This window comes from Halopseudomonas sabulinigri (assembly GCF_900105255.1).
Taxonomy (GTDB): Bacteria; Pseudomonadota; Gammaproteobacteria; order Pseudomonadales; family Pseudomonadaceae; genus Halopseudomonas; species Halopseudomonas sabulinigri.
The window spans coordinates 3015001-3068517 of the sequence record NZ_LT629763.1; the positions used below are offsets into that span (position 1 = coordinate 3015001).

Annotated in this window: 63 protein-coding genes, 4 tRNA genes and 2 rRNA genes (2 of these 69 cut by a window edge); 66 read left to right on the forward strand and 3 right to left on the reverse strand. The window is 57.5% G+C overall.

All coding sequences use genetic code 11. The annotated features are described in order from the left end of the window. The 7 genes from BLU26_RS13650 to BLU26_RS13680 form a co-directional block, all read left to right on the forward strand. Positions 1-491, forward strand: a 23S ribosomal RNA gene (locus tag BLU26_RS13650) (it extends 2398 nt beyond the left edge of the window). Between the two features lie 135 nt (positions 492-626). Next, a 5S ribosomal RNA gene (gene rrf, locus BLU26_RS13655) occupies positions 627-742 on the forward strand. A gap of 309 nt (positions 743-1051) precedes the next feature. After that, positions 1052-2077 carry a thiosulfate ABC transporter substrate-binding protein CysP gene (cysP, locus tag BLU26_RS13660; RefSeq protein ID WP_092287448.1) on the forward strand — a complete coding sequence of 342 codons (1026 nt, stop codon included), beginning with the start codon at positions 1052-1054 and terminating at the stop codon, positions 2075-2077. Positions 2078-2116: 39 nt separating this feature from the next. Next, positions 2117-2956, forward strand: a complete 840-nt coding sequence (gene cysT, locus BLU26_RS13665) for a sulfate/thiosulfate ABC transporter permease CysT (RefSeq protein WP_407920353.1) — start codon at positions 2117-2119, stop codon at positions 2954-2956. A 3-nt stretch (positions 2957-2959) separates the two neighbouring features. Further along, a complete protein-coding gene (gene cysW, locus BLU26_RS13670) occupies positions 2960-3826 on the forward strand; it encodes a sulfate/thiosulfate ABC transporter permease CysW (protein WP_092287450.1) in 867 nt (288 codons plus the stop codon). Continuing rightward, positions 3826-4926 carry a sulfate/molybdate ABC transporter ATP-binding protein gene (locus BLU26_RS13675; protein WP_092287451.1) on the forward strand — a complete coding sequence of 367 codons (1101 nt, stop codon included), beginning with the start codon at positions 3826-3828 and terminating at the stop codon, positions 4924-4926. The genes cysW and BLU26_RS13675 overlap by 1 nt, the downstream gene beginning before the upstream one ends. A gap of 29 nt (positions 4927-4955) precedes the next feature. Next, positions 4956-5573 carry a class I SAM-dependent methyltransferase gene (locus BLU26_RS13680; RefSeq protein ID WP_092287452.1) on the forward strand — a complete coding sequence of 206 codons (618 nt, stop codon included), beginning with the start codon at positions 4956-4958 and terminating at the stop codon, positions 5571-5573. On the opposite strand, the gene BLU26_RS13685 is transcribed toward BLU26_RS13680, so the two are convergent. After that, positions 5563-6417: a LysR substrate-binding domain-containing protein gene (locus BLU26_RS13685; RefSeq protein ID WP_092287453.1), complete on the reverse strand. Its 855-nt coding sequence runs from the start codon at positions 6415-6417 to the stop codon at positions 5563-5565. The two genes, BLU26_RS13680 and BLU26_RS13685, sit on opposite strands and share 11 nt — an antisense overlap. A gap of 94 nt (positions 6418-6511) precedes the next feature. Here BLU26_RS13685 and BLU26_RS13690 point away from each other — a divergent pair, with 94 nt between their 5' ends. The 49 genes from BLU26_RS13690 to rplQ all read left to right on the forward strand — a co-directional run bounded on the left by BLU26_RS13690 (position 6512) and on the right by rplQ (position 41086). Continuing rightward, positions 6512-6736 carry a DUF1127 domain-containing protein gene (locus tag BLU26_RS13690; RefSeq protein WP_157719373.1) on the forward strand — a complete coding sequence of 75 codons (225 nt, stop codon included), beginning with the start codon at positions 6512-6514 and terminating at the stop codon, positions 6734-6736. Between the two features lie 64 nt (positions 6737-6800). Continuing rightward, positions 6801-7772, forward strand: coding sequence for a bifunctional biotin--[acetyl-CoA-carboxylase] ligase/biotin operon repressor BirA (birA, locus tag BLU26_RS13695; protein WP_231701951.1), 972 nt, complete (start codon positions 6801-6803; stop codon positions 7770-7772). Further along, positions 7762-8511 (forward strand): type III pantothenate kinase, encoded by a 750-nt coding sequence (locus BLU26_RS13700; protein ID WP_092287455.1) that lies wholly within the window; start codon positions 7762-7764, stop codon positions 8509-8511. Before birA ends, BLU26_RS13700 begins: the two co-directional genes overlap by 11 nt. Continuing rightward, complete coding sequence (locus BLU26_RS13705) at positions 8511-9212, forward strand: SPOR domain-containing protein (protein WP_092287456.1); 702 nt, start codon at positions 8511-8513, stop codon at positions 9210-9212. The genes BLU26_RS13700 and BLU26_RS13705 overlap by 1 nt, the downstream gene beginning before the upstream one ends. 134 nt (positions 9213-9346) lie before the next feature. Then, positions 9347-9431, forward strand: a tRNA-Tyr gene (locus tag BLU26_RS13710). Between the two features lie 24 nt (positions 9432-9455). Beyond that, positions 9456-9529: transfer RNA gene (locus BLU26_RS13715), tRNA-Gly, on the forward strand. 25 nt (positions 9530-9554) lie between these two features. Further along, positions 9555-9630: transfer RNA gene (locus BLU26_RS13720), tRNA-Thr, on the forward strand. 85 nt (positions 9631-9715) lie between these two features. After that, positions 9716-10909 (forward strand): elongation factor Tu, encoded by a 1194-nt coding sequence (tuf, locus tag BLU26_RS13725; protein WP_092287457.1) that lies wholly within the window; start codon positions 9716-9718, stop codon positions 10907-10909. Positions 10910-10966: 57 nt separating this feature from the next. Beyond that, positions 10967-11042 (forward strand) — tRNA-Trp (locus BLU26_RS13730). A 38-nt stretch (positions 11043-11080) separates the two neighbouring features. Next, complete coding sequence (gene secE / locus BLU26_RS13735) at positions 11081-11449, forward strand: preprotein translocase subunit SecE (RefSeq protein WP_092287458.1); 369 nt, start codon at positions 11081-11083, stop codon at positions 11447-11449. Positions 11450-11458: 9 nt separating this feature from the next. Then, positions 11459-11992 carry a transcription termination/antitermination protein NusG gene (gene nusG / locus BLU26_RS13740; protein WP_092287459.1) on the forward strand — a complete coding sequence of 178 codons (534 nt, stop codon included), beginning with the start codon at positions 11459-11461 and terminating at the stop codon, positions 11990-11992. 118 nt (positions 11993-12110) lie between these two features. Further along, positions 12111-12542 carry a 50S ribosomal protein L11 gene (rplK, locus tag BLU26_RS13745; protein WP_092287460.1) on the forward strand — a complete coding sequence of 144 codons (432 nt, stop codon included), beginning with the start codon at positions 12111-12113 and terminating at the stop codon, positions 12540-12542. Beyond that, positions 12543-13238 carry a 50S ribosomal protein L1 gene (gene rplA, locus BLU26_RS13750; RefSeq protein ID WP_092287461.1) on the forward strand — a complete coding sequence of 232 codons (696 nt, stop codon included), beginning with the start codon at positions 12543-12545 and terminating at the stop codon, positions 13236-13238. A gap of 197 nt (positions 13239-13435) precedes the next feature. After that, positions 13436-13936, forward strand: coding sequence for a 50S ribosomal protein L10 (rplJ, locus tag BLU26_RS13755; protein WP_092287462.1), 501 nt, complete (start codon positions 13436-13438; stop codon positions 13934-13936). Positions 13937-14012: 76 nt separating this feature from the next. Beyond that, a complete protein-coding gene (gene rplL / locus BLU26_RS13760; RefSeq protein ID WP_092287463.1) occupies positions 14013-14381 on the forward strand; it encodes a 50S ribosomal protein L7/L12 in 369 nt (122 codons plus the stop codon). Between the two features lie 215 nt (positions 14382-14596). After that, positions 14597-18667 (forward strand): DNA-directed RNA polymerase subunit beta, encoded by a 4071-nt coding sequence (rpoB, locus tag BLU26_RS13765; protein ID WP_092287464.1) that lies wholly within the window; start codon positions 14597-14599, stop codon positions 18665-18667. Positions 18668-18731: 64 nt separating this feature from the next. Further along, the gene (rpoC, locus tag BLU26_RS13770) at positions 18732-22931 is read left to right on the forward strand and encodes a DNA-directed RNA polymerase subunit beta' (RefSeq protein WP_092287465.1); all 4200 of its coding nucleotides are present in this window, start codon (positions 18732-18734) and stop codon (positions 22929-22931) included. A 142-nt stretch (positions 22932-23073) separates the two neighbouring features. Beyond that, a complete protein-coding gene (gene rpsL, locus BLU26_RS13775) occupies positions 23074-23445 on the forward strand; it encodes a 30S ribosomal protein S12 (RefSeq protein WP_080048726.1) in 372 nt (123 codons plus the stop codon). Positions 23446-23541: 96 nt separating this feature from the next. Further along, positions 23542-24015, forward strand: a complete 474-nt coding sequence (rpsG, locus tag BLU26_RS13780; protein ID WP_092287466.1) for a 30S ribosomal protein S7 — start codon at positions 23542-23544, stop codon at positions 24013-24015. Positions 24016-24033: 18 nt separating this feature from the next. Beyond that, positions 24034-26136 (forward strand): elongation factor G, encoded by a 2103-nt coding sequence (gene fusA, locus BLU26_RS13785; protein ID WP_092287467.1) that lies wholly within the window; start codon positions 24034-24036, stop codon positions 26134-26136. 34 nt (positions 26137-26170) lie between these two features. Further along, entirely contained in the window at positions 26171-27364 is a 1194-nt protein-coding gene (gene tuf / locus BLU26_RS13790) for an elongation factor Tu (protein ID WP_092287457.1), read from the forward strand. Positions 27365-27521: 157 nt separating this feature from the next. Further along, positions 27522-27833, forward strand: coding sequence for a 30S ribosomal protein S10 (gene rpsJ / locus BLU26_RS13795; protein ID WP_028614853.1), 312 nt, complete (start codon positions 27522-27524; stop codon positions 27831-27833). A gap of 93 nt (positions 27834-27926) precedes the next feature. Next, complete coding sequence (gene rplC, locus BLU26_RS13800; protein ID WP_092287468.1) at positions 27927-28565, forward strand: 50S ribosomal protein L3; 639 nt, start codon at positions 27927-27929, stop codon at positions 28563-28565. A gap of 12 nt (positions 28566-28577) precedes the next feature. Beyond that, positions 28578-29180 (forward strand): 50S ribosomal protein L4, encoded by a 603-nt coding sequence (gene rplD, locus BLU26_RS13805; RefSeq protein ID WP_092287469.1) that lies wholly within the window; start codon positions 28578-28580, stop codon positions 29178-29180. After that, on the forward strand, positions 29177-29473 hold the full coding sequence (gene rplW / locus BLU26_RS13810) for a 50S ribosomal protein L23 (RefSeq protein ID WP_092287470.1): 297 nt from the start codon (positions 29177-29179) through the stop codon (positions 29471-29473). Before rplD ends, rplW begins: the two co-directional genes overlap by 4 nt. Positions 29474-29487: 14 nt before the next feature. Continuing rightward, the gene (rplB, locus tag BLU26_RS13815) at positions 29488-30312 is read left to right on the forward strand and encodes a 50S ribosomal protein L2 (protein ID WP_092287471.1); all 825 of its coding nucleotides are present in this window, start codon (positions 29488-29490) and stop codon (positions 30310-30312) included. 17 nt (positions 30313-30329) lie between these two features. Next, positions 30330-30605 carry a 30S ribosomal protein S19 gene (gene rpsS / locus BLU26_RS13820; protein WP_092287472.1) on the forward strand — a complete coding sequence of 92 codons (276 nt, stop codon included), beginning with the start codon at positions 30330-30332 and terminating at the stop codon, positions 30603-30605. An 11-nt stretch (positions 30606-30616) separates the two neighbouring features. Next, the gene (rplV, locus tag BLU26_RS13825) at positions 30617-30949 is read left to right on the forward strand and encodes a 50S ribosomal protein L22 (RefSeq protein ID WP_092287473.1); all 333 of its coding nucleotides are present in this window, start codon (positions 30617-30619) and stop codon (positions 30947-30949) included. A gap of 9 nt (positions 30950-30958) precedes the next feature. Then, on the forward strand, positions 30959-31639 hold the full coding sequence (gene rpsC / locus BLU26_RS13830) for a 30S ribosomal protein S3 (protein WP_092287474.1): 681 nt from the start codon (positions 30959-30961) through the stop codon (positions 31637-31639). An 11-nt stretch (positions 31640-31650) separates the two neighbouring features. Further along, positions 31651-32064 (forward strand): 50S ribosomal protein L16, encoded by a 414-nt coding sequence (gene rplP / locus BLU26_RS13835; protein ID WP_083728636.1) that lies wholly within the window; start codon positions 31651-31653, stop codon positions 32062-32064. Further along, entirely contained in the window at positions 32064-32255 is a 192-nt protein-coding gene (gene rpmC, locus BLU26_RS13840; protein WP_036993711.1) for a 50S ribosomal protein L29, read from the forward strand. The genes rplP and rpmC overlap by 1 nt, the downstream gene beginning before the upstream one ends. 2 nt (positions 32256-32257) lie before the next feature. Then, positions 32258-32521: a 30S ribosomal protein S17 gene (gene rpsQ, locus BLU26_RS13845; protein WP_092287475.1), complete on the forward strand. Its 264-nt coding sequence runs from the start codon at positions 32258-32260 to the stop codon at positions 32519-32521. A 44-nt stretch (positions 32522-32565) separates the two neighbouring features. Continuing rightward, positions 32566-32934 (forward strand): 50S ribosomal protein L14, encoded by a 369-nt coding sequence (gene rplN / locus BLU26_RS13850; RefSeq protein ID WP_088277353.1) that lies wholly within the window; start codon positions 32566-32568, stop codon positions 32932-32934. Positions 32935-32945: 11 nt separating this feature from the next. Next, entirely contained in the window at positions 32946-33260 is a 315-nt protein-coding gene (gene rplX / locus BLU26_RS13855) for a 50S ribosomal protein L24 (RefSeq protein WP_092287476.1), read from the forward strand. Positions 33261-33277: 17 nt separating this feature from the next. Next, positions 33278-33817: a 50S ribosomal protein L5 gene (gene rplE / locus BLU26_RS13860; protein WP_092287477.1), complete on the forward strand. Its 540-nt coding sequence runs from the start codon at positions 33278-33280 to the stop codon at positions 33815-33817. Positions 33818-33828: 11 nt separating this feature from the next. Then, entirely contained in the window at positions 33829-34134 is a 306-nt protein-coding gene (gene rpsN / locus BLU26_RS13865; RefSeq protein WP_092287478.1) for a 30S ribosomal protein S14, read from the forward strand. Positions 34135-34173: 39 nt separating this feature from the next. Then, entirely contained in the window at positions 34174-34566 is a 393-nt protein-coding gene (gene rpsH / locus BLU26_RS13870) for a 30S ribosomal protein S8 (RefSeq protein ID WP_092287479.1), read from the forward strand. Between the two features lie 12 nt (positions 34567-34578). Further along, entirely contained in the window at positions 34579-35109 is a 531-nt protein-coding gene (gene rplF, locus BLU26_RS13875) for a 50S ribosomal protein L6 (protein WP_092287480.1), read from the forward strand. Between the two features lie 10 nt (positions 35110-35119). Then, complete coding sequence (gene rplR / locus BLU26_RS13880) at positions 35120-35470, forward strand: 50S ribosomal protein L18 (RefSeq protein WP_092287481.1); 351 nt, start codon at positions 35120-35122, stop codon at positions 35468-35470. Positions 35471-35480: 10 nt separating this feature from the next. Beyond that, positions 35481-35984 (forward strand): 30S ribosomal protein S5, encoded by a 504-nt coding sequence (rpsE, locus tag BLU26_RS13885; protein WP_092287482.1) that lies wholly within the window; start codon positions 35481-35483, stop codon positions 35982-35984. 6 nt (positions 35985-35990) lie between these two features. After that, positions 35991-36173: a 50S ribosomal protein L30 gene (gene rpmD / locus BLU26_RS13890; protein ID WP_092287483.1), complete on the forward strand. Its 183-nt coding sequence runs from the start codon at positions 35991-35993 to the stop codon at positions 36171-36173. Positions 36174-36176: 3 nt separating this feature from the next. Then, positions 36177-36611 (forward strand): 50S ribosomal protein L15, encoded by a 435-nt coding sequence (rplO, locus tag BLU26_RS13895; protein WP_092287484.1) that lies wholly within the window; start codon positions 36177-36179, stop codon positions 36609-36611. Then, positions 36612-37940 (forward strand): preprotein translocase subunit SecY, encoded by a 1329-nt coding sequence (gene secY / locus BLU26_RS13900; protein WP_092287485.1) that lies wholly within the window; start codon positions 36612-36614, stop codon positions 37938-37940. It begins immediately after the preceding gene. Positions 37941-37964: 24 nt separating this feature from the next. Further along, the gene (rpmJ, locus tag BLU26_RS13905; RefSeq protein WP_088277373.1) at positions 37965-38081 is read left to right on the forward strand and encodes a 50S ribosomal protein L36; all 117 of its coding nucleotides are present in this window, start codon (positions 37965-37967) and stop codon (positions 38079-38081) included. A 168-nt stretch (positions 38082-38249) separates the two neighbouring features. After that, positions 38250-38606, forward strand: a complete 357-nt coding sequence (gene rpsM / locus BLU26_RS13910; protein ID WP_092287486.1) for a 30S ribosomal protein S13 — start codon at positions 38250-38252, stop codon at positions 38604-38606. Positions 38607-38626: 20 nt separating this feature from the next. Further along, positions 38627-39016 (forward strand): 30S ribosomal protein S11, encoded by a 390-nt coding sequence (rpsK, locus tag BLU26_RS13915; protein WP_092287487.1) that lies wholly within the window; start codon positions 38627-38629, stop codon positions 39014-39016. 15 nt (positions 39017-39031) lie between these two features. After that, positions 39032-39652, forward strand: coding sequence for a 30S ribosomal protein S4 (gene rpsD / locus BLU26_RS13920; protein ID WP_092287488.1), 621 nt, complete (start codon positions 39032-39034; stop codon positions 39650-39652). A gap of 25 nt (positions 39653-39677) precedes the next feature. Then, positions 39678-40679 carry a DNA-directed RNA polymerase subunit alpha gene (locus BLU26_RS13925; RefSeq protein WP_092287489.1) on the forward strand — a complete coding sequence of 334 codons (1002 nt, stop codon included), beginning with the start codon at positions 39678-39680 and terminating at the stop codon, positions 40677-40679. Positions 40680-40705: 26 nt separating this feature from the next. Next, a complete protein-coding gene (gene rplQ, locus BLU26_RS13930) occupies positions 40706-41086 on the forward strand; it encodes a 50S ribosomal protein L17 (RefSeq protein WP_092287490.1) in 381 nt (126 codons plus the stop codon). A gap of 190 nt (positions 41087-41276) precedes the next feature. Here rplQ and uvrA read toward each other — a convergent pair whose 3' ends face one another. After that, positions 41277-44111: an excinuclease ABC subunit UvrA gene (gene uvrA, locus BLU26_RS13935; protein ID WP_092287491.1), complete on the reverse strand. Its 2835-nt coding sequence runs from the start codon at positions 44109-44111 to the stop codon at positions 41277-41279. A 180-nt stretch (positions 44112-44291) separates the two neighbouring features. Here uvrA and BLU26_RS13940 point away from each other — a divergent pair, with 180 nt between their 5' ends. From BLU26_RS13940 to BLU26_RS13955, 4 genes are all read left to right on the forward strand, one after another. Beyond that, complete coding sequence (locus tag BLU26_RS13940) at positions 44292-45662, forward strand: MFS transporter (RefSeq protein WP_092287492.1); 1371 nt, start codon at positions 44292-44294, stop codon at positions 45660-45662. A 27-nt stretch (positions 45663-45689) separates the two neighbouring features. Then, positions 45690-46175, forward strand: a complete 486-nt coding sequence (ssb, locus tag BLU26_RS13945) for a single-stranded DNA-binding protein (RefSeq protein WP_092287493.1) — start codon at positions 45690-45692, stop codon at positions 46173-46175. Positions 46176-46329: 154 nt separating this feature from the next. Then, positions 46330-47007, forward strand: coding sequence for a histidine phosphatase family protein (locus BLU26_RS13950; protein WP_092287494.1), 678 nt, complete (start codon positions 46330-46332; stop codon positions 47005-47007). 89 nt (positions 47008-47096) lie between these two features. After that, on the forward strand, positions 47097-47975 hold the full coding sequence (locus tag BLU26_RS13955) for a sugar nucleotide-binding protein (RefSeq protein WP_092287495.1): 879 nt from the start codon (positions 47097-47099) through the stop codon (positions 47973-47975). Positions 47976-47999: 24 nt separating this feature from the next. Here the strand turns inward: BLU26_RS13955 and BLU26_RS13960 are convergent, their stop codons facing one another. Beyond that, positions 48000-48698, reverse strand: coding sequence for an OmpW/AlkL family protein (locus BLU26_RS13960; RefSeq protein WP_092287496.1), 699 nt, complete (start codon positions 48696-48698; stop codon positions 48000-48002). Positions 48699-48890: 192 nt separating this feature from the next. Between BLU26_RS13960 and BLU26_RS13965 the strand changes: the two genes are divergently transcribed. The 6 genes in view from BLU26_RS13965 to BLU26_RS13990 are tightly spaced (at most 11 nt apart) and all read left to right on the forward strand, a layout consistent with a single transcriptional unit that may run on beyond the window. Next, entirely contained in the window at positions 48891-49649 is a 759-nt protein-coding gene (locus BLU26_RS13965) for a DUF3450 domain-containing protein (RefSeq protein ID WP_092287497.1), read from the forward strand. Continuing rightward, complete coding sequence (locus tag BLU26_RS13970) at positions 49646-50998, forward strand: MotA/TolQ/ExbB proton channel family protein (protein WP_092287498.1); 1353 nt, start codon at positions 49646-49648, stop codon at positions 50996-50998. Before BLU26_RS13965 ends, BLU26_RS13970 begins: the two co-directional genes overlap by 4 nt. Further along, positions 50991-51506: a MotA/TolQ/ExbB proton channel family protein gene (locus tag BLU26_RS13975; protein WP_231701952.1), complete on the forward strand. Its 516-nt coding sequence runs from the start codon at positions 50991-50993 to the stop codon at positions 51504-51506. Before BLU26_RS13970 ends, BLU26_RS13975 begins: the two co-directional genes overlap by 8 nt. 11 nt (positions 51507-51517) lie before the next feature. After that, the gene (locus BLU26_RS13980) at positions 51518-51931 is read left to right on the forward strand and encodes an ExbD/TolR family protein (RefSeq protein ID WP_092287500.1); all 414 of its coding nucleotides are present in this window, start codon (positions 51518-51520) and stop codon (positions 51929-51931) included. Further along, positions 51931-52620 (forward strand): energy transducer TonB, encoded by a 690-nt coding sequence (locus BLU26_RS13985; protein WP_092287501.1) that lies wholly within the window; start codon positions 51931-51933, stop codon positions 52618-52620. Before BLU26_RS13980 ends, BLU26_RS13985 begins: the two co-directional genes overlap by 1 nt. Beyond that, a protein-coding gene (locus BLU26_RS13990; RefSeq protein WP_092287502.1) for a tetratricopeptide repeat protein crosses the window boundary here: on the forward strand, positions 52617-53517 show its 5' portion. It continues 173 nt past the right edge of the window; 901 of the gene's 1074 nt are visible here — the first part of the coding sequence; its start codon is at positions 52617-52619; its stop codon lies off the right edge, out of view. Before BLU26_RS13985 ends, BLU26_RS13990 begins: the two co-directional genes overlap by 4 nt.

The following is a 53517-nucleotide window of genomic DNA, read 5'->3' on the forward strand; positions in this document are numbered from 1 at the left end:
GGCCATCGCTCAACGGATAAAAGGTACTCCGGGGATAACAGGCTGATACCGCCCAAGAGTTCATATCGACGGCGGTGTTTGGCACCTCGATGTCGGCTCATCACATCCTGGGGCTGAAGCCGGTCCCAAGGGTATGGCTGTTCGCCATTTAAAGTGGTACGCGAGCTGGGTTTAGAACGTCGTGAGACAGTTCGGTCCCTATCTGCCGTGGACGTTTGAGATTTGAGAGGGGCTGTCCTTAGTACGAGAGGACCGGGATGGACGAACCCCTGGTGTTCCGGTTGTATCGCCAGATGCATTGCCGGGTAGCTACGTTCGGAAAAGATAACCGCTGAAAGCATCTAAGCGGGAAACTTGCCTCAAGATGAGATCTCACTGGGAGCTTGACTCCCCTAAAGGGCCGTCGAAGACTACGACGTTGATAGGTTGGGTGTGTAAGCGCTGTGAGGCGTTGAGCTAACCAATACTAATTGCCCGTGTGGCTTGACCATATAACACCCAAGCAATCTGGTGTTATCAGGCACACAGAATGACAATTCTAGAACTTGTCGAGATTACGACTTACCGTTCTTCTATCACCTATTCAAGCTTTTAAGCTGTTCGGCTCGCCGGGCAGTAACGAATTGCTTGACGACAATAGAGCATTGGAACCACCTGATCCCATCCCGAACTCAGAAGTGAAACGATGCATCGCCGATGGTAGTGTGGGGTCTCCCCATGTGAGAGTAGGTCATCGTCAAGCGCTTATACCAAAACCCCCGATCTGGAAACAGATCGGGGGTTTTACTTTGCGTGGAAGAAAAGCCGCGCCTGGCCTTAAAGCTCAAGGGCCTTCTGCGCGGCGAGGCCGCCACTGCCTTGATGCTGGTCGCTTGCTGAGTGCGGGTTCAAGCGGACGGCAGCCAGAGTTGCTCGCTAGTCTTATTATTTAGTGCTTTATGTAATAAGCAAATCCATATAAAGGCTTGATTGTTCTAGCCTTGGGCTTTCTGTAGGCTTTACCCCTATTCGTAATCATTGCCTGTTTGTTTGATAGGCGTAGGAGGATGGTATGGTTTCTGGTTTTTCGGTAGCGGGGCGCTTGAAAGGGCTGGTCGGTATGCTGGCTATGAGTGTCGGCATGGTTGCCCCGGTTCAGGCGGTAGATCAGGAAATACTCAACTCCTCCTATGACATCGCGCGTGAACTCTTCTCGGCCTATAACGCAGAGTTCAGCGAATACTGGCAGCAGGAGACCGGCAAGAGCATCGAGATCAAACAGTCACACGGTGGCTCCTCCCGGCAGGCGCAAGCGATTCTGCAGGGCTTGCGCGCAGACGTAGTCACTTACAACCAGGTGACCGATGTCGACATCCTGCAGCAGCGCGGAAAATTGATTCCTGTTGATTGGCGGGAGCGTTTGCCTAACGCCAGTTCGCCCTATTACTCCACCATGGCCTTTCTGGTGCGCAAGGGTAACCCAAAGCATATTCAGAATTGGGATGACCTGGCTCGTGAAGACGTCAGCTCGGTGATGCCCAATCCGAAAACTTCGGGTAATGGCCGTTATAGCTATTTGGCGGCCCTGGGGTATGCGCAAAAAGCCTATCCGGGTGACGAGGCCAAGTCCGACGCTTATTTGAAATCGTTCCTGGGTAATGTTGCCGTATTTGACACCGGCGGGCGCGGGGCAACCACGACTTTTATCGAGCGTGGTATTGGCGACGTTTTGCTCACCTTTGAGTCTGAGGTCAATAACATCGTGGCGCAGAATCCGGACGCCGGTTTCGAGGTAGTTGTGCCAAAAGTCAGCTTTCTGGCTGAGTTTCCGGTTACCTGGATTGATCGCAACGTCGAGCGTAACGGCACGGAAGCGGTTTCCAAGGCCTACCTTGAACACTTGTACAGCGAGCCTGCTCAGCGCTTGATTGCCGGGTTCTATTATCGTGTGCACAACGAGACAGTAAAAAAGGAGTTCGCGGACAAGTTCCCCGAGCTTGAGCTGTTGCCGATCGAGGAGATTGCAGGCAGCTGGGAGAATGCGATGCAGGTCCACTTCGCCAGTGGTGGTAAACTGGACCAACTTCAACGCAGGTAATCGAATCACTTCATGAGAGCTTCCTTGGCCAGTCCGGCACTGGCGAGAAACAACAAGCCCGGCAAGCGCGTTTTGCCGGGCTTTGCTTTGAGTCTTGGTGTCTCACTGCTCTTTATTGGGCTGGTGCTGCTGCTGCCATTGACCGGCCTGGTCATGCAGGCCGCCGATATGAGCTGGGTGCAATACTGGGCAGTAATCAGTGACGAGCGTGTGGTTGCATCCTATCGCGTGACGCTTTGGGCCGCTGCCATCGCTTCGGTGTTCAACGGGGTGGTCGGGCTGCTGTTGGCCTGGGTGTTGGTGCGCTATGAGTTTTGGGGCAAACGGATTGTCGATGCGCTGATGGATCTACCGTTTGCGCTGCCCACAGCGGTGGCCGGCATCACCCTCGCGGCGTTGTTCTCCGAAGGCGGTTGGTATGGTCAGCTGCTGGCTGCTGTCGGGATCAAGGTTGCCTTTACCCCTCTGGGTATTATTGTTGCTATGTCGTTTACCAGTTTACCCTTTGTGGTCAGGACGGTTCAGCCGGTGCTCGAAGACCTTGCGCCGGAAGACGAAGAGGCGGCAGTCAGTATGGGCGCGAGTGACTGGACGGTGTTTCGTCGCGTGTTGTTCCCCGCCTTGTGGCCAGCTCTTTTGACCGGAGTAGCGCTCTCGTTTACCCGTAGTCTCGGCGAGTTTGGCGCAGTCATCTTTATCGCCGGTAATATGCCTTATGTCAGTGAGATCACCAGTCTGATGATTTTCGTGCGGCTGCAGGAGTATGACTATGCGGCGGCCAGCGCGATTGCTTCGGTGGTACTGATCGCGTCGTTGGTGCTGCTGCTGGCGATCAACTTGTGGCAGGCGCGTTATCTGCGTCGCCTGCACGGACGCTAAGGCATGAGCAAATCCAAGTCTACGTTACGCATTGGTGACCAGCCCTGGGTCAAATGGAGCCTCATTGGTTCGGCATTGGCGCTTGTACTGTTGCTGCTGGTAGTGCCTCTTATATTGATTTTTGCCCAGGCCTTCTCGGCCGGCACTGAGAGTTTGTGGGTCAACTTGACCGACACCTATACCCTGTCTGCAATAGGCCTGACGCTTCTGGTCGCCGCCATCACGGTGCCGATCAATTTGGTGTTTGGGGTGTTTCTCGCTTGGCTGGTGACGCGTTTCGAGTTCCCGGGCCGCAAGTTGCTGATTACTCTGATCGACATTCCCTTTGCCGTTTCTCCTGTGGTCGCAGGCCTACTGTACCTGCTGCTGTATGGCAGCAATGGTTGGCTGGGAAGTTGGTTGATGGACCAGGATATCCAGTTGATGTTCGCCTGGCCGGGTATTGTCATGGTGACGGTATTTGTTACTTGCCCCTTTGTTGCGCGTGAGCTTATTCCATTGATGCAGCAGCAGGGGCGGGAAGAAGAGGAGGCTGCAGTAGTGCTCGGCGCCTCTGGCTGGCAGTTGTTTCGTAAGGTCACCTTGCCAAATATTCAGTGGGCGCTGCTGTATGGCGTGGTCTTGACCAATGCGCGAGCGGTCGGCGAGTTTGGCGCGGTGTCGGTAGTGTCCGGCAACATCCGTGGCGAAACCAATACCCTGCCGCTGCATGTTGAGCTGTTGTATCAGGATTACAACGTTGCCGGCGCATTTACCAGCGCCTCGCTCCTGGCTGGTATTGCACTGCTGACCCTGCTGGTGAAGAGCTTTGTGGAGTGGCGTCAGGCGCGCCAACGTGCCCCCGAATCAGACCAGGCGGACAGTCTTTGATGAGTATCAGATTAGAGGGTATCAACAAGTATTTTGGTCAGTTTCAGGCCTTGAAGGATATCTCGCTGGATATCCCCGATGGCCAGTTGACTGGTCTGCTGGGGCCGTCGGGCTCTGGCAAGACCACGCTGCTGCGAATTATTGCCGGTCTGGAGACCGCTGAGCAGGGGCGTATTCTGTTTCATGATCAGGACGTGACGGCGCTGCATGTGCGCGAGCGTCGAGTCGGTTTCGTGTTTCAGCACTATGCGTTGTTCCGGCATATGACCGTGGCGCAGAACATTGCCTTTGGCCTTGAGGTGTTGCCCCGTGCCGAGCGGCCCGCTGCGGCGCAGATTCGCCGGCAGGTGGCTGATCTGCTGGATATGGTTCAGTTGGCGCACCTTGGTAACCGCTACCCCTCGCAACTCTCCGGGGGGCAGAAGCAGCGTATCGCGTTGGCGCGCGCGTTGGCCATGCAGCCACAGATATTACTGCTCGACGAGCCTTTTGGTGCGCTGGATGCCAAAGTGCGCAAAGACCTGCGTCGCTGGTTGCGTGCCCTGCACGACGAGCTGCACTTCACCAGTGTGTTTGTTACCCACGACCAGGAGGAGGCGCTGGAGCTGTCTGACCGGGTGGTAGTGATGAGCGCGGGCAAGATTGAGCAGGTTGACCACCCGCAGGCATTGTACGCCGAGCCGGAAAGCCGCTTTGTGTTCGACTTTCTTGGTCATGTGAACGTACTCGATGGTACGCTGCGGGACCAGCGAGTGGTTCAAGGCGAAGCCTGGGTCACCTTGCCGGGTGACCTGCATTGCGCCGGTGAGGTTCAGCTCTACCTGCGGCCGCACGAGGTGCGTCTGCAGGACTGCCCCGCAGGTCATGCGCATCTGCCGCTGCAGATTGAGTCCATCAGCCTGATCGGCGCTGAGGTTCGCCTTGAGCTTACCCCTTGTGGTTGGCAGGCGCAGGAGCCATGGGAGGTGGGTATCAGCCACGTCGAGTTCAACCGCTGGCAACCGCAACGCGGTGACCGATGCTACGCGGTACCCGACGTCGGGCACCTGTTCGATGTGCAGCGCTCGCACCCCCGCACGCTAAGCTGGGTCGACGGCTAATCGTTCTAGTCAGCAGGACCGGAGGTAGCATGAATCCGTATGAGCGCTTTGTCCTGCCCCGCTTGATTGATGCTGCCTGTGGCATGGGTGATGTCATGCGCCGTCGCGCCGAGCTGATACCGCAGGCGCGTGGCGCGGTGCTCGAAGTGGGCATGGGTACTGGCTTGAACTTGCAGTACTACGATGCGGGGCGGGTTAGCCGAATTGTCGGTGTGGATCCGGCCGCGCAGATGCAGGCTTTGGCACGCAAGCGCGCTGCGCAAATTGCCATTCCGGTCGAGATGATTGCCGTTGGCGCGGACGGTATCGCTTCTGCTGCCGACAGTTACGACACTGTAGTCATGACTTTTACCCTGTGCAGTATCGCCGACCCCTTGCCCGCGCTAGTAGAAATGCGGCGCGTGCTGAAGCCCAAGGGGCAGTTACTGTTCTGTGAGCACGGTTTGTCGAACGAGGCATCGGTGCAGCGTTGGCAACGCCGTCTGACACCGTGGTGGAAGCCAATCGCCGGTGGTTGCCACCTAGATCGTGATATTCCGGGCTTGCTGCAGCAGGCCGGATTTGCCCTGCAGGAGCTGCGCCAAGCTTATATCGCCGGACCGCGGCCTATGACCTATCTCTATCAGGGCGCAGCCCTCAAAGCCTGAAGCCTTCAGCCACGTACTCTGCTAGACACTCGGTAATCGGGCTTTGCGCCTGTGGATTGCGCAGCAGCACTATGCTGGCGGAAGGCATGCTTGGCAGGCCGTGCTCCTCGCCAATAATCTGCATGTCTGCCGGGATGAGGCTTTCCAGTTGCGCGGTAATTGCCAGGCCAGCGCCGACCACGGCCATGATTGCGGACAGGCTGGGGCTGGTGTAAGCCACACGGTAGTCGCGCTCCATGGTATCCAGTGCATTGCAAGCCCACTCTCGGCAGAAACAGTCGTTGTTAAACATGGCCAGTGGCAAGCTGCTTTGCTCCTGTAGGGCAAAGCCGGCGGCCTGCGCCCAAACCATTTTCTCCTGGCGTAGTAGCTGGCCGATTTCCGTTCCCGGCTTGCGAGTGACTATGGTCAGGTCCAGATCCTTGCGCTGCAGCAACTGATAGGAGGGCTCGCAGTGCAGTTCGACCTGAACCATCGGGTAGCTCTGGGCAAAGCGAGCAAGAATGCTGGGCAAAAAGCGCATGACGTAGTCATCCGGTGTGCCAATGCTTACCGAGCCGACCATGTGTGGCTCGCGCAAGGTGCTGATGATCTCGCCTTGTAGCTTGAGAATGCGTCTGGCATAGCTGAGCAGTAACTGACCTTCTGCCGTGAGCTCCAGCTGCCGGCCGGCGCGTTGGAACAGATTGCGCTTTACCACGTCCATCTCGAGCCGTTTCATTTGCATGCTCACTGCCGATTGAGTGCGGTTGAGCACCTCGGCGGCTCGCGTGAAGCCGCCCTGATCGGCTATGGCGACAAAGGTGCGCAGCAGTTCGCTATCGATGGTGGGGTATTCGGCCATAAATCAATCTCGCAGATGTATCGCATAAAAAACATTCGTTGGATTGATGTTACTCCGGCGCGCAGACTTTCTCCATTGTCAGGAGGAAGAAGATATGAAAGCGTTAGTGTACCGCGGGGCACTGAGGCGGTTGGTTTGGTGGCAGGCGCTGGTGAAAATGACCTTGCGCGGCTGGCTGTTATTGCGCCGCTGGCAAAGGGTCAGCTACGAGCGTCGTTTGCTGGCCAGTTTGCCACAGCACCAGTTGAATGATATCGGCGTGTCGCGCGCTGAGGCCTTGAATGAAGCGGCGCGCCCCTTCTGGGACCTCCCCGACTGAGGATAGCGGCAGAGCTCCGGCAACGGTATGATGTGCGGTTTCTCCATCTGGGTGCTGCTGACTCATGTTGCATGCGATTCTTGCGCTGCTGGCCGACGGCCAATTTCATTCGGGCGAAAAGCTCGGCGAGCAGCTTGGCGTCAGTCGCGCGGCAATCTGGAAGTCGCTTCAGCGGCTTGAGCAGCAGGGCTTCCCCCTGCATCGGGTGCGCGGCAAGGGTTACCGCATTCCGCCGGGGGCCGTGCTGCTGGATTGTGATCTAGTCCAAGCGGCGCTGCCTGCGCCATTGCAGCTGCGTTGGCAATGGCATCTTTACCAGCAGGTCGACTCCACCAATGCGCAGGCCCAGCGGCTGATAGCCGAGTCCGGTGTGCGCCCCTTGGTGGTGATCGCCGAGCAGCAGACCGCTGGTCGTGGCCGCCGTGGCCGACAGTGGAGCAGCCCCTTTGGTCAAAACCTTTATATGTCTTTTGTCGAGCCTGTGAGTGGTGGCGCGCAGGGGTTGGAAGGGCTGAGCCTGGTGGTGGGGCTTACCCTGGTACAGACGCTGGACGCCTGTGGTTACCAAGGATGCCAACTGAAGTGGCCGAACGACATTTTACTCAATGGCGCTAAATTGGCCGGTGTGCTGCTGGAGATCAGTGGCGATCTTACCGCAGATGCAGTGGTGGTTATTGGTGTTGGCGTCAATGTGCTCATGGAGCAGGATGGCACTATAGATCAGGGCTGGACGTCGCTACGCCGTAGTGGCCAGAAGGCGCTGTTGGATCGTAACCAGCTGATTGCCGCCTTTGCGCAGCGGCTTGCGCAGGCGCTGGCGTTGTTTGCTCGGGATGGGTTTGCCGCATTTCAGGCGCAATGGCAGGCTTGCGATGCCTGGTTGGGTGCCGAGGTTCAGGTGATATCCGGTGCGAATATTCTGGTGGGGTCTAATCTGGGCGTGGATACCACTGGTGCATTGCGTCTGTTGACCGCAGAGGGAGAGCGGCAGGTCAGTGGTGGCGAGGTCAGTTTGAGGTTAAGCCATGCTTCTTGAGCTCGATTGCGGTAATACGCTGATCAAGTGGCGCTTGCTCGATCGCGAAGGCCGTGTGCGTGACCGCGACATGGCCCCGGACCTGGTCGAGCTGCAGTGTCTATTGGGGGGGCAGGAGCGTGAAATTCACGGTTGCCGGCTGGTCAGTGTGCGCTCGGCTGATGAAACCCAGGTCGTAATGGATCAGTTGACCAGTTGGCTCAAGCTGCACCCGGTGCTGGCAAAGAGTCGTGCGGAACTGGCCGGTGTGCGGAACGGCTACGCCGATCACGGCAAGCTGGGTATGGATCGCTGGCTGGCCTTGGTCGCCGGCTACAACCATTGCCACCGTGCCTGCGTGGTCATTGACCTGGGCACCGCGGTGACTGTCGATTTTGTTGATGCGGCGGGCCAGCATCTGGGTGGCTATATCGCGCCGGGCAGCAAGCTACTGCGCGGCAGCCTGCAACGGCACACGCGATTGATCCGCTACGAGCAATCACTGCGCGGTGATCTGCTGCAGCCTATCCCGGGAAGTACGACGGCAGAGGCCGTCGAATTTGGCTGCGATTTGATGCTCGTGGGGTTTGTGCGCGAGCAACTACGCGTGGCGCGGCAGGTTCTTGGGGATGAAATGGTAGTCATCCTGACTGGGGGGGATGCCGAAACTATGGCGGAGGCGCTTCCCGAAACCTGTCATACCCTGAGCGATCTGGTGTTCGACGGGCTCGCGCTCGCCTGCCCTATGGAGATTGACTGATGCGCTCGCTATTCCTGTTTCTGTTGCTGCTGAACGTGTTGTATGCGCTCTGGCAATGGCAAATCGGCGGCTGGCGCTTTGCTGACGATGTGCCGGCGCAGAACGCCGCGACCACTGTCGCAGCGGCTGCTGACGATGGGCTGGACTCGCGTCCGGCTACGCCGCCCCCTCAATCGCAGCCCGTGGCGGTCGAGCAGGGTGAGGCGCCCCCGGCGCTGTGCGTTATGTTGGGTACCTTCAGTGCGCGTGCCGAAGTTGACCAGTTGCAGCAGCGCTTGCTTGCAGTGGATGTGCCGGCGGAGCTGATCACCCGGGAGGTGGTCACGACCACAGACTACTGGCTGGTGATGGCGGTCAGTGGGGGCAGCCAGGGCGCGCTGGCTCGCCTGTCGCTGCTGCAGGAGCGCGGCATCGACAGCTTTGTGATTACCCGCGGACGGCTGGCGGGCAATCTGTCACTGGGCGTGTTCAGTCAGCAGGAGTACGCCGCGGCGCGTCAGGCTCAGCTCGAGGCGGAAGGCTATGAGGTGCGTATCGAGGCGGTAGAGAAAAGCCGCGATCAGTATCTGTTGCAGGTGCCGCCGCAAGCGCGCCGGCTGCTCGATCAGGCGATGCTGGCACGTTTGCGTAAAGACTTTCCGGCCATGCAGCGTCAGTATCAGGCCTGTGACGGCGTTGCTAAAGCGCGCAACATCCCCTAGAATGGCGCCCGCTTCAAGGCATCGCTTTGCCGAGAAGTGCTTTTGTTGGTTTTAAACAGCTTTCAAGTAAGTGTTTTTGCTAATAAAAGTGTTGACAGAGTGGTGCCAAGTGATGAAAATGGCGCCTCTTTTACGGAGGGGTTCCCGAGCGGTCAAAGGGATCAGACTGTAAATCTGACGGCTTAGCCTTCGAAGGTTCGAATCCTTCCCCCTCCACCAGATTTCGCGTTAGCCAGGCACTTGGCGGGTATAGTTCAACGGTAGAACCTCAGCCTTCCAAGCTGATGGTGCGGGTTCGATTCCCGCTACCCGCTCCAGCTCTGGCAATGCAATGATGTGTAAGCTCATGTAGCTCAGTTGGTAGAGCACACCCTTGGTAAGGGTGAGGTCAGCGGTTCAAATCCGCTCATGAGCTCCAGTATCAAGGCAGATATGCGAATATCTGCCTTTTATTTAATGGTCGCGTGACACGCGCATTGCTCTCACGAATAGGGGATCTCTCGATGGCTAAAGAGAAGTTCGAACGTAGCAAACCGCACCTGAACGTAGGCACCATTGGTCACGTTGACCATGGTAAAACTACTCTGACAGCTGCATTGACCCGTGTTTGCGCCGAAGTATACGGTGGCTCCGCTCGCGCTTTCGACCAGATCGATAACGCGCCGGAAGAGAAGGCACGTGGCATCACCATCAACACCTCGCACGTAGAGTACGATTCTCCGACTCGTCACTACGCGCACGTTGACTGCCCTGGTCACGCTGACTATGTGAAGAACATGATCACCGGTGCTGCGCAGATGGATGGTGCAATCCTGGTTTGTTCCGCTGCTGACGGCCCGATGCCGCAGACTCGCGAGCACATCCTGCTGTCTCGTCAGGTTGGCGTTCCTTACATCGTCGTGTTCCTGAACAAGGCTGACATGGTCGATGACGAAGAGCTGCTGGAGCTGGTCGAGATGGAAGTGCGCGATCTGCTGAGCGCATACGATTTTCCTGGCGACGACACGCCTATCGTTATCGGTTCTGCACTGATGGCGCTGGAAGGCAAAGACGACAACGAAATCGGCACCACTGCGGTCAAGAAGCTGGTTGAGACTCTGGATTCCTATATTCCTGAGCCTGAGCGTGCGATTGACAAGCCGTTCCTGATGCCGATCGAAGACGTATTCTCCATCTCTGGTCGCGGTACTGTTGTGACTGGTCGTGTAGAGCGCGGCATCGTCAAGGTGGGTGAGGAAGTTGAGATCGTTGGTATCAAGGCCACTGTCAAGACTACCTGTACTGGCGTTGAAATGTTCCGCAAGCTGCTGGACGAAGGTCGTGCCGGTGAGAACGTTGGTGTTCTGCTGCGTGGTACCAAGCGTGAAGACGTAGAGCGTGGTCAGGTTCTGGCCAAGCCGGGTACTATCAATCCGCACACCAAGTTTGAAGCTGAAGTGTACGTGCTGGGCAAGGATGAAGGCGGTCGTCACACTCCGTTCTTCAAAGGCTATCGTCCTCAGTTCTACTTCCGTACCACTGACGTTACCGGTTCCTGCGAACTGCCGGAAGGTATCGAAATGGTAATGCCTGGCGATAACGTCAAGCTGGACGTCACTCTGATCGCGCCGATCGCGATGGAAGACGGTCTGCGCTTTGCGATTCGTGAAGGCGGCCGCACCGTTGGTGCCGGCGTTGTTGCCAAGATCATCGAATAACTTCGCATTGATCTTGAACTGTCGAGCCGGTATCATTGCCGGCTCGACTGCGATTACAGGCCAGTAGCTCAATTGGCAGAGCGGCGGTCTCCAAAACCGCAGGTTGGGGGTTCGATTCCCTCCTGGCCTGCCAGATTTATATCTGGCTTCCAAAACAGGATTTAATGATTCATGAGCACTAAGGCAGAGCTTAACGATAACCGCTTCGACGTAGTTAAGTGGGTTGTTGTGGCTTTACTGGTTTCCGTCGGTGTATTCGGGGACTCCTACTTTTCTGCCGAGCCTGTTTTGTACCGCGCCGTTGCATTGGTTGTGCTGGGTCTTGTGGCGGGCTTTGTTGCCCTGCAGACCAGTAAAGGCAAGGCATTTTGGGCGTTGTTGAAAGAAGCGCGTATCGAAATACGCAAAGTAGTATGGCCGACCCGGCCCGAAACCATTCAGACGACCATGATTGTGGTTGCGGTGGTTTTGGTTATGGCCCTGATTTTGTGGGGGCTGGATACGTTTCTGGGTTGGATTATTTCTCAGTTCATTGGTTAAGGGTGCTCCGTGTCTAAGCGATGGTACGTAGTGCATGCCTATTCGGGCTTCGAAAAGCATGTTATGCGCTCTCTGCATGAGCGCGTCAAGCTGGCCGGAATGGAAGACCAATTCGGCGAGATCCTGGTTCCCACCGAAGAAGTGGTGGAAATGCGCAACGGCCAGAAGCGCAAGAGTGAGCGTAAGTTTTTCCCCGGCTATGTTCTTGTTCAAATGGAAATGAACGAAGGTACCTGGCACTTGGTGAAAGACACTACTCGTGTGCTCGGGTTTATTGGTGGTACTGCCGATAAGCCAGCGCCTATCACCGACAAAGAGGCCGAGGCCATTCTTCGTCGCGTGGCTGATGGTACCGACAAGCCCAAGCCCAAGACGCTGTTTGAGCCGGGCGAGGTTGTTCGCGTTACCGATGGCCCGTTTGCAGACTTCAACGGTGTAGTTGAAGAGGTTAACTACGAGAAGAGCCGGGTTCAGGTGGCTGTTCTCATTTTTGGACGCCCCACTCCTGTGGAGCTCGAGTTCGGTCAGGTCGAAAAGGGCTGAATTCAATCAATCCCCTGAACCCTGCAATGCCTTGGCGCAATGCGGGGTTTTGTTGTCAGTTGGGGAATGTTTCTAAAACGGGAAGCCGCAAGGCGCTATCACCCTTCGGAGAAAGACAATGGCAAAGAAGATTCAGGCTTATATCAAGCTGCAAGTCAAGGCCGGTCAGGCTAACCCAAGTCCGCCGGTAGGTCCGGCCCTGGGTCAGCACGGTGTGAATATCATGGAATTCTGCAAGGCGTTCAACGCCAAGACCCAGGGCGCTGAGCCCGGTCTGCCGACTCCTGTGATTATCACTGTATACAGCGACCGCAGCTTTACTTTTGAAACCAAGAGCACACCCGCTGCCGTACTGCTGAAGAAGGCCGCTGGTCTGAAGAGTGGCTCGCCGCGTCCCAATAGCCAGAAAGTGGGTACTGTTACCCGCGCTCAGCTCGAAGAGATCGTTAATGCCAAGCAGGCTGATCTGACCGCTGCTGATATGGAAGCTGCACTGCGCACCATCGCTGGTTCTGCGCGCAGCATGGGCCTTAACGTGGAGGGTGTGTAAATGGCTAAGCTGACCAAGCGTCAAAAGGCAATCAACGAGAAGGTCCAGGCCAACAAGGCTTATGGCTTCGAAGATGCTGCTGCTGTGCTGGCTGAAGTGTCCAACGTGAAGTTTGTTGAGTCCTTCGACGTTGCGGTGAACCTGGGTGTTGATCCGCGTAAGTCTGACCAGGTTGTGCGTGGCGCGACTTTGCTGCCGCACGGTACTGGCAAAACTGTCCGCGTTGCTGTGTTTACTCAGGGCGCCAACGCTGAAGCTGCTCTGGCTGCCGGCGCTGATAAAGTGGGTATGGACGATCTGGCTGCCGAAATGAAAGCCGGCGATCTGAACTACGACGTTGTTATCGCATCACCCGATGCCATGCGCGTGGTGGGTCAGTTGGGTCAGGTTCTGGGTCCTCGCGGCCTGATGCCGAACCCCAAGGTTGGTACCGTTTCTGCTGACGTGGGTACTGCCGTCAAGAACGCCAAAGCCGGCCAGGTTCGCTACCGTACTGACAAGAACGGCATCATCCATTGCTCTGTGGGCAAGGTTGGTTTTGATGCGGTCAAGCTGAAAGAAAACGTTGAAGCGTTGCTGGCTGACCTGAAAAAGGCCAAGCCATCCACTTCCAAGGGCGTTTACCTGAAGCGTGTCACCCTGAGCACCACTATGGGTCCGGGCGTGCAGATCGATCAGGCTTCCCTGAACGTGTGATCTATCGGCGCAGCACTTTGGTGTTGCGCCAACTTATTGGGGTCCCTGCGTGCGGGGGCTGTCCAAGACCGTAGGCGGCGCAAGCCTTAAACAAGCAAGCCTACGCAGATGGTGCTCCCGATTCAGTGCAGGCTGGATCAGACACCAAAACACACTGTCCGTTAGGGCAGTTAATGGTAAATCCAGGAGTAAAACCCGTGGCAATTAAGCTCGAAGACAAAAAGGCCATCGTCGCTGAAGTCAACGAAGCTGCCAAAGGTGCGCTGTCTGCTGTTGTGGCTGATGCCCGCGGCGTAAGCGTTGCTGCTATGACTGGTCTCCGCAAAGAAGCTCGCGAAGCTGGCGTTTACGTACGCGTTGTACGTAACACTCTGCTGCGTCGGGCCATTGAAGGCACTGATTACACTTGCCTGAATGAAACCTTTGTCGGTCCTACCCTGATCGCATTCTCCAACGAACATCCGGGCGCTGCTGCTCGTCTGTTCAAAGAGTTCGCCAAGGGCCAGGACAAGTTCGAGATCAAGGCAGCTGCGTTTGAAGGCAACTTCCTTGCAGCAAGTGAAATCGACAAGCTGGCATCTTTGCCGACCTACGACGAGGCCATCAGCCAGCTGATGAGCGTTATCCAGGGCGCAACCAGCAAGTTCGTTCGTACTTTGGCCGCTGTCCGCGATCAGAAGGAAGCCGAAGCTGCCTGATAGGCGCCTCGCTTGCTTTTAACGCTTTTAATGTTTTGACGGCCTCAGCCGTCCCCCAATACAGGAATTTAGAGTCATGGCTCTGACCAACGAAGATATCATCAACGCCGTATCCGAAATGTCCGTTATGCAGGTTGTAGAACTGATCTCCGCTATGGAAGAGAAGTTCGGTGTATCTGCTGCTGCTGCTGTTGCTGCTGGCCCGGCTGCTGGCCCGGCTGCTGCTGAAGAGCAGACCGAGTTCGACATCGTTCTGACTGAAACTGGCGACAAGAAAGTTAACGTCATCAAGGCTGTTCGCGAACTGACAGGCCTGGGCCTGAAAGAAGCCAAAGCTCTGGTTGACGGCGCTCCTGGCACCATCAAGGAAGGCGCTTCCAAGGAAGAGGCCGAAGCTGCCAAGAAGACTCTGGAAGAAGCTGGCGCCAAGGTCGAGCTCAAGTAAGCTCGCCCGACCTTGCGTCGACAATCTGATTTCAACGGTCAGATTGATGGCTGGTGGCCTGTGTGCCACCGGCCTTTTTCCGTTGTATCCCGCCGTGTCGGCGGGCGACGGTAGCACTCAAGCGAGTGGGCAAGACTTAGGGCTTGCACGCATTTTCAGGTTTTCCCGCGCAGCGGGGAAGCCAATCAAGCAGGTGACCAAGCTGGGGAACGCTGATGGCTTACTCATATACTGAGAAAAAACGTATCCGCAAGGACTTTGGCAAACTGCCGCATGTGATGGATGTGCCCTATCTGCTGGCTATTCAGCTGGATTCCTATCGGGAATTCCTGCAAGCCCAGTCAGAGAAAGGGCAGGTTCGTGATATCGGTCTGCACGCGGCCTTCAAATCTGTTTTCCCCATTATCAGCTATTCGGGTAATGCGGCTCTGGAATATGTCGGTTACCGCCTTGGCGATCCGGCGTTCGACGTCAAGGAATGTGTTCTGCGCGGGGTGACCTATGCGGTGCCGCTGCGCGTAAAAGTGCGCCTGATCATCTTTGATCGTGAGTCGTCCAACAAGGCGATCAAGGACATCAAGGAGCAGGAAGTCTACATGGGGGAAATCCCCCTGATGACCGAGAACGGTACCTTCGTAATCAACGGTACCGAGCGCGTCATCGTGTCCCAGTTGCATCGTAGCCCTGGTGTGTTCTTTGACCACGATCGTGGCAAGACCCACAGCTCCGGCAAGCTGCTGTACTCGGCCCGCGTGATTCCTTACCGCGGCTCCTGGCTGGACTTCGAGTTCGATCCCAAGGATTGCGTATTCGTCCGTATCGACCGTCGTCGCAAGCTGCCGGCGAGTGTGCTGCTGCGTGCGCTGGGCTACCAGACCGAAGAAATTCTCGATATTTTCTACGATACCAACGTGTTCGAAGTGCAGGGCGAGAGCCTTATGCTCGAACTGGTGCCGCAGCGCCTGCGTGGTGAGATCGCCACCTTTGACATCAAGGATGGCAAGGGCAAGGTTATCGTCGAGAAGGGTCGCCGTGTAACCGCACGTCATATCAGCCAGCTTGAAAAAGCCGGCATTACCAGCCTCGAAGTGCCGTTCGATTACATCATTGGCCGCACCATTGCCAAGCCGATCGTGCATCCGGCCACTGGCGAGATTCTGGTTGAGTGCAACACTGAAGTGACTGCCGACCTGGTAGCGAAGCTGGCCAAAGCGCAGATCGCTCGCCTGGAAACGCTGTACACCAACGACATCGACTGTGGTCCGTTCGTGTCCGATACCCTGCGTATCGACAACACTACTACCCAGCTCGAGGCCTTGGTTGAAATCTACCGCATGATGCGTCCTGGCGAGCCGCCAACCAAGGACGCAGCAGAAACCCTGTTCGCCAACCTGTTCTTCAGCAGTGACCGCTATGATCTGTCAGCCGTGGGTCGCATGAAGTTCAACCGTCGCATCGGTCGTGAAGAGATCGAAGGCGCGGGTGTGTTGAGCAAGGAAGACATCATCGAGGTGCTCAAGACCCTGGTTGATATCCGTAACGGCAAAGGCGTTGTGGATGACATCGATCACCTGGGTAACCGCCGTATCCGTTCGGTCGGTGAAATGGCCGAAAACCAGTTCCGTGTAGGTCTGGTGCGTGTTGAGCGCGCGGTCAAAGAGCGTCTGTCCATGGCTGAAAGCGAAGGCCTGATGCCGCAGGATCTGATCAACGCCAAGCCGGTTGCGGCGGCGGTGAAGGAGTTCTTCGGTTCCAGCCAGCTGTCCCAGTTTATGGACCAGAACAACCCGCTGTCCGAGATTACCCACAAGCGCCGTGTTTCCGCGCTTGGGCCGGGTGGTCTGACCCGTGAGCGTGCCGGCTTCGAAGTGCGTGACGTACACCCGACCCATTACGGTCGCGTTTGTCCTATCGAAACGCCGGAAGGTCCGAACATTGGTCTGATCAACTCGCTGGCTACCTATGCACGCACCAACCAGTACGGCTTCCTGGAAAGCCCGTACCGCCGGGTGAAGGATGCTCTGGTCACCGACGAAATCGTATTCCTGTCGGCTATTGAAGAAGCCGATCACGTGATTGCCCAGGCTAGCGCCAAGGTTGAAGATGGTCGCCTGACCGACGATCTGGTAGCTGTGCGTCACATGAACGAATTTACCGTCAAGGCGCCGCAGGAAGTGACCTTGATGGACGTATCGCCGCGCCAGGTTGTTTCGGTCGCTGCGTCGTTGATTCCGTTCCTTGAGCACGATGACGCCAACCGTGCACTCATGGGCTCCAACATGCAGCGTCAGGCGGTTCCGACCTTGCGTGCCGAGAAGCCGCTGGTGGGTACCGGCATGGAGCGCAACGTTGCACGTGACTCCGGCGTCTGTGTCACTGCGCGCCGTGGCGGGGTGATCGACTCGGTTGATGCCAGCCGTATCGTGGTCCGTGTCAATGACGACGAAGTGGAAGCGGGCGAAGCGGGTGTCGATATCTACACCCTGACCAAATACACCCGTTCCAACCAGAACACCTGCATTAACCAGCGTCCGCTGGTGAAGAAAGGCGACAAGGTTGCGGGCAAGGACATCCTGGCTGACGGCTCGTCCGTTGATATGGGTGAGTTGGCCCTGGGTCAGAACATGCGCGTCGCGTTCATGCCCTGGAATGGTTACAACTTCGAAGACTCCATTCTGGTCTCCGAGCGGGTGGTGCAGGAAGACCGTTTCACCACCATTCACATCCAGGAACTGACCTGCGTATCCCGTGACACCAAGCTGGGGCCGGAGGAAATCACTTCCGACATCCCCAACGTCGGTGAAGCGGCGCTGGGCAAGCTGGATGAAGCGGGTATCGTTTACGTGGGTGCTGAAGTTGGCCCTGGCGACATTCTGGTCGGCAAGGTCACGCCCAAGGGCGAAACTCAGCTGACACCAGAAGAGAAGCTGCTGCGTGCGATCTTCGGTGAAAAGGCGTCTGACGTAAAAGACACCTCCCTGCGCGTGCCAACCGGCACCAAGGGTACCGTGATCGACGTGCAGGTGTTCATTCGTGACGGCGTTGAGCGCGACACGCGCGCCCTGGCCATCGAGAAAGAGCAGCTGGACGAGATTCGCAAGGACCTGCAGGAAGAGTTCCGTATCGTTGAAACCGCGACCTTCGAGCGTCTGGCGGCAGCCCTGGACGGCCAGACCGTCGAAGGCGGCGCTGGGCTGAAGAAGGGCACTGCGCTGAATGCCGACATTCTTGACGGTATCGAGCGTGGCCAGTGGTTCAAGCTGCGCATGAGCGAAGATGCGCTGAACGAGCAGCTGGAACGCGCCCAGTCCTATCTGGTTGACCGTCGCAAACTGCTCGACGAGAAGTTCGAAGACAAGAAGCGCAAGCTGCAGCAGGGCGATGACCTGGCGCCGGGCGTGCTGAAGATCGTCAAGGTTTACCTGGCTATCAAGCGCCGCATCCAGCCGGGCGACAAGATGGCCGGTCGTCACGGTAACAAGGGTGTTATCTCCGTGATCATGCCGATCGAAGACATGCCGCACGATGAGAACGGCACGCCGGTTGATATCGTCTTGAACCCGCTGGGCGTACCGTCGCGTATGAACGTGGGTCAGATTCTTGAGACGCACCTGGGTCTTGCGGCCAAGGGGTTGGGCGAGAAGATCAACCGCATGATGGAAGAGCAGCGCAAGATTGCCGAGCTGCGCAAGTTCCTTGATGAGGTCTACAACAAAGTAGGCGGCCGTCAGGAGAACCTGGACAGCCTGAGCGATCAGGAAGTCATCGAGCTGGCGAACAATCTGCGTAACGGTGTACCGATGGCGACAGCGGTATTTGACGGCGCGGCAGAAACCGAGATCAAGCACATGCTGCGTCTCGCGGACTTGCCGGACAGTGGTCAGATGCGTCTGTGGGATGGCCGTACCGGCAACTGCTTCGACCGTCCGGTGACCGTTGGTTACATGTACATGCTCAAGCTGAACCACCTGGTTGACGACAAGATGCACGCACGTTCAACCGGTTCGTACAGCCTGGTTACCCAGCAGCCGTTGGGTGGTAAGGCGCAGTTTGGTGGTCAGCGTTTCGGGGAGATGGAGGTCTGGGCACTGGAAGCCTATGGTGCCGCCTACACCCTGCAAGAAATGCTGACTGTGAAGTCGGACGACGTGAACGGCCGTACCAAGATGTACAAGAACATCGTGGATGGCGACCATCGGATGGAGGCGGGCATGCCCGAGTCCTTCAACGTATTGGTCAAGGAAATCCGTTCGCTCGGTATCGACATCGAACTGGAATCCGAATAACCACCAACTGCCCACGTCTCGGGCGGCGAGCGCCGCCCTTGAGACACTGCGAGGAGTATAGGCCTTGAAAGACTTATTGAACCTGCTCAAGTCCCAGGGACAGATTGAAGAGTTCGATTCCATTCGAATCGGCTTGGCATCGCCGGAGATGATCCGGTCCTGGTCCTATGGCGAAGTTAAAAAGCCGGAAACCATTAACTACCGTACCTTCAAGCCGGAGCGCGACGGTCTGTTCTGCGCCAAGATCTTTGGCCCGGTAAAAGATTACGAGTGCCTGTGCGGCAAGTACAAGCGCCTCAAGCACCGCGGTGTGATCTGTGAAAAGTGTGGCGTTGAAGTCGCGCTGGCCAAGGTCCGTCGTGAGCGCATGGGTCACATTGAACTGGCATCGCCAGTTGCCCACATCTGGTTCCTGAAGTCGCTGCCGTCGCGTATCGGCCTGCTGCTGGACATGACCCTGCGTGATATCGAGCGCGTACTCTATTTCGAGAGCTACGTGGTGATCGAGCCGGGCATGACTACCCTGGACAAGGGTCAGTTGCTGAATGATGAGCAGTACTTCGAAGCGCTGGAAGAGTTCGGCGACGACTTCGACGCCCGCATGGGTGCCGAGGCGGTATTCGAGCTGCTGACCGCTATGGATCTGAGCCACGAGATTGGCAAGCTGCGTGAAGAAATTCCGCAGACCACCTCGGAAACCAAGATCAAGAAGCTGTCCAAGCGTCTGAAGCTGATGGAAGCCTTTGACGGTTCCGGCAACAAGCCGGAGTGGATGGTCATGACTGTTCTGCCAGTCCTGCCACCGGACCTGCGTCCGCTGGTACCACTGGATGGCGGTCGCTTTGCGACTTCCGACCTGAACGATCTGTACCGCCGCGTGATCAACCGTAACAACCGTCTGAAGCGTCTGCTTGACCTGTCTGCACCTGACATCATCGTGCGCAACGAAAAGCGCATGCTGCAGGAGTCGGTTGATGCGCTGCTGGACAACGGTCGTCGTGGCCGTGCCATCACTGGCACCAACAAGCGCCCGCTGAAGTCCCTGGCTGACATGATCAAGGGTAAGCAGGGCCGTTTCCGTCAGAACCTGCTCGGTAAGCGCGTGGACTACTCCGGTCGTTCGGTGATCGTGGTAGGTCCGACCCTGCGTCTGCACCAGTGCGGTCTGCCGAAGAAGATGGCGCTTGAGCTGTTCAAGCCATTCATCTTTGGCAAGCTGGAGCACCGTGGTCTGGCAACGACCATCAAGGCTGCCAAGAAGATGGTCGAGCGCGAGCTGCCAGAGGTCTGGGACATCCTGGCCGAAGTCATCCGCGAGCACCCCGTACTGTTGAACCGGGCGCCAACACTGCACCGTCTGGGTATCCAGGCCTTTGAGCCAGTGCTGATCGAAGGTAAAGCTATCCAGCTGCACCCGCTGGTCTGTGCCGCCTACAACGCCGACTTTGACGGTGACCAAATGGCTGTGCACGTGCCGCTGACCCTTGAGGCTCAGCTGGAAGCGCGCGCGCTGATGATGTCGACCAACAACATTCTGTCGCCAGCATCCGGTGAGCCGATCATCGTGCCGTCGCAGGACGTGGTACTGGGTCTTTATTACATGACGCGTACCCGCATCAACGCCAAGGGCGAGGGTATGCGTTTTGCCAACGTCAATGAAGTTGAGATGGCGTACCGCAGCGGCCAGGTAGAGCTGCACGCGCTGGTCAAGGTGCGTATTACCGAGACCGTCAAGCACAAGGACGAGAGCTGGACCACCGAGACCCGTATCGTCGATACCACGGTCGGCCGCGCGCTGTTGTTCCAGATCCTGCCGAAGGGTCTGCCCTACGAGATGGTCGACCAGCCGCTGAAGAAAAAGGCGATCTCCAAGCTGATCAACCAGTGCTACCGCGTGGTTGGTCTGAAGGAAACCGTGATCTTCGCTGACCAGTTGATGTACACCGGTTTTGCCTATTCCACCATTTCGGGTGCGTCCATTGGTGTTAACGACTTCGTCATCCCGGATGAGAAGGCGCGCATCATTGATGAGGCAACGGAAGAAGTTAAGGAAATCGAAGACCAGTACGCTTCCGGTCTGGTAACCCAGGGTGAGAAGTACAACAAGGTTATCGACTTGTGGTCCAAGGCCAACGACGAGATTTCCAAGGCGATGATGGACAACCTCAAGTCCACTCGCGTGATGGATCGTGATGGCAAGGAAGTCGATCAGGAGTCGTTCAACTCCATGTACATGATGGCTGACTCCGGTGCGCGGGGTTCTGCTGCCCAGATTCGTCAGCTGGCCGGTATGCGTGGTTTGATGGCCAAGCCGGATGGCTCGATCATCGAGACGCCGATTACCGCCAACTTCCGTGAAGGTCTGAACGTACTCCAGTACTTCATCTCCACACACGGTGCACGTAAAGGTCTGGCCGATACCGCACTGAAGACCGCCAACTCCGGTTACCTGACCCGTCGTCTGGTTGACGTCGCCCAGGATCTGGTTATTACCCAGCCTGATTGCGGCACCGACAACGGTCTGCTGATGTCGCCGCACATTGAAGGTGGCGATATCGTTGAGCCGCTGGGTGAGCGCGTACTGGGTCGTGTCGTGGCGCGTGACGTCGTCAAGCCTGGTAGCGATGAAACCATCGTGGCCGCTGGCACCCTGATCGACGAGCAGTGGGTCGAGTTCCTCGAGAAGAACAGCGTTGACGAAGTTATCGTACGTTCGCCAATCACCTGCGACACGCACTATGGCGTCTGCGCAACCTGTTACGGTCGTGACCTAGCCCGTGGCCACCTGATCAACATCGGTGAAGCGGTCGGTGTTATCGCTGCCCAGTCGATTGGTGAGCCGGGTACCCAGCTGACCATGCGTACGTTCCACATTGGTGGTGCGGCCAGCCGTACCTCCGCGGCCGACAGCGTACAGGTGAAAAACGGCGGTACTATTCGCCTGCACAACCTGAAGTACGTCGAGCGTGCCGACGGTGCCCTGGTAGCGGTTTCCCGTTCCGGCGAGCTGGCGGTAGCTGACGAGTTCGGTCGTGAGCGTGAGCGTTACAAGCTGCCCTATGGTGCGGTCATTTCGATCAAGGAAGGTGACAAGGTCGATGCCGGTCGTGTGGTTGCCAAGTGGGATCCGCACACTCACCCCATCGTTACCGAGATTTCCGGTACCGTGGCGTTCTTCGGTATGGATGAAGGCATCACCATCAAACGTCAGGCTGACGAATTGACTGGTCTGACCAACATCGAAGTACTGGATGCCAAGGATCGTCCGGCCTCCGGCAAGGACATTCGTCCGGCGGTGAAGCTGGTTGATGACAATGGTAAGGAGCTGCTGCTGCCGGGTACTGACGTGCCGGCCCAGTACTTCCTGCCGGCTAACGCTCTGGTCAACCTGTCCGATGGTGCCAAGGTGAATGTGGGTGACGTTGTTGCCCGTATTCCGCAGGAAACCTCGAAGACTCGTGACATCACCGGTGGTCTGCCGCGCGTTGCCGACCTGTTCGAAGCGCGTCGTCCGAAGGAGCCGTCCATTCTGGCGGAAATCAGCGGCACGATTTCCTTCGGCAAGGAAACCAAAGGCAAGCGTCGTCTGGTCATTACCCCGACCGACGGTAGCGATCCCTACGAGGAGCTGATTCCGAAGTGGCGTCACCTGAACGTGTTCGAAGGTGAGCAGGTTACCAAGGGTGAAGTTATCTCCGACGGCCCGAGCAATCCGCACGATATCCTGCGTCTGCTGGGTGTCAGCGCGCTGGCCAAGTACATCGTTAACGAGATTCAGGACGTTTACCGCCTGCAGGGCGTGAAGATCAACGACAAGCACATCGAAGTGACTATTCGTCAGATGCTGCGCAAGGTTGAAATCGCCGAGTCCGGTGATTCCAGCTTCATCAAAGGTGACCAGGTCGAGTTGACCCAGGTGCTGGAAGAGAATGCGGAGCTGAGTGGTCAGGACAAGTTCCCGGCCAAGTACGAGCGCGTGCTGCTGGGTATCACCAAGGCGTCGCTGTCGACCGAGTCCTTCATTTCTGCGGCTTCCTTCCAGGAAACCACGCGGGTACTGACGGAGGCTGCCGTTACCGGTAAGCGCGATCATCTGCGCGGCCTGAAGGAGAACGTGGTAGTAGGTCGCCTGATTCCGGCCGGTACCGGCCTGGCGTACCACGCCGAGCGCAAGCGTCAGAAAATGGCCGATAAGCCGGTCAAGGTCAGCGCCAGTGAAGTTGAACAGGCTCTGTCCGACGCGCTCAACTCGAGCGGAAACTGATAGGTCTGCCAGCCCTGCGGGGCTGGCACCTTGACGACTGGGGTTCGGGTCTATAGAATTCCGTACCCCTAAAATTGGCGGGGCGCATAGCTCTGCCATTTTTTATTAACTATGTCTTAAGACATCAGTGGAGTTTTGCTAGATGGCAACAATCAACCAGCTGGTTCGTAAGCCGCGTAAGCGTGTCGCTGAGAAGAGTGACGTGCCGGCGCTGCAGAACTGCCCGCAGCGTCGTGGTGTGTGCACTCGCGTGTATACCACTACGCCGAAGAAGCCGAACTCGGCTCTGCGTAAAGTCTGCCGTGTTCGTCTGACCAACGGCTACGAAGTTTCATCCTATATCGGTGGTGAAGGCCACAACCTGCAAGAGCACAGCGTCGTTCTGATTCGCGGCGGCCGTGTAAAAGACTTGCCAGGTGTGCGTTACCACACTGTTCGCGGTTCTCTGGACACCTCGGGTGTTAAAGATCGTAAGCAGGGTCGTTCCAAGTATGGCGCCAAGCGTCCTAAGTAATACTGAATTCATTTATCTGAGTCGATAAGAGTAAGGTCAGGCGTAACCGAATGGTTATGATCCTGGGCTAACCTGAAGACCGTTTGAGGGCTTATCATGCCAAGACGTCGCGTAGCAGCAAAACGTGAGATTCTGCCGGAACCTAAGTACGGCAGCCAGATTCTCGCGAAATTCATGAACCACGTAATGGAAAGTGGCAAAAAATCCACCGCAGAGCGCATTGTTTACGGCGCGCTGGACAAGGTGAAAGAGCGCACCAAAACCGAAGAGCCCGTTGAGCTGTTCGAAAAAGCGCTGGATGCCATTGCTCCTCTCGTAGAGGTTAAATCCCGCCGTGTAGGTGGTGCCACTTACCAGGTTCCGGTTGAAGTGCGTCCCTCCCGTCGCAATGCTCTGGCAATGCGCTGGTTGGTTGATGCTGCCCGTAAGCGTGGCGAGAAGTCTATGGCGCTGCGTCTGGCTGGTGAGCTGGTTGACGCGTCTGAAGGTAAAGGCGCTGCTGTTAAGAAGCGTGAAGACGTGCACCGCATGGCTGAAGCCAACAAGGCGTTCTCTCACTACCGTTTCTAAACGGCTCAGGAGATTATTGTGGCTCGTACAACTCCGATTAATCTGTACCGGAATATTGGTATTTGCGCGCACGTTGATGCGGGTAAAACCACGACCACGGAACGGATTTTGTTTTATACCGGTGTGAACCACAAGATGGGTGAAGTCCATGATGGCGCTGCCACCATGGACTGGATGGCCCAAGAGCAGGAGCGGGGGATTACCATTACCTCCGCTGCTACTACTGCCTTCTGGCAGGGCTCTGAAAAGCAATATGACAAGCATCGCGTCAATATCATCGATACCCCTGGTCACGTTGACTTCACCATCGAAGTCGAGCGCTCGCTGCGCGTGCTCGACGGTGCGGTCGTGGTTTTCTGTGGTACCTCCGGCGTTGAGCCTCAGTCCGAAACCGTATGGCGTCAAGCCAACAAGTACGGTGTTCCGCGTATCGTCTACGTGAACAAGATGGACCGCCAAGGCGCCAATTTCATGCGCGTTGTCGAGCAGATCAAGAAGCGCCTTGGGCATACTCCGGTTCCGATCCAGTTGGCGATTGGTGCTGAAGAGGAGTTTGAGGGGCAAGTAGATTTGCTGCGCATGAAAGCAATCTACTGGAATGCCGACGACAGCGGGATGACCTTCCGTGAGGAGGAAATTCCTGCTGAGCTGGCCGATGATGCCGCTATGTATCGTGAGCAAATGGTCGAGGCGGCAGCCGAGGCCAATGAAGAGCTCATGAACAAGTATCTTGAGGAAGGTGATCTGAGTAACGATGAAATCAAGGCGGGGCTGCGTCAGCGCACTCTGGCTTGTGAAATCGTGCCCGCGGTATGCGGCTCCTCATTCAAGAACAAGGGCGTGCCTCTGGTATTGGACGCGGTCATTGACTACCTGCCGGCGCCGGACCAGGTCGTTGCCATCAAGGGTGTGCACCCGGATGACGACGAGAAGGTCGACGAGCGTCATGCAGATGATGCCGAGCCGTTTTCCGCCCTGGCTTTCAAGATCGCGACAGACCCGTTTGTCGGTACTCTGACTTTCGTACGCGTGTATTCGGGGGTTTTGACCTCTGGCGATGCGGTGCTCAATTCGGTCAAGGGCAAGAAAGAGCGGGTGGGGCGCATGGTGCAGATGCACGCCAATGCGCGTGAAGAAATCAAGGAAGTGCGCGCGGGTGATATCGCAGCGCTGATCGGTATGAAGGACGTCACCACCGGTGACACCCTGTGCTCGCAAGAAAAGCCGATCATTCTTGAGCGCATGGAGTTTCCTGAGCCGGTTATTTCTGTAGCAGTTGAGCCGAAAACCAAGGCTGACCAAGAGAAGATGGGGATTGCCCTCGGCAAGTTGGCGCAGGAGGATCCGTCCTTCCGCGTGCGTACCGATGAGGAGTCCGGGCAGACCATCATTTCCGGTATGGGTGAGTTGCACCTGGATATTCTCGTTGATCGCATGAAGCGCGAGTTCAACGTTGAGGCGAATATCGGCAAGCCGCAGGTCGCGTACCGCGAAGCAATTCGCAACAAGTGCGAGATCGAAGGCAAGTTTGTTCGTCAGTCAGGCGGTCGTGGTCAGTACGGTCACGTCTGGGTTCGTTTCGAGCCTTGCGATGAATCTGAAGAGAAGCTGGTATTCGTCAATGAAGTTGTCGGTGGTGTGGTTCCGCGTGAATACATTCCGGCTATCCAGAAAGGTATCGAGGAGCAGATGCAGAACGGCGTGCTCGCCGGCTATCCGCTGCTTGGCCTGAAGGCAACCGTTTATGACGGTTCCTATCATGATGTCGACTCTAACGAGATGGCGTTCAAGATCGCTGCTTCCATGGCCACCAAACAGTTGGCCCAGAAAGGCGGTGCCGTGTTGCTAGAGCCGATGATGAAAGTCGAAGTGGTCACCCCTGAGGATTACATGGGTGACGTTATGGGCGACTTGAACCGTCGTCGCGGTCTGGTACAAGGTATGGAAGATTCTCCTTCCGGTAAAGTGATCCGCGCTGAGGTTCCGCTTGGTGAGATGTTCGGTTACGCCACGGATGTGCGCTCGATGTCCCAGGGACGCGCGAGCTACTCCATGGAGTTTTCGAAATACGCCGAGGCACCCATGAACATCGCCGAAGCAATCATCAAGAAGCAAGGCTAACTTGAACCTAAGCTAATTAAAGAGGTTATCAACCGTGGCAAAAGAAAAATTTGAACGTAGCAAACCGCACCTGAACGTAGGCACCATTGGTCACGTTGACCATGGTAAAACTACTCTGACAGCTGCATTGACCCGTGTTTGCGCCGAAGTATACGGCGGCTCCGCTCGCGCTTTCGACCAGATCGATAACGCGCCGGAAGAGAAGGCACGTGGTATCACCATCAACACCTCGCACGTAGAGTACGATTCTCCGACTCGTCACTACGCGCACGTTGACTGCCCTGGTCACGCTGACTATGTGAAGAACATGATCACCGGTGCTGCGCAGATGGATGGTGCAATCCTGGTTTGTTCCGCTGCTGACGGCCCGATGCCGCAGACTCGCGAGCACATCCTGCTGTCTCGTCAGGTTGGCGTTCCTTACATCGTCGTGTTCCTGAACAAGGCTGACATGGTCGATGACGAAGAGCTGCTGGAGCTGGTCGAGATGGAAGTGCGTGATCTGCTGAGCGCATACGATTTCCCTGGCGACGACACGCCTATCGTTATCGGTTCTGCACTGATGGCGCTGGAAGGCAAAGACGACAACGAAATCGGCACCACTGCGGTCAAGAAGCTGGTTGAGACTCTGGATTCCTATATTCCTGAGCCTGAGCGTGCGATTGACAAGCCGTTCCTGATGCCGATCGAAGACGTATTCTCCATCTCTGGTCGCGGTACTGTTGTGACTGGTCGTGTAGAGCGCGGCATCGTCAAGGTGGGTGAGGAAGTTGAGATCGTTGGTATCAAAGCCACTGTCAAAACTACCTGTACTGGCGTTGAAATGTTCCGCAAGCTGCTGGACGAAGGTCGTGCCGGTGAGAACGTTGGTGTTCTGCTGCGTGGTACTAAGCGTGAAGACGTAGAGCGTGGTCAGGTTCTGGCCAAGCCGGGTACTATCAACCCGCACACCAAGTTTGAAGCTGAAGTGTACGTACTGGGCAAGGATGAAGGCGGTCGTCACACTCCGTTCTTCAAAGGCTATCGTCCTCAGTTCTACTTCCGTACCACTGACGTTACCGGTTCCTGCGAACTGCCGGAAGGTATCGAAATGGTAATGCCTGGCGATAACGTCAAGCTGGACGTCACTCTGATCGCGCCGATCGCGATGGAAGACGGTCTGCGCTTTGCGATTCGTGAAGGCGGCCGCACCGTTGGTGCCGGCGTGGTAGCCAAGATCATCGAATAATGATCTGACGCCATACGCAAAAGCCCCCGTTTAACGGGGGCTTTTGTATTTTGGTTGACAGTGGGGAAGTGCATCAGTAGAATTGCGCCTCCCTTGGATGGGCTCACCCGGTTTTCGGGGAAGGCTCTGAAAATAGTAGCTTGGAGTTTCTGGTCAAATGCAGAACCAACAGATCCGTATTCGGTTGAAGGCTTTTGACCATCGCCTGATTGATCAATCTACCCAGGAAATCGTGGATACCGCGAAACGTACTGGGGCTCAGGTGCGTGGTCCGATCCCTTTGCCGACGCGCAAAGAGCGTTTTACTGTACTGGTTTCTCCGCACGTCAACAAAGACGCGCGCGATCAGTACGAAATCCGTACCCATAAACGGGTTCTGGATATCGTTCAGCCCACCGACAAGACTGTCGATGCGCTGATGAAGCTGGACTTGGCAGCTGGTGTCGAAGTTCAGATCAGCCTCGGCTGATAGCCCCACAAGACGGGGGCTATAGGTCGTGTAACGCCCTGTGTTGGGCGGCCATAGCGGGTGATAGCCCCGTGCACTCATGAGGTTTACAAAATGACTATTGGTTTAGTCGGCCGGAAATGCGGTATGACCCGCGTTTTCACTGAAGATGGTGTATCTATCCCGGTTACGGTTGTAGAAGTAGAACCGAACCGTGTCACACAGGTTAAATCCCTGGATACCGATGGCTATCAGGCCATTCAGGTAACCGTGGGCGAGCGTCGCGCTAGCCGCGTCAGCAAGCCTATGGCAGGGCACTTTGCTAAAGCCAACACTGCTGCAGGTCGTCAGGTTATGGAATTCCGCCTGGATGACAGCTCGCAGTATGAAGCTGGCGCAGAGCTGACCGTCAGCATTTTTGAAGCGGGCCAGAAGGTTGATGTTACTGGGCAGTCCAAAGGTAAGGGCTTTGCCGGTACTATCAAGCGCTGGAACTTCCGTGGTCAGGATGCAACTCACGGTAACTCGATCTCCCACCGCGTACCCGGTTCCATTGGTCAGTGTCAGACCCCTGGTCGTGTATTCAAGGGCAAGAAGATGTCTGGTCACATGGGTGCCGAACAGGTGACCGTGCAGACTCTCGAGGTTGTTCGTGTTGATGCCGAACGTAACCTGCTGCTCATCAAGGGCGCGGTACCTGGCGCGACCGGTAGCGACGTGATCGTTCGCCCGGCAGTCAAGGCCAAGGGTTAAGGGGGAGTTACCATGAATTTGAATGTAGCTGGCGCAAGCGCGATCGAAGTTTCCGATCTGACCTTCGCGACCGAGTTTAACGAGACCCTCGTTCACCAGGCCGTAGTTGCATACATGGCTGGTGCTCGTCAGGGTACCAAGCAGCAGAAGAATCGTTCTGATGTGTCCGGCGGCGGCAAGAAGCCCTGGCGTCAGAAAGGTACTGGCCGTGCCCGTGCCGGTACTATCCGCAGCCCGATCTGGCGCTCCGGTGGTACCACTTTCGCTGCGCGTCCACAGAATCACGAGCAGAAGCTGAACCGCAAGATGTACCGCGGCGCCCTGCGCTCCATCCTGTCCGAGCTGGTACGCCTGGACCGCCTGGTCGTAGTTGAGAGCTTCTCCGTCGATGCACCGAAAACCAAGGCTCTGGCCGGCAAGTTGAAGGATCTCGATCTGCAAAACGTGCTGATCGTAACCGACAATATTGACGAAAATCTGTACCTGGCAGCGCGCAATCTGCCGCACGTCGACGTACGTGATGTGCAGGGTTCCGACCCAGTTAGCCTGATCGCTTACGACAAGGTACTGATCACTGTGCCTGCTGTTAAGAAGTTCGAGGAGATGCTGGGATGAACCAAGAGCGCATTTTCAAAGTACTGCTCGGCCCGCATGTATCCGAGAAGGCTACTGTGTTGGCCGACGGCAAGAACCAGTTCGTTTTCAAGGTAGACACTACCGCGACCAAGCTGGAAATCAAGAAAGCCGTTGAGCAGCTGTTCAGCGTCAAGGTCAAGGCTGTATCGACTTTGAACGTTAAAGGTAAGACCAAGCGAACCGTTCGCGGCCTGGGCAAGCGTAATGACTGGAAGAAGGCTTATGTGAGCCTGCAGCCCGGTCAAGACATCGACTTCGCCAGCGCTGAATAAGAGAGGGATACATCATGGCTATTGTTAAATGTAAACCTACTTCCGCTGGCCGCCGCTTCGTTGTCAAGGTCGTCAACTCTGACCTGCACAAGGGCGCTCCGTACGCCCCGCTGTTGGAGAAGCAAGGCAAGTCTGGTGGTCGTAACAATAATGGCCGCATCACCACGCGTCATCGTGGGGGCGGACATAAGCAGCACTACCGTATGGTCGATTTTCGTCGCAACAAAGATGGCATTCCTGCCACCGTTGAGCGCGTCGAATATGATCCGAACCGTACCGCTCATATTGCTCTGCTGAAGTATGCCGACGGTGAGCGTCGCTACATCATCGCCCCCAAGGGCGTGCGTGCTGGCGATCAACTGGTCTCTGGCGCAGAAGCGCCGATCAAGGCCGGTAACTCACTGCCACTGCGTAACATTCCAGTGGGTAGCACCATTCACGCGATCGAGCTGAAGCCGGGTAAAGGCGCTCAGGTTGCTCGCAGTGCCGGTGCCGCCGTTCAGCTGGTTGCCCGTGAAGGCGCCTATGTAACCGTTCGTCTTCGCTCCGGCGAGATGCGCAAGGTTCTCGGCGAGTGCCGCGCCACCCTGGGCGAAGTGTCCAACGGTGAGCATAGCCTGCGCTCTCTGGGTAAGGCTGGTGCTACGCGCTGGCGCGGTGTTCGTCCGACTGTTCGTGGTGTTGCCATGAACCCGGTTGATCACCCGCATGGTGGTGGTGAAGGTCGTACTTCTGGTGGTCGTCATCCCGTATCGCCGTGGGGCTTCCCCACCAAGGGTGCCAAGACTCGTTCCAACAAGCGCACTGACAAGATGATTGTCCGTCGTCGCAGCAAGTAATTAGAGGGGATACGACAGTGCCGCGTTCTCTGAAGAAAGGTCCTTTTATCGATCTTCACCTGTTAAAGAAGATCGAAGTGGCAGTAGAAAAGAACGAGCGTAAGCCGATCAAGACCTGGTCGCGCCGTTCCATGGTTCTGCCGCAGATGGTTGGTTTGACCATCGCTGTTCATAACGGTCGTCAGCATGTCCCGGTCATCATTTCCGAAGACATGGTCGGCCACAAGTTGGGCGAATTCTCTGCTACCCGTACCTATCGTGGTCACGTAGCAGACAAGAAAGCCAAGCGCTAAGGGGTTAGAAGATGGAAGTAGCCGCTACTCATAAGGGCGCCCGACTCTCTGCCCAGAAGGCACGCTTGGTCGCCGACCAAATCCGCGGTAAGAAAGTGGATGAGGCTCTGAACCTGCTGTCTTTCAGCAACAAGAAGGCCGCTGAAGTCATCAAGAAAGTGCTCGAATCGGCGATTGCCAATGCTGAGCACAACGATGGCGCGGACGTGGATGACCTGAAGGTCTCCACCGTGTTTGTTAACGAAGGTCGCTCTCTGAAGCGCATCATGCCACGTGCCAAAGGCCGTGCTGATCGCATCGTTAAGCGGTCTTGTCATATCACGGTCAAGGTTGCTGACAAGTAGGAGTCGATCATGGGTCAGAAAGTACATCCGATTGGCATTCGCCTCGGAATCGTCAAAGAGCACACTTCGGTGTGGTACGCAGATGGTCGCCAATACGCCGACTACCTGTTTAATGATCTGAAAGTACGTGAGTACATTCAGAAGAAATTGAAAAGCGCTTCGGTCAGCCGCGTTGATATTCAGCGCCCGGCTCAGACAGCCCGCATTACCATTCACACCGCCCGTCCAGGCATCGTGATTGGCAAGAAGGGTGAAGACGTTGAAAAACTGCGTCAGGAACTGACCAGTCAGATGGGCGTGCCCGTGCACATCAACATCGAAGAGATCCGCAAGCCGGAGCTCGACGGTGCCCTGGTAGCACAGAGCGTTGCTCAGCAGCTCGAGCGTCGTGTGATGTTCCGTCGCGCCATGAAGCGCGCCGTACAGAACGCCATGCGCATTGGTGCCAAGGGTATCAAGATCCAGGTAAGCGGCCGTCTTGGCGGCGCCGAGATCGCCCGCACCGAATGGTATCGTGAAGGACGTGTGCCGCTGCACACCCTGCGCGCTGACATTGACTACGCAACGGCTGAAGCCCACACCACCTACGGTGTGATCGGTGTGAAGGTTTGGATCTTCAAGGGTGAGATCATTGGTGGTCTCCAGGAAGAAACCAAAGCCGTCGCGACCAAGAAAAAAGCTGCTAAGTAAGGGGTACGCACATGTTACAACCAAAGCGTACGAAGTTCCGCAAGCAGATGACCGGCCACAACCGTGGCTTGGCGCATCGTGGTAGCAAGGTGAGCTTCGGTGAGTTCGCACTGAAAGCCGTGGGTCGTGGTCGACTGACTGCACGTCAGATCGAAGCGGCTCGTCGCGCCCTGACTCGTCACGTTAAGCGTGGCGGTAAAATCTGGATTCGAGTTTTCCCAGACAAACCTATCTCCAAGAAGCCTCTTGAGGTGCGGATGGGTAAAGGTAAGGGTAACGTCGAGTATTGGGTTGCTCAGATTCGTCCGGGCAAGGTCCTTTACGAGATTGAAGGTGTTTCCGAAGAGCTGGCTCGCGAGGCATTTGCCCTTGCTGCAGCCAAGCTGCCTCTCGCTACCACCTTTGTTAAGCGGACGGTGATGTAATGAAAGCGACAGAACTTCGTGAAAAATCTGCTGAGCAGCTGAATGAACAGCTGCTCACCCTGCTGCGCGATCAGTTCAACCTGCGCATGCAGAAGGCAACTGGTCAGCTCGGTCAGTCCCATCTGCTGAAGCAGACCAAGCGCGACATCGCTCGCGTAAAGACTGTGCTCAATCAGAAGGGTGGTAACTGATCATGGCCGAGAACAAAACAGTACGTACCGTTACTGGCCGTGTGGTCAGTAACAAGATGGACAAGACCGTCACCGTGCTCATCGAGCGCCAGGAAAAGCACCCACTGTACGGTAAGTACGTGACGCGCTCTACCAAGCTCAAAGCGCACGATGAGAACAACGACTGCCGCATTGGCGATCTGGTTACTATCCGGGAAACCCGCCCCTTGGCTAAAACCAAGAGCTGGGATCTGGTTCAGATCGACGAGCGCGCGGCGCAAGTTTAAAGCCCCGCGCTGTTTAGCGGATTATTTAAGGGTCGGAGAAAGTTATGATTCAGACTCAATCCATGTTGGATGTAGCTGATAACAGTGGTGCACGTCGCGTTATGTGTATCAAGGTTCTGGGCGGTTCTCACCGTCGCTACGCCGGCATTGGCGATATCATCAAGGTGACCGTGAAGGAAGCGATTCCGCGCGGCAAAGTAAAGAAAGGCCAGGTGCTCAATGCGGTCATCGTGCGTACCCGTCACGGCGTACGCCGTACTGACGGTTCGCTGATCCGTTTTGATGGCAACGCAGCCGTTCTGCTCAACAACAAAAATGAGCCGATCGGTACCCGCATCTTTGGGCCAGTGACGCGTGAACTGCGTAATGAGCAGTTCATGAAGATCGTTTCCCTCGCGCCCGAAGTGCTGTAAGGAGCCCGGTCATGCAAAAGATTAAACGTGACGACGACGTAATCGTCATCGCCGGTAAAGACAAAGGCAAGCGCGGCAAAGTCCTGAAAGTTGGGGATGATTCCCGCCTGCTGATTTCCGGCGTCAACATTGTCAAGCGCCACACCAAGGGTAACCCCATGGCTGGTTCGCAGGGCGGTATTGTTGAGAAGGAGGCGCCAATCCACGTCTCCAACGTGGCTATCTTCAACCCGGAGACCAGCAAAGCCGATCGTATCGGTTTCAAGGTCGAAGACGGTAAGAAGGTTCGTATTTTCAAGTCGACGCAAAAAGCCGTCGACGCTTGAGAATCTAGGTGCTTACCATGGCGAGATTGAAAGAAACATATAGCACTACCATCGTTCCCAAGCTCCAGGAAGAACTGGGCCTGAAGAACGTGATGGAAGTGCCGAAAATCACCAAGATCACCCTGAACATGGGCCTTGGCGAAGCTGTCGGTGACAAGAAGATCATCGAAAATGCAATGGCTGACCTCGAGAAGATCACTGGCCGTAAAGGCATCGTGACTTACGCGCGCAAGTCTATTGCTGGCTTCAAGATTCGTGACGGCTGGCCGATTGGCGTGAAGGTAACTCTGCGCCGCGAACAGATGTACGAATTCCTCGACCGTCTGCTGTCGATTTCCCTGCCGCGCGTTCGTGACTTCCGTGGTCTGAATGCCAAGTCGTTTGACGGCCGGGGTAACTACAGCATGGGCGTCAAGGAACAGATCATTTTCCCGGAGATCGATTACGATAAAATCGACGCTCTGCGTGGTCTGGACATCACCTTGACTACCACAGCTCGGACTGACGACGAAGGTCGTGCGCTGCTGCGTGCGTTCAACTTCCCGTTCCGTAACTAGGAGTCAGGTAAATGGCTAAAGTCAGTATGAAAAACCGCGAGGCCAAGCGCGCTCGTCTGGTTGCCAAGTACGCTACCAAGCGTGCTGAGCTCAAGGCCACCATCGGCAACGTCAACGCCTCTGTTGAAGAGCGTTGGGCTGCCCAGGTTGCCCTGCAAAAATTACCGCGCGATGCCAGCCCGGTTCGTCAGCGTAACCGCTGCCGCATCACTGGTCGTCCGCACGGTGTATACCGCAAGTTTGGTCTGAGCCGCATTAAGCTGCGCGAAGCAGCCATGCGCGGTGACGTACCAGGCCTGGTAAAGGCCAGCTGGTAAACCAAACCTTAATTACTCAGTTTCAGGAGCACAAAGCCCATGAGTATGCAGGACCCGTTAGCAGATATGCTGACCCGTATCCGTAATGCCCAGATGGCTGAGAAGTCCAGCGTCAGCATGCCTGCGGCAAAGCTGAAGGTGGCTGTCGCCAAAGTACTTAAAGAAGAAGGCTACGTAGCCGGTTACGAAGTGGCAGGTGAGGTTAAGCCTACTCTGTCCATCGAGCTCAAGTACTTCGAAGGCAAGCCGGTTATTGAAGATCTGAAGCGCGTAAGCCGTCCAGGCCTGCGCCAGTACAAGTCCGTTGACCAGATTCCCAAGGTCAAGGGTGGACTGGGCGTTTCCATCGTCTCCACCAATAAAGGTGTGATGACGGATCGCGCTGCTCGCGCTGCCGGTATCGGCGGCGAAGTACTCTGCACCGTATTCTGATAGGGGGTTACGATGTCTCGCGTCGCTAAGGACCCTGTCAAATTGCCACAGGGTGTAGAAGTAAAGTTGGATGGTCAGGAACTGTCGATCAAGGGTGCCAAGGGCAGCCTCGAATTGAGCCTGCATCCGCTGGTAGAAGTTGTCCACGAAGACGGCGTGCTGAAGTTCGCAGCCCGTCCAGGCAGTGTGAACATGGCTATGGCCGGTACCACTCGTGCGCTGGTCAACAACATGGTTGTCGGCGTCAGCCAGGGCTTTGAGCGCAAGCTGCAGCTGGTTGGTGTGGGTTACAAGGCTCAGGCAAAAGGTCAGACTCTGAACCTGGCGCTGGGCTTTTCCCACCCAATCGACTATCAGCTGCCCGAGGGTGTTTCCGCTGAAACCCCGAGCCAGACTGACATTATCATCAAAGGTATCGACAAGCAGCTGGTCGGCCAGGTAGCCGCGGAAATTCGTGATTTCCGTCGCCCAGAGCCCTATAAGGGCAAGGGTGTTCGCTACGCTGACGAGATCGTGCGTCGTAAAGAAGCCAAGAAGAAGTAGGGCATAGCAAATGAGCGATAAAAAAGTTATTCGTCTCCGTCGCGCTCGCCGTTCGCGCTTGAAAATGCGCGAGCTGGAAGCCGTTCGTCTGTGCGTGTACCGTTCTTCGCAGCACATGTACGCACAAGTGATCTCTGCAGACGGTGCCACCGTGTTGGCTAGCGCCTCCACGCTGGACTCGGACCTGCGCAGCGGTAGTACCGGCAATATCGAAGCCGCCAAGAAAGTCGGCCTTCTGGTTGCTGAGCGCGCCAAGGCCGCCGGTGTAACTCAGGTCTCCTTCGACCGTTCCGGCTTCAAGTATCATGGTCGCGTAAAAGCGCTGGCCGACGCCGCTCGTGAAGGCGGGCTGGAATTCTAAGGGTAGATCTATGGCTAATTTCGATCAGAAGCGCGACGAAGGTTACATTGAGAAGCTTGTTCAAGTTAACCGCGTTGCCAAAGTTGTAAAAGGCGGCCGTATTTTCGCTTTCACTGCTCTGACTGTAGTGGGCGACGGTAAAGGTCGTGTGGGTTTCGGTCGCGGCAAGGCACGTGAAGTGCCTGCTGCTATCCAGAAAGCCATGGAAGCCGCTCGTCGTAACATGATTCAGGTTGACCTGAACGGCACTACGCTGCAGTACCCTGTTCGCGCTGCACACGGCGCTTCCAAGGTGTTCATGCAGCCTGCGTCTGAAGGTACCGGTGTTATTGCCGGTGGTGCAATGCGCGCCGTCCTCGAAGCCGCTGGCGTTCATAACGTTCTGGCCAAGTGTTACGGTTCCACCAATCCGGTTAACGTCGTTCAGGCTACCTACAAGGGTCTGAAGTCGATGCAGTCTCCCGAGTCTGTAGCGGCCAAGCGCGGCAAGACCGTTGAAGACATCGTGGGGTAAACGGACATGGCTAACGAAACAATCAAAGTGACCCTGTTCAAAAGCGTTGTCGGTCGCCTGCCCAAGCACAAGGCCTGCGTTAAAGGTCTTGGCTTGCGCCGCATCGGCCACACTGTCGAGGTCGAAGATACCCCGGCTGTTCGTGGGATGATCAATAAGGTCTCCTACATGGTTCGGGTAGAGGGTTAAGACATGAAATTGAATGATCTGCGTTCTGCGCCAGGTGCACGCCGTGAAAAGCTGCGCGTTGGTCGTGGTATCGGTAGTGGTCTGGGTAAGACTGCTGGCCGTGGTCACAAGGGTCTGACTTCTCGTTCCGGTGGCTCTGTAGCCCCCGGTTTCGAGGGTGGTCAGCAGCCTTTGCATCGTCGTCTGCCCAAGTTTGGTTTCACCTCCAAACTGGCAATGGTGACCGCTGAAGTTCGCACCAGCGAGCTGAATGGTGTTGATGCTGCGGTCATTGACCTGCAAGCGTTGAAAGATGCCAACATCATCGGCAACAAGTTTGTACGTGCCAAGATCGTGCTGTCTGGCGACGTGACCAAAGCGGTTACTGTCAAAGGCCTGGCGCTGACCAAAGGTGCGCGTGCAGCGATCGAAGCAGCTGGCGGCAAGATCGAGGAATAAATGGCTAAGCAAGGCGCTCTTTCTGGAATGAATCAAGGTGGCTTGAGTGAACTCTGGGGGCGCCTGCGCTTTCTGTTCCTCGCGATCATCGTTTACCGTATCGGGGCGCATATTCCGGTTCCCGGGATAAACCCTGATCGTCTGGCTGATCTGTTCAAACAGAATGAAGAGACGATCCTTAGTCTGTTCAACATGTTTTCCGGCGGTGCCCTGGAGCGGATGAGTATCTTCGCTCTGGGCATCATGCCGTACATCTCTGCATCGATCATCATGCAGCTGATGACGGCGGTGAGCCCGTCGCTGGAGCAGTTGAAGAAGGAAGGGGAGTCCGGTCGCCGGAAAATCAGTCAGTACACGCGTTATCTGACGTTGGTACTGGCGTTTATCCAAGCCATCGGCATGTCGGTTGGCCTGGCCAGTCAGGGCGTCGCTTTCGACACCGGTTTCAGCTTTTACTTTATTGCTGTCACCACTTTTGTGTCGGGCGCCATGTTCATGATGTGGCTCGGCGAACAGATCACCGAGCGAGGTGTCGGCAACGGCATTTCCATGTTGATCTTTGCCGGCATTGTTGCCGGGTTGCCCAGCGCTATTGGGCAGTCCTTTGAAGGTGCGCGTCTTGGCACCATCAACATTTTCGCGCTGATTGGTGTTGGCCTTGTGGCTATCGCCATGATCGCGTTCATCGTTTTCGTTGAGCGTGGCCAGCGCAGAATTACGGTCAATTACGCGAAGCGTCAGCAAGGTCGCAAGGTATTTGCCGCTCAAACCAGCCATTTGCCTCTCAAGGTCAACATGGCGGGTGTGATTCCGGCGATCTTTGCCAGCAGTATCCTGTTGTTCCCGGCCTCGCTGGGTACCTGGTTCGCCCAGGGCGACAATATGGAGTGGCTGCAGACTGTGACGCAAGCTATTGGGCCGGGTAAGCCGCTGAACATCATTCTGTTTAGTGCAGGGATCATTTTCTTCTGCTTCTTCTATACAGCGCTGATGTTCAATCCGAAGGATGTAGCGGAAAACCTCAAGAAGTCAGGTGCATTTATCCCGGGTATTCGCCCAGGTGAGCAGTCTGCCCGCTACATTGACAGCGTGCTGACTCGTCTTACTCTGTTCGGTGCCCTGTATATGACGGCTGTCTGCCTGTTGCCGCAGTTTCTGGTGGTATCGGCTAATGTGCCCTTCTATTTGGGTGGGACCTCGCTGTTGATCGTTGTAGTGGTTGTTATGGACTTCATGTCACAAGTACAATCGCACCTCGTTTCTCAGCAGTACGAGTCTCTTTTGAAGAAATCAAACCTGAAAGGCTACGGCAGCGGCATGGTCCGCTGAGTATTCAGGTTTCAGGAGTCGGCTATGAAAGTTGCAGCATCAGTAAAGAAGCTTTGCCGTAACTGCAAGGTCATCCGTCGCAACGGTTGCGTACGTGTGATTTGCAGCGCTGAGCCCCGTCATAAGCAGCGCCAGGGTTAATTCCCCGGTTCTGATTTAAGACTACGTCTCAGGATAACCGCCACCCGGCCATTAATTTGGCTGGGTGGTTGAATTTTGTTTTTGTTAGCGCTACCCTACTGCACCCTTTTTCGAGCAACCTTCATTGTTGTGGGTTGAGTCAGGTAGCTGTCAGACGGAGTAAATTGGATGGCCCGTATTGCAGGCGTCAACATCCCGGATAACAAACATACTGTTATCTCTCTGACCTATATTTTTGGTATTGGTCAGACCAAAGCACAGCAGATCTGTGCGTCCACTGGCATTGCGCCAGATGCGAAAATCAAGGATCTGAGCGAAGAGCAGATTGATACTCTGCGCAATGAAGTTGCCAAGAGCACGACTGAAGGTGACTTGCGCCGGACGATCAATATGAACGTCAAGCGCCTCATGGATCTTGGCTGCTATCGCGGTCTGCGTCACCGTCGTGGCCTTCCGGTCCGCGGTCAGCGCACCAAGACCAATGCTCGCACCCGTAAGGGTCCGCGCAAGCCGATCCGTAAGTAATTGCGAAGGAATATACAGATATGGCTAAGCCTGCTGCTCGTGTTCGTAAAAAAGTAAAAAAGACAGTGGTTGATGGGATCGCCCACATCCATGCGTCTTTCAATAACACCATCATTACCATTACTGACCGTCAGGGCAACGCCCTGAGCTGGGCTACCTCTGGTGGTTCTGGTTTCCGTGGTTCGCGTAAAAGCACCCCGTTTGCAGCCCAGGTTGCAGCCGAGCGTGCCGGTAACGCAGCTCTGGATTATGGTTTGAAAAATCTCGACGTTTGTGTGAAGGGCCCTGGCCCGGGTCGTGAATCAGCTGTTCGTGCACTGAACTCTTGTGGTTACAAGATCAGCAGCATCACTGATGTCACCCCTATCCCACACAACGGCTGCCGCCCGCCCAAGAAGCGTCGCGTTTAATCAGGAGACGGTATAATGGCTAGATATATTGGTCCGAAGTGTAAGCTGTCTCGTCGCGAAGGCACTGATCTGTTCCTCAAGAGCGGCGTGCGAGCTCTTGACTCCAAGTGCAACCTGGAAAGCCCTCCGGGCGTCCATGGTCAGCGTCGTGGTCGTTTGTCCGAGTACGGCACTCAACTGCGTGAGAAGCAAAAAGTACGTCGCATGTATGGCGTTCTTGAGCGTCAATTCAGCAACTATTACAAGGAAGCTGCCCGTCTGAAGGGTGCTACCGGCGAGAACCTGCTGCAACTGCTCGAGCGTCGTCTGGACAACGTTGTATACCGCATGGGTTTTGGTGCCACTCGCGCTGAAGCGCGTCAGCTGGTATCGCACAAGTCCATCAGCGTTAACGGCAAAACAGTCAACATTGCATCTTACCTGGTAGCCCCAGGCGATGTGGTCGCTGTCCGTGAAAAGTCGAAGAACCAGCTGCGCATCAACAGTGCACTGGAGCAGGCGGCTCAGCGCGGTATGGCTGAGTGGGTTGAAGTGGACTCTGCCAAGAAAGAAGGCGTGTTCAAGAGCCTGCCCTCACGGAGTGATTTGTACGCTGACATCAACGAAAACTTGATCGTCGAGCTTTACTCCAAGTAAGCGACAGACAGCAAAAGGTGCCCCCATGCAGAGTTCGGTTACCGAGTTTCTAACACCACGTCACATCGACGTACAGGAAACTTCGCCCATGCGCGCCAAGATCACTCTTGAGCCGCTGGAGCGTGGTTTCGGTCATACCCTGGGCAATGCGCTTCGCCGCATTTTGCTCTCCTCCATGCCCGGCTGTGCCGTGGTAGAGGCGGAAATCGACGGCGTTTTGCATGAGTACAGCGCCATCGAGGGCGTTCAGGAAGATGTCATCGAGATCCTGCTCAACCTGAAAGGGTTGGCGATCAACATGCACGGTCGTGATCACGTCACTCTGAGCCTTTCCAAGAAAGGCCCTGGCGTGGTGACTGCCGCTGACATCCAGCTGGATCATGATGTAGAGATCGTTAATCCGGAGCACGCTATCGCGACGCTGTCCGATAACGGTGAGCTGAACATGAAGCTGACTGTTGCTCGTGGCCGTGGCTACGAGCCGTCCGATGCGCGCCAGTCTGACGAAGACGAGAGCCGCTCGATTGGTCGTCTGCAGCTGGATGCTACCTACACGCCGGTTCGCCGTGTCGCGTACGTAGTTGAAAGCGCTCGTGTAGAGCAGCGTACCAACCTGGACAAGCTGGTTATTGATCTGGAGACCAACGGTACCCTGGACCCTGAAGAGGCCATCCGTCGTGCCGCGACTATCCTGCAACAGCAACTGGCTGCCTTTGTTGATCTGAAAGGCGATCAGGAGCCGGTGGTAGAGCAACAGGAAGATGAAATCGATCCTATCCTGCTGCGTCCGGTGGACGATCTTGAGCTGACTGTCCGTTCGGCCAACTGCCTGAAGGCTGAAAACATTTACTATATTGGCGATCTGATCCAGCGTACCGAAGTTGAGCTGCTGAAGACCCCGAACCTGGGCAAGAAATCCCTGACTGAAATCAAGGACGTTCTCGCCTCTCGTGGTCTGTCTCTGGGTATGCGTTTGGACAACTGGCCGCCTGCAAGCTTGAAGAAGGACGATAAGGTTTCGGCCTGATCGTCTCGACACCGAGGAATTGAGAGATGCGTCATCGTAAAAGTGGTCGTCACCTGAGTCGGACCAGCGCACACCGTAAGGCTATGTTCCAGAACATGGCTGTGTCGCTGTTCGAAAATGAACTGATCAAAACTACTCTGCCAAAAGCCAAGGAACTGCGCCGCGTTGCCGAGCCGCTGATCACCCTGGCCAAGGAAGATACTGTTGCCAACCGTCGTCTGGCTTTCGACCGCACCCGCAGCAAGGAAGCGGTCGGCAAGCTGTTCAACGATCTGGGCAAGCGTTATGCAACCCGTCCGGGTGGTTATGTGCGTATCCTCAAGTGCGGTTTCCGCGCTGGCGACGCAGCACCCATGGCGTACGTTGAGCTGGTTGATCGTCCCGAGCTGGCAACAGCTGACGAGTAAGCAGTAAGCAATTCAAAAAAACCGGCTCATTGGCCGGTTTTTTTGTGTCTGCAGATCGCAGACCCTCCGATATTTCGCGTAGTCGTGCTGGGCCTAGGGTGTTTTCCGTCCGGTGTTGTTAAGGTGTGGATAGCAAAAGGCCCTGTTTACACAGGGCCTTTGTTTTTGTGGGTGAGGGCAGCAGTGGGTTTCAGTCCCGATCGCGCTCCAGCAGAGGGCCAAGGAACCGGCCGGTGTGCGAAACCTCCATGCCCGCCACCTGCTCCGGCGTGCCCGTAGCGATAATCTGACCGCCCTTGGAGCCGCCTTCCGGTCCCAGATCCACGAGCCAGTCTGCCGTCTTTATGACGTCGAGATTGTGTTCGATCACCACTACGGTATTGCCGTGATCGCGCAGGCGGTGCAGTACGTCGAGCAGCTGTTGAATGTCGGCGAAGTGCAAGCCGGTAGTCGGCTCGTCAAGGATGTACAGCGTTTTACCAGTATCGCGCTTGGACAGCTCGCGAGCCAGCTTGACGCGCTGTGCTTCCCCGCCAGACAGCGTGGTTGCTGACTGACCCAGGCGAATATAGGTCAGGCCGACGTCGATCAGGGTTTGCAGCTTACGCGCTAGCGCCGGTACTGCCTCGAAGAACTCACGTGCTTCCTCGATGGTCATTTCCAGCACCTCGTGGACGTTCTTGCCCTTGTACTTGATCTCCAGTGTCTCGCGGTTATAGCGTTTGCTCTTGCAGACGTCGCAGGGCACATAGATATCCGGCAGGAAGTGCATCTCAACCTTGATCAGGCCGTCGCCCTGACAGGCCTCGCAGCGCCCGCCTTTAACGTTAAAGGAGAAGCGACCGGCTTTATAGCCGCGTGAGCGTGCCTCCTGGGTGCCGGCAAACAGCTCGCGTATCGGCGTGAACAGGCCGGTGTAGGTGGCAGGATTGGAACGTGGCGTGCGACCAATCGGGCTTTGGTCGATATCCACGACCTTGTCCAGATGCTGCAGGCCATCAAAGCTATCGTGAGGCGCCGCGTCGAGTGTCGTGGCACCGTTCAGGGCGGTGGCCGCTAGCGGGAACAGGGTGTTATTGATCAGGGTAGACTTGCCGGAGCCGGAAACACCGGTGACGCAGGTAAGCAAGCCCACCGGTATTTCCAGATCGACCTTCTGCAGATTGTTGCCGCAGGCGCCTTTGAGTTTCAGCCACTGATCCTTGCGCAGTGGGGTACGCTTGGCGGGCACCGGGATCTTGACCCGCCCGGAGAGGTACTTGCCGGTCAGCGAATCGGGGTTGTTCATCACCTCGTCGGGAGTGCCCTTGGCAACGATCTGGCCGCCATGCACCCCCGCACCTGGGCCGATATCGACCACGTAATCGGCCAGCCGGATTGCATCCTCATCGTGTTCCACGACGATCACCGTGTTACCCAGTTCACGCAGGTGGATGAGGGTTTTCAGCAGGCGCTCGTTGTCGCGCTGATGCAAGCCGATGGAAGGCTCATCCAAAATGTACATGACGCCTACCAGGCCCGCGCCAATTTGGCTCGCGAGACGGATACGCTGCGCTTCACCGCCGGAGAGGGTGTCCGCGCTGCGGTCGAGGGTCAGGTAATCCAGGCCGACGTTGACCAGGAACATCAGGCGCGCCCGAATTTCCTTGAGAATCTTCTCGGCGATTTCGCCGCGATTACCCTGCAGGGTCAGTTGACCAAAATACTCGGCGGCGGCGCCAACCGGCATCGTGGTGACGCCGGGCAGGTTGCGATCATCAATGAACACATGCCGCGCTTCCCGGCGAAGGCGGGTGCCGTGGCATTCCGGGCAAGGTTGAGTGCTCAGATACTTCGCCAGCTCCTCGCGCACGCTTTGCGATTCGGTTTCGCGGTAGCGCCGCTCCAGATTGGGCAGTATGCCTTCAAAGGGGTGCTCGCGCCGGACCACATCGCCGCGATCATTCAGATAGCGAAAGGGTACCTTGTCTGTGCCCGTACCGTTCAGTACCAGCTTGCGGTGCTGTTCCTGCAGGTCGTCGAAGGCAAGGTCCAGGTTAATGCCATAGTGCTCGGCCAGTGAGCTGAGCATCTGGAAGTAATAAACGTTGCGCCGATCCCAGCCGCGAATAGCCCCTTCAGCCAGCGTCAGTTCGCCGTTCACCAGACGCTTGCGATCAAAGAACTGTTTGACGCCCAGGCCGTCGCAGCCAGGGCAGGCGCCTGCCGGGTTGTTGAAGGAAAACAGGCGCGGTTCGAGTTCGCTGATCGAGTGGCCGCATTCCGGGCACGCGAAGCGCGCGCTGAAGGTCACCTCGTCGCCGGTTTCGCCTTCCATTGGCGCGATGATGGCGATGCCATCCGCCAACCCGATGGCGGTTTCAAAGGATTCGGCCAGGCGCTGTTGCAGGTCTTCGCGCACCTTGAAGCGGTCGACCACCACCTCGATGCTGTGCTTGCGTTTTTTGTCGAGTGCGGGTGCTTCGTCCAGCTCATAAATGCGGCCGTCGATGCGTGCGCGCACGAAGCCCTGCGCGCGCAGTTCGTCGATCAGGGCCAGATGTTCGCCCTTGCGCTCGCGCATGACCGGTGCCAGTAGCATGAGCTTGCTGCCTTCGGGCATCGCCAGCACTTGATCGACCATCTGGCTGATGGTCTGCGCAGCCAGGGGCAGGTTGTGATCGGGGCACATCGGCGTGCCGACACGCGCAAACAGCAGGCGCAGGTAGTCGTAGATCTCGGTGATGGTGCCCACCGTGGAGCGCGGGTTATGCGAGGTGGATTTCTGCTCGATGGAGATCGCCGGGGAGAGGCCCTCGATGTGGTCCACGTCCGGTTTTTCCATCATCGACAGAAACTGCCGGGCGTAGGCCGACAGCGATTCGACATAGCGGCGCTGTCCTTCCGCGTAGAGCGTGTCGAAGGCCAGCGACGACTTGCCGGAGCCAGACAAACCGGTGATAACGATCAATTTGTCGCGCGGCAGATCGAGGTCGATGTTCTTCAGGTTGTGGGTGCGAGCCCCACGTATCAGGATGGTATCCACAGCCCATTACCCCCAGCCAGCAAAGCAGCCAAGTATACGGGTTTCGGGGTGGTGGCGGCAAAGGCAGCGGCAAAAAGACCTGGGCCTTAGAGGCTGTAACCGGGTGTGTCATAAAGTCGCCGGCAAATGCCGTGCACTGCCTTGGCAGCGTGTTAAAATCGCGCTTTTTTTGGAGCAGTCATGCATCAGGCCGATTCCATGAGCCCGTTGGAGCGCCGCGCAGCCATCTCGCTGGCGTTGGTGTTTGCTTTTCGCATGCTCGGATTGTTCATGGTGTTGCCGGTGCTGGCGACCTACGGCCAGGGCCTGGCTGGCGCGACGCCGGTGCTGATTGGCATGGCGATCGGTTGTTACGGGCTGACGCAAGCGTTCCTGCAGATTCCCTTCGGCATGCTGTCCGACCGTATTGGACGCAAGCCGGTGATCCTATTCGGCTTGCTGTTGTTTGCACTGGGTGGCCTGGTGGCGGCGCAGGCTGACAGTATCCAGCAGGTCATTGCTGGCCGCATCCTGCAGGGCGCTGGCGCTATCGCTGCCGCTGTAATGGCGCTGGTGGCTGATCTGACGCAGGAGCAGAATCGCACCAAGGCGATGGCCATGATCGGCATGAGTATTGGCAGCGCCTTTGCTGTGGCGATGGTCGCCGGACCAGTGGTCGCGGGGTTGGCTGGCTTGCACGGCGTGTTTCTGTCGACCAGTGCGCTGGCGGTAGTGGGTATGTTGCTGGTGTTCTTCTGCGTGCCGACCCCGCAAACGCCCTTGCGTCATCGCGAGGCGGGTGTTGTCAAGGCTGCCTTTCTGCCGGCGCTGCGCAATCCCGACTTACTGCGACTCAACTACGGTATCGCTTCGCTGCACGCAATCTTGATGGCTACCTTTATCGCCGTGCCGCTGGCGTTGCAGCAGCACGCGCATCTGCCGAAAGAAGAGCACTGGTGGGTTTATCTGGCAGCGCTGCTGATCTCCTTCTTCGGCATGGTGCCCTTTATCATCTATGCCGAGAAGCAGCGGCAGATGAAGCGGGTCGTGCTGGGTGCGGTGGCGGTCCTGGTGCTGGTGCAACCGCTGTTCTGGCTGAGCATGAACTCATTGCCCTGGCTGGTGGCGACCATAGTGGTGTTTTTCATCGGGTTTAACCTGCTGGAGGCTACCCTGCCATCGCTGCTCAGCAAGATTGCCCCGGCTGGCGGCAAGGGCACGGCGATGGGGGTTTACTCCACCAGCCAGTTTGCCGGCGCCGCCCTTGGTGGGGTGATGGGCGGCTGGATGTTTGGCCACTTCGGGTTGGCTGGCGTGTTCATCGGTTGCGGGCTCTTGGCACTGTCGTGGTGGTTGATTGGTGTTACCATGAACGAACCGCCTTATGTGACCAGCTACCGTCTGGCGCTGTCTGCCGAGCAGGTAGACGAAGCAGCGCTGGCGGCCAGATTGCTGGCCGTGCCGGGGGTGGCAGAGGCAATCATCGTGGCGGAAGACGCCGCAGCCTATTTGAAAGTAGATACCAAAGAGCTGGATCGTGAGGCGCTGGACCGGGTTGTTGCACCCGTTTGATCACCCCAGACAGAGAGGAGAAGAAGAATGGCCAGAGGCGTCAACAAAGTAATTTTGATCGGTAATGTCGGTGGTGATCCCGAAGTGCGCTACATGCCCAACGGCAACGCGGTGGCCAACGTCACCCTGGCAACCACTGACAGCTGGAAAGACAAACAGTCTGGCCAGCAACAAGAGCGCACCGAGTGGCACCGTGTGGTGTTCTTCGGCCGTATCGCTGAGGTGGTGGGTGAGTACGCACGCAAGGGCTCCAAGCTCTATGTTGAAGGCCGCCTGCAGACCCGCGAGTGGGAAAAGGACGGCGTCAAGCGCTATACCACAGAAGTGGTAGTCGACATGGGTGGTCAGATGCAACTGCTCGACGGCCGTCCCTCCGGTGGCGAGCAGAACATGGCGCCGCGTCAGCAGCCCTCGCGTCCGGCGCCGCAGCAACAGCCCGCGGCACAGCCTCAGCAAGCACCGCAGCAATCGGCTCCGGATTACGACAGCTTTGATGATGACATTCCGTTCTAGAATGTAGCTGTTGCCAAAACCCGGCATGACCTAGGATGAATTTCCCCGGTCAGCCGGGTTTTTTTATGGCTCGTGGAAAGCGCTGTGGTCCGATCAGGTGTGCAGACGTGGGCGGGTTGCCTCTGGGTTGCAAGCAAGCAAGAAGGGTTCATCTATGTCAGAAGTGTATTTTGTGCGCCACGGCCAGGCCTCATTTGGTTCCGATAATTACGATCTGCTCTCGGAAAAAGGCCATCAGCAAGCGCGTCTGCTGGGTGATTACTTCAGCGCTCAGGGGCTGCAGTTTGATCATATGATCACTGGCGACATGGTGCGTCATCGCGAGACGGCGCAGGGTATCTGTGAGGGGTTGGGTATTGCCGAGTCGAGCTTCGAGGTGCTGCCGGAACTCAACGAGTTTGACTTTCACTCGGTGCTGCACGCGTTTCTGGCTCAGCATCCGGATCAGGCGTTGCCCGACAAGCCGGTGGTGGCGGATTACTTCAAGCGGCTCAAGCAGGGCATCGTGCTCTGGTCGGAGGGCCGCCTGGAAGGTCAGCTACCGGAAACCTGGGCACACTTCGAAGAGCGCATTGTGCATGCGCGTGAGCACATCATGCGCCACTACAAGGGGCAGCGGGTACTGGCGGTCAGTTCCGGTGGGGCTATCGCCATGCTGGTGCGCCAATTGCTGGAGGCGCCGAGCAAGACCATGGTCGAGCTGAATCTGCAGACGCGTAATACCGGCTTGATTCACTGCGTGTTCAATCAGCGTTCGATGCGCCTGAGCAGCTTTAACAGTGTGCCGCATCTGGATGCTCCCGAGCGCCGCGAGCTGATCACCTATACCTGACGCTGACCGGTGCGGCAGGTGACGCGCGACGATTGACACTGCACAATATGCGTCACAGCCAGATATCGGGATAAAAGGGTCAATCAAGCATGCGCATGCGGGTTTTGCTGCTGGGAGAGGAAACACTGCTGGGACAGTCCCTGCTTAGCCAGGCGGCGGCGGAGGATATTGTTTTTTTGCAGGTCGGTGGCAACGAAGCTTGCCAGCCCGCGGCGATCGACGGCTGGCTGGACGATCTGGCACCCGATGCCGTAGTCAACCTGGCGCACTACCACCAGCAGTTTCAGTTGGTGCAAGCCAGCGGCGAGCAGCTGGAGGTGTTGCGGTCCTTCAGCGAACGGCTGATCGAAGCCTGTGCGCAGCGCGATCTGCTGCTGTGCATGCTATCCAATACCCGGGTGTTTGATGGTGAGAAAGGCACCGCTTACACCGAAAAGGATGAGTTGACCCCCATCGGCGAGCAGGGCGCCACCCAGGCGGCATTGGATGACCTGTTGCGTCAGCGCTGCCGCCGACACCTGTTGCTGCGCTTCAGCTGGTTGCTGGATGCCTCGGGCGATGGCTTGCTGGGGCGCCTGATCAATCAGCTGCAGGCCAGTCAGCAGGTCGCGCTGGCGGAAGAGTGGCGTGGCAATCCGACGCCGGTGCAGGATGCGGCGCGGGTGATTCTGGCAGCCATCAAACAGCTGGACTGCGACTCGGAGGTTTACGGCGTGTATCACTATGGTAGCGCCGAGGTGTCCAGCTGGATCAGTCTGGCGATGGGGCTGGGGCAGGAGCTGCGCATGCTGGAGCGGCTGCCGCAGGAGCCGGTTATTCAGCCGGTGGCCTACAGCGAGCAAGTGGCCGCGCAGTTTGAACCGCAAAATGCCGCCCTGAATGGTCGGCGCCTGCTACATGTGTTCGGCATCAAGCCCAGGGCCTGGCGGGTGGGGTTGAGCGAGCTGCTGCAACCCCTGGCCGACTGAGCTGTGATGCCCGTGCGGTTCTGATCAGAACTTGTAACCCAGCCCTACCATGTAGACCATTGGATCGACATCAACATCAACCTTGAGGCGACCTACACCAGCGAGCTCGGTGTGGCCGGTGGTCTCGATGTCGATATAGCGCACCTGGGCGTTGAGCATCAGTTTGTCGGTCAGCATGTAATCGGCACCGACCTGCGCCGCCAGACCCCATGAGTTGTCCATGCTCAGACCATCGAAGCCCTTGGCTTCGGCCGAGCTGCTTACCTCTTCATCGAAGAACCAGGTGAAATTGATACCGGCTCCCAGATACGGCTGGAAGGCCGAGCTGTTGTGCATTGGGTACCAGACCGCACTCAGGGTCGGCGGCAAATGCTTCAGGGTGCCGAGTTTGCCATTCAGCGCAGACAACCCGGCCGGTGAACCACTGACGCCAACATCATGGCTGAAGGGGGTGGCGGCGAGCAGTTCGATGCCCAGGTTATCGGTCACCATGTAGGCGAAGTTCAAACCCAGCTGGGTATCGCTGTCCAGGGTAGCGCTGCCACCCAGGTCGCCCAGCGCTGCGCTCTTGATACCGGAGCTGTCTTCATGCGGATCGACGGTGACCGCGCCGGCGCGCACAAGAATGTCGCCGGCCTGGTGGGCCTGAGCAGTGATCGACACCGCCAGAAGTGCGGGAGCAAGCAGCAGGCTGGCGGACAATTGGGTGGCAAAGCGTGACATGGTCTGTCTCCTTGATAAGTGAACAGGGACGACTTTAATCATCCGGCGCGGTGCAGATATTGATTTGGAGCAACAGACACGCGAGGCGGCCTGCGACAGGCTGCCGCAGAGCGGTTGAAGTCTGTGGGCGCAAAGATGATAATGGTTCTCTTTTAGGTCAAGTCAGGCCATCACCCCTTGGGGAGAATGTGAATGAAAGCAGTTTGGCTAACGGCATTGTTGAGCCTGCCATTGGTAGCGCAGGCGCAATCGGTGCAGCAGGCGCAGCAGCAAAGCAGTGAGCTGACTGCTGCCGCGGTGGCGTCGCAGCAGCGGATTGATCAACTGGACGACGCTACACGCAGCGCGCTGGAGACCTACCGGCAGGCCAATCAGCAGATCAGCCAGTTGGGCGAATACAACAGTCGCATGGAGCAGGTGGTGGCGCAGCAGCAACAGGAGCTGACTAGCCTGCAGGAGCAGTTGGGCGGCATTGAACACACCCAGGCCGAGATGCGCCCGCTGATTCGGCGCATGGTCGAGTCACTGGAGCAGTTTATCGCCGTTGATCTGCCGTTCCTGCCCGAAGAGCGCGAGGATCGAGTCGCGCGCTTGCAGGACCTGTTGGTGGATCCTGAGGTCAGTATCGCCGAGCTCTACCGCCGGGTGCTTGAGGCGTACCAGATCGAGAGCGACTATGGCCGCACGCTGGAAGCCTGGCGTGGCGAGCTGGTCCAGGGTGACGACGCGCGAGTCGTCGAGTTTCTACGCGTGGGACGCCTGATGCTGTTTTACCAAACGCTGGATGGCCAGGAGCAGGGTTACTGGGACAGCGCAACGCGCAGCTGGCAGCCGCTGCCCAGCGGGTATCGCCGCACGCTGGATCAGGGGTTGGCGATTGCCCGCACTGAACAGATGCCGGTGATGTTGCGCTTGCCGCTGCCTGCGGTCAGCCAGGAGGTGACGCCATGAAGCGCCTATGGATAGGATGTTTGTTGATGACGCTGCTGCCGCTTGGGCAAGTGCAGGCGCAGGCGCCAAGTAAACAGGATCTGCTGCGCAGCATTCGTGAAACCCGTAGCGCGGAAGAGGCGCAAATGCGCGCCCGTGAGCAGGCCTTCGTGCAAGAGCAAGGTCGGCAGCAACAGCGCATGGCCGCGGCGGTGCGCGAGCGGGATCAGCTGCAGGCCAGCGCTGATGCGCTGGATGCCCGCTTCAAACAGCAAAGTGAAGCCCTGGCGGCGGTCAAGGCCGAGCTGAGCGAGCGCAGTGGCAACCTCGGCGAATTGTTCGGTGTGGTGCGTCAGGGTGCCGGCGATACTCGCAGTCAGTGGCAGGACTCGCTGCTCAACAGCCGCTTTCCGGAGCGATTGAAAGAGCTGGATGCATTGGCGCAAAGCCAGCGTATTCCTCAGGTAGAGCAGTTGGAACAGTTCTGGTATCGCCTGCAGCAGGACATGACCGCCAGCGGCGAGATCAGCCGCTATGAGGCCCCGGTGGTGGACCGCCACGGCCAGACACGCGCACAACAGGTGGTCAGCGTGGGACCTTTTGTGGCGCTGAGCGAGCAGCAATATCTGAGCTATCAGCCGGACAGCCAGCAACTGGTCAGCCTCGAGCGCCAGCCAGATGGGACGGGTTTGATCGCTGATTTTGTCGGCCCGCGTGAGGCGCTGGCTGACCTCTGGCTGGACCCTTCGCGCGGCAGCGTGCTTGACCAGCTGCAACGCAAGCCGCAGCTGCTTGAGCGGGTAATGCAGGGCGGTATTGTTGGTTACGTGATCATTGTGCTGGGGGTGTTGGGAATCCTGCTGGCGCTGGTGTGTCTGTTCTGGCTGCAGGGCGTGCAGCGCCGGGTTGACCGTCAGGCTGCCGATCTCGACAACCTGCAGGCCAACAACCCCCTGGGCCGGGTTCTCAGTGTCATCGGCAGCCACCCGCGGCTGGAAGAGCTGGATACCCTGGAGCTCAAGCTGGATGAGGCCATCCTCAAGGAAACGCCCGCGCTGGAGCGGTGGCAGGGGTTGATCAAGCTACTGGCGGCGGTGGCACCCTTGCTCGGTCTATTGGGTACCGTGACCGGCATGATCGCCACCTTCCAGGCGATCACCCAATACGGCACCGGTGACCCCAAACTCATGGCCGATGGCATCTCGCAGGCACTGGTGACCACGGTGCTGGGTCTGGTAGCGGCCATTCCGCTGCTGTTCATGCACAGCCTGGTGGGGGCGCGCAGCAAGGCGCTAATTCAACTGCTGGAGCAGCAGAGTGCCGGGCTGATCGCCCTTCATCTGGGTGGCGGAGACAAGCCGCGTGATTGACGCTTTCTGGCATCTGCGGAGTTTTCTCGACAGCGGCGGCTGGGTGCTCTGGAGCATCCTGCTGGCCACGGTGCTGTTGTGGACGCTGATGCTGGAGCGCCTGTGGTTTTTGGCGCGCGTGTTTCCGGCCGAGGCCAAGGGCTATCAACAAGCCTGGCTGGGGCGTGGTGAACGCCGCAGTCTGGCCGCGCGGCACATCCGGGGGGCCTGGCTGTCGCAGGCGCAGCAGCGGCTTAACCGCTATCTGCCGATGGTGCGTGTGCTGATCGCGCTGTGTCCGCTGTTGGGGTTGCTCGGTACGGTAAGCGGCATGATTCAGGTGTTCGACGTCATGGCCCTGAGTGGCAACGGCAACCCGCGGGCGATGGCCGCTGGCGTGTCGCGCGCTACCGTGCCGACCATGGCCGGCATGGTCATCGCCATCAGTGGATTATTTTGTCTGGCGCGGCTCGATCAGCAGTCGCGTCGGGCCCTGCAGCGGTTGTCCGACCGCCTGCGTCACGAATAGGAAGTTACCCCATGCGGATGCGCAGACACCACAGTACGGCGGATGACGAAGCCGGTATCGACCTGACGCCGATGCTGGATATCGTGTTCATCATGCTGATCTTCTTCATTGTCACCAGCTCCTTCATCAAGGAGTCGGGTATTACGGTTGAGCGGCCCTCTGCCGCCAGCGCGGCCGAGCAGCCCAAGGGCAATATTCTGATTGCGGTCAGCGCCGACGGCGAAATCTGGATCGACCGCAAACAGGTGGACATTCGCGCCGTGCGGGCCGCGGTCGAGCGGATGCGGGTGGATCAGCCCGACAGCACAGTCGTTGTGCAGGCCGACAAGGACGCCCGCAGCGGTCTTGTTATCCGCGTGATGGATCAGGCCAAGTTGGCGGGTGTTGAGGCGGTGGCGCTGGCCGCGACGGCGGAAAGCCGCTGATGCGATTGCTGCTGAGCTTTATCGGCGCTGTGCTGGTGGCGCTGGCGCTGTTCACCCTGATGGTGCTGCTGATCATGCCACCAACGGACGACCCGCAGGCGCCGCAGGAGCTGCTGCGCATAGGTGTAGTGCGCAGTGTCAGTGATACGGCCAGCGAAGATCCGAGCCAGCAGTTGCAGCGCCCGGAGCGTCCCGAGCCACCCGAACCGGTCACCGAGCTCCAGGTGGATGCGCCCACTGCGCAGCAAATGCCCGATCTGCAGCTACAGATAGAAGTGCCGCAGTTGCAGAACGCGCTAAGCCTGAGCGTTGCTCCGGCGCAGAGTGATTTGCGCCCGGCGCCGGCTGCACCCGCTCCTGCGCCTGCGCCCAGTCCGGCTGCTGCCGCGCCTCCGCCCGGCAGCGCCGAAGAAGTGACGCCACTGGTAGATATTCCCCCCAATTACCCGCGCCGGGCCCAGTCTGCTGGAATCGAAGGCGAAGTGACCCTGCGCTTTACCATCACCCCGGACGGCAAGGTAGAGAATCTGCGGGTGATTGCCGCTGAGCCGCCCGGCGTGTTCGAGCGTGAGGCCCGCCGAGCGGTCAGCCGCTGGCGCTTTTCACCGCGGCGGGAAAACGGTCGCGCGGTGGCGCGCGACGCCACCAAAACGCTGTACTTCCGCATGGAAAAGGGGCGACGCAGATGAGGCGCCTATTGCTGATGTTGTGTCTGCTGGCGCCGCTGGTGCAGGCGCAGCAAATTGATCCCAAGGTGTTCATGGCACTGGAGAGCGCGCGTACGGCGCAGCAGGCAGGCAACCTCAGCGCCGCGCAGCGCGCGCTGGATGACGCCCTGAAAAGCACCAGTGCGGGCTCGCTGGAGCAAGCCCTGGTGCAGCAGCGGCTCGGGTATCTGGCGATTGAGCGCGAAGATTACGCCGCCGCGGTGCGTTGGCTGCAGCAGGGGTTGGCGCAGGCACAGTTGAGCGCCGAGGCAACGCAACAGGATCGCCGTAATCTGGCGCAATTGCTGGTGCAGCAGGCGCGTTATCAGGAGGCGGTAACCCTGCTGGAAGCCGAAGGGGTGGGCAACTTGCCGCTGGCGACCCGCCGTCTGCTGGTGCAGGCCTACCGTGAGCTCAAGCAATACCGTAAGGCAATCCCGCTGGCCGAGCAGATCGTGCGGGCCAACCCGGCGGCGGATGATGTCTGGTATCAGTTGCTCGCGGGCATGAACTATGAGCTGCAGCGCTATGGCGACGCCATCGAGTGGTTGCAGGTGCTGGTGCGCCGTGCCCCGCAGAGCAGCGCCAACTGGCGTCAGTTGGCGAGCATGCAAAGCATGGCTGGCCAGCAGACCGAGGCCGCCGCGACCTTGCGCTTGGCGCACGAAGCCGGCGTCGGTTTGCGCAAGAGCGATCTGGATAACCTGGTCGCCCTGCACGCGCAGGCCGGTGCGCCCTGGCAGGCTGCCCGTTTGCTGGACGCGCTGATCGAGCAGCAGCTATTGCCGGCAGACCGCGAACATCAGTTGCGGCTAGCGCAGCTGTGGCAGGCTTCGCGTGATCGCGAGCAGGCGTTGCAAGCCTGGCAGCAGTTGGCGC

What these genes read in the sequence shown, in the direction of transcription:
- ssb (WP_092287493.1), top strand. Translation starts at nt 45,690, where the DNA reads ATGGCCAGAGGCGTCAACAAAGTAATTTTGATCGGTAATGTCGGTGGT.
- rplO (WP_092287484.1), top strand. Translation starts at nt 36,177, where the DNA reads ATGAAATTGAATGATCTGCGTTCTGCGCCAGGTGCACGCCGTGAAAAG.
- BLU26_RS13675 (WP_092287451.1), top strand. Translation starts at nt 3,826, where the DNA reads ATGAGTATCAGATTAGAGGGTATCAACAAGTATTTTGGTCAGTTTCAG.
- rpsC (WP_092287474.1), top strand. Translation starts at nt 30,959, where the DNA reads ATGGGTCAGAAAGTACATCCGATTGGCATTCGCCTCGGAATCGTCAAA.
- rplW (WP_092287470.1), top strand. Translation starts at nt 29,177, where the DNA reads ATGAACCAAGAGCGCATTTTCAAAGTACTGCTCGGCCCGCATGTATCC.
- rpsM (WP_092287486.1), top strand. Translation starts at nt 38,250, where the DNA reads ATGGCCCGTATTGCAGGCGTCAACATCCCGGATAACAAACATACTGTT.
- birA (WP_231701951.1), top strand. Translation starts at nt 6,801, where the DNA reads ATGTTGCATGCGATTCTTGCGCTGCTGGCCGACGGCCAATTTCATTCG.
- BLU26_RS13965 (WP_092287497.1), top strand. Translation starts at nt 48,891, where the DNA reads ATGAAAGCAGTTTGGCTAACGGCATTGTTGAGCCTGCCATTGGTAGCG.
- rplK (WP_092287460.1), top strand. Translation starts at nt 12,111, where the DNA reads ATGGCAAAGAAGATTCAGGCTTATATCAAGCTGCAAGTCAAGGCCGGT.
- rplQ (WP_092287490.1), top strand. Translation starts at nt 40,706, where the DNA reads ATGCGTCATCGTAAAAGTGGTCGTCACCTGAGTCGGACCAGCGCACAC.
- rplR (WP_092287481.1), top strand. Translation starts at nt 35,120, where the DNA reads ATGAGCGATAAAAAAGTTATTCGTCTCCGTCGCGCTCGCCGTTCGCGC.
- rpmC (WP_036993711.1), top strand. Translation starts at nt 32,064, where the DNA reads ATGAAAGCGACAGAACTTCGTGAAAAATCTGCTGAGCAGCTGAATGAA.
- BLU26_RS13700 (WP_092287455.1), top strand. Translation starts at nt 7,762, where the DNA reads ATGCTTCTTGAGCTCGATTGCGGTAATACGCTGATCAAGTGGCGCTTG.
- rpsG (WP_092287466.1), top strand. Translation starts at nt 23,542, where the DNA reads ATGCCAAGACGTCGCGTAGCAGCAAAACGTGAGATTCTGCCGGAACCT.
- cysW (WP_092287450.1), top strand. Translation starts at nt 2,960, where the DNA reads ATGAGCAAATCCAAGTCTACGTTACGCATTGGTGACCAGCCCTGGGTC.
- BLU26_RS13685 (WP_092287453.1), bottom strand. Translation starts at nt 6,417, where the DNA reads ATGGCCGAATACCCCACCATCGATAGCGAACTGCTGCGCACCTTTGTC.
- secY (WP_092287485.1), top strand. Translation starts at nt 36,612, where the DNA reads ATGGCTAAGCAAGGCGCTCTTTCTGGAATGAATCAAGGTGGCTTGAGT.
- secE (WP_092287458.1), top strand. Translation starts at nt 11,081, where the DNA reads ATGAGCACTAAGGCAGAGCTTAACGATAACCGCTTCGACGTAGTTAAG.
- BLU26_RS13970 (WP_092287498.1), top strand. Translation starts at nt 49,646, where the DNA reads ATGAAGCGCCTATGGATAGGATGTTTGTTGATGACGCTGCTGCCGCTT.
- rpsH (WP_092287479.1), top strand. Translation starts at nt 34,174, where the DNA reads ATGAGTATGCAGGACCCGTTAGCAGATATGCTGACCCGTATCCGTAAT.
- rplC (WP_092287468.1), top strand. Translation starts at nt 27,927, where the DNA reads ATGACTATTGGTTTAGTCGGCCGGAAATGCGGTATGACCCGCGTTTTC.
- rpsJ (WP_028614853.1), top strand. Translation starts at nt 27,522, where the DNA reads ATGCAGAACCAACAGATCCGTATTCGGTTGAAGGCTTTTGACCATCGC.
- cysP (WP_092287448.1), top strand. Translation starts at nt 1,052, where the DNA reads ATGGTTTCTGGTTTTTCGGTAGCGGGGCGCTTGAAAGGGCTGGTCGGT.
- rplP (WP_083728636.1), top strand. Translation starts at nt 31,651, where the DNA reads ATGTTACAACCAAAGCGTACGAAGTTCCGCAAGCAGATGACCGGCCAC.
- rpsE (WP_092287482.1), top strand. Translation starts at nt 35,481, where the DNA reads ATGGCTAATTTCGATCAGAAGCGCGACGAAGGTTACATTGAGAAGCTT.
- rplB (WP_092287471.1), top strand. Translation starts at nt 29,488, where the DNA reads ATGGCTATTGTTAAATGTAAACCTACTTCCGCTGGCCGCCGCTTCGTT.
- BLU26_RS13925 (WP_092287489.1), top strand. Translation starts at nt 39,678, where the DNA reads ATGCAGAGTTCGGTTACCGAGTTTCTAACACCACGTCACATCGACGTA.
- rpmD (WP_092287483.1), top strand. Translation starts at nt 35,991, where the DNA reads ATGGCTAACGAAACAATCAAAGTGACCCTGTTCAAAAGCGTTGTCGGT.
- rpsK (WP_092287487.1), top strand. Translation starts at nt 38,627, where the DNA reads ATGGCTAAGCCTGCTGCTCGTGTTCGTAAAAAAGTAAAAAAGACAGTG.
- rplE (WP_092287477.1), top strand. Translation starts at nt 33,278, where the DNA reads ATGGCGAGATTGAAAGAAACATATAGCACTACCATCGTTCCCAAGCTC.
- rpsD (WP_092287488.1), top strand. Translation starts at nt 39,032, where the DNA reads ATGGCTAGATATATTGGTCCGAAGTGTAAGCTGTCTCGTCGCGAAGGC.
- rpsN (WP_092287478.1), top strand. Translation starts at nt 33,829, where the DNA reads ATGGCTAAAGTCAGTATGAAAAACCGCGAGGCCAAGCGCGCTCGTCTG.
- rplD (WP_092287469.1), top strand. Translation starts at nt 28,578, where the DNA reads ATGAATTTGAATGTAGCTGGCGCAAGCGCGATCGAAGTTTCCGATCTG.
- rplN (WP_088277353.1), top strand. Translation starts at nt 32,566, where the DNA reads ATGATTCAGACTCAATCCATGTTGGATGTAGCTGATAACAGTGGTGCA.
- tuf (WP_092287457.1), top strand. Translation starts at nt 9,716, where the DNA reads ATGGCTAAAGAGAAGTTCGAACGTAGCAAACCGCACCTGAACGTAGGC.
- rpsQ (WP_092287475.1), top strand. Translation starts at nt 32,258, where the DNA reads ATGGCCGAGAACAAAACAGTACGTACCGTTACTGGCCGTGTGGTCAGT.
- rplX (WP_092287476.1), top strand. Translation starts at nt 32,946, where the DNA reads ATGCAAAAGATTAAACGTGACGACGACGTAATCGTCATCGCCGGTAAA.
- rplV (WP_092287473.1), top strand. Translation starts at nt 30,617, where the DNA reads ATGGAAGTAGCCGCTACTCATAAGGGCGCCCGACTCTCTGCCCAGAAG.
- rpsL (WP_080048726.1), top strand. Translation starts at nt 23,074, where the DNA reads ATGGCAACAATCAACCAGCTGGTTCGTAAGCCGCGTAAGCGTGTCGCT.
- rpmJ (WP_088277373.1), top strand. Translation starts at nt 37,965, where the DNA reads ATGAAAGTTGCAGCATCAGTAAAGAAGCTTTGCCGTAACTGCAAGGTC.
- BLU26_RS13690 (WP_157719373.1), top strand. Translation starts at nt 6,512, where the DNA reads ATGAAAGCGTTAGTGTACCGCGGGGCACTGAGGCGGTTGGTTTGGTGG.
- rplL (WP_092287463.1), top strand. Translation starts at nt 14,013, where the DNA reads ATGGCTCTGACCAACGAAGATATCATCAACGCCGTATCCGAAATGTCC.
- BLU26_RS13950 (WP_092287494.1), top strand. Translation starts at nt 46,330, where the DNA reads ATGTCAGAAGTGTATTTTGTGCGCCACGGCCAGGCCTCATTTGGTTCC.
- BLU26_RS13985 (WP_092287501.1), top strand. Translation starts at nt 51,931, where the DNA reads ATGCGATTGCTGCTGAGCTTTATCGGCGCTGTGCTGGTGGCGCTGGCG.
- rpoB (WP_092287464.1), top strand. Translation starts at nt 14,597, where the DNA reads ATGGCTTACTCATATACTGAGAAAAAACGTATCCGCAAGGACTTTGGC.
- rplF (WP_092287480.1), top strand. Translation starts at nt 34,579, where the DNA reads ATGTCTCGCGTCGCTAAGGACCCTGTCAAATTGCCACAGGGTGTAGAA.
- BLU26_RS13960 (WP_092287496.1), bottom strand. Translation starts at nt 48,698, where the DNA reads ATGTCACGCTTTGCCACCCAATTGTCCGCCAGCCTGCTGCTTGCTCCC.
- rplA (WP_092287461.1), top strand. Translation starts at nt 12,543, where the DNA reads ATGGCTAAGCTGACCAAGCGTCAAAAGGCAATCAACGAGAAGGTCCAG.
- BLU26_RS13940 (WP_092287492.1), top strand. Translation starts at nt 44,292, where the DNA reads ATGCATCAGGCCGATTCCATGAGCCCGTTGGAGCGCCGCGCAGCCATC.
- BLU26_RS13955 (WP_092287495.1), top strand. Translation starts at nt 47,097, where the DNA reads ATGCGCATGCGGGTTTTGCTGCTGGGAGAGGAAACACTGCTGGGACAG.
- BLU26_RS13705 (WP_092287456.1), top strand. Translation starts at nt 8,511, where the DNA reads ATGCGCTCGCTATTCCTGTTTCTGTTGCTGCTGAACGTGTTGTATGCG.
- BLU26_RS13680 (WP_092287452.1), top strand. Translation starts at nt 4,956, where the DNA reads ATGAATCCGTATGAGCGCTTTGTCCTGCCCCGCTTGATTGATGCTGCC.
- BLU26_RS13980 (WP_092287500.1), top strand. Translation starts at nt 51,518, where the DNA reads ATGCGGATGCGCAGACACCACAGTACGGCGGATGACGAAGCCGGTATC.